Annotated in this window: 46 protein-coding genes and 1 pseudogene (2 of these 47 only partly in view); 27 read left to right on the top strand and 20 right to left on the bottom strand. The window is 44.4% G+C overall.

Annotation, left to right across the window (positions count from 1 at the left end; all coding sequences use genetic code 11):
• The 3 genes from K7A41_RS02990 to K7A41_RS02980 form a co-directional block, all read left to right on the top strand.
• Positions 1-71 carry the 3' end of an alpha/beta fold hydrolase gene (locus K7A41_RS02990; RefSeq protein ID WP_265712558.1) on the top strand. The gene continues 946 nt to the left of window position 1, outside the view, so only the last 71 of its 1017 coding nucleotides appear in the window; the start codon falls outside the window, past its left edge; it ends in the stop codon at positions 69-71.
• A 74-nt stretch (positions 72-145) separates the two neighbouring features.
• Complete coding sequence (locus tag K7A41_RS02985; RefSeq protein WP_265712557.1) at positions 146-559, top strand: hypothetical protein; 414 nt, start codon at positions 146-148, stop codon at positions 557-559.
• A 188-nt stretch (positions 560-747) separates the two neighbouring features.
• On the top strand, positions 748-1185 hold the full coding sequence (locus tag K7A41_RS02980; protein ID WP_265712556.1) for a nuclear transport factor 2 family protein: 438 nt from the start codon (positions 748-750) through the stop codon (positions 1183-1185).
• Positions 1186-1247: 62 nt separating this feature from the next.
• Here the strand turns inward: K7A41_RS02980 and K7A41_RS02975 are convergent, their stop codons facing one another.
• Positions 1248-2174, bottom strand: coding sequence for a hypothetical protein (locus tag K7A41_RS02975; protein WP_265712555.1), 927 nt, complete (start codon positions 2172-2174; stop codon positions 1248-1250).
• A 674-nt stretch (positions 2175-2848) separates the two neighbouring features.
• Between K7A41_RS02975 and K7A41_RS02970 the strand changes: the two genes are divergently transcribed.
• Both K7A41_RS02970 and K7A41_RS02965 read left to right on the top strand, forming a co-directional pair.
• Positions 2849-4531: a tetratricopeptide repeat-containing sensor histidine kinase gene (locus K7A41_RS02970; protein ID WP_265712554.1), complete on the top strand. Its 1683-nt coding sequence runs from the start codon at positions 2849-2851 to the stop codon at positions 4529-4531.
• 12 nt (positions 4532-4543) lie between these two features.
• Entirely contained in the window at positions 4544-5209 is a 666-nt protein-coding gene (locus K7A41_RS02965; RefSeq protein ID WP_265712553.1) for a response regulator, read from the top strand.
• A gap of 197 nt (positions 5210-5406) precedes the next feature.
• Here K7A41_RS02965 and K7A41_RS02960 read toward each other — a convergent pair whose 3' ends face one another.
• Entirely contained in the window at positions 5407-5565 is a 159-nt protein-coding gene (locus K7A41_RS02960) for a hypothetical protein (protein ID WP_265712552.1), read from the bottom strand.
• A 121-nt stretch (positions 5566-5686) separates the two neighbouring features.
• On the opposite strand from K7A41_RS02960, the gene K7A41_RS02955 reads away from it, so the two are divergent.
• The 6 genes and pseudogenes from K7A41_RS02955 to K7A41_RS02930 all read left to right on the top strand — a co-directional run.
• The gene (locus K7A41_RS02955) at positions 5687-7801 is read left to right on the top strand and encodes a phospholipase D-like domain-containing protein (protein WP_265712551.1); all 2115 of its coding nucleotides are present in this window, start codon (positions 5687-5689) and stop codon (positions 7799-7801) included.
• Positions 7802-7812: 11 nt separating this feature from the next.
• Positions 7813-8766: a hypothetical protein gene (locus K7A41_RS02950; protein WP_265712550.1), complete on the top strand. Its 954-nt coding sequence runs from the start codon at positions 7813-7815 to the stop codon at positions 8764-8766.
• A gap of 5 nt (positions 8767-8771) precedes the next feature.
• A complete protein-coding gene (locus K7A41_RS02945) occupies positions 8772-9296 on the top strand; it encodes a thermonuclease family protein (protein WP_265712549.1) in 525 nt (174 codons plus the stop codon).
• Positions 9297-9499: 203 nt separating this feature from the next.
• Positions 9500-9937, top strand: a complete 438-nt coding sequence (locus K7A41_RS02940; RefSeq protein ID WP_265712548.1) for a hypothetical protein — start codon at positions 9500-9502, stop codon at positions 9935-9937.
• 31 nt (positions 9938-9968) lie between these two features.
• Entirely contained in the window at positions 9969-10256 is a 288-nt protein-coding gene (locus K7A41_RS02935; protein WP_265712547.1) for a DUF3892 domain-containing protein, read from the top strand.
• 364 nt (positions 10257-10620) lie between these two features.
• Positions 10621-10740 (top strand): annotated as a pseudogene (locus tag K7A41_RS02930) (ATP-binding protein); the annotation flags it as partial.
• 88 nt (positions 10741-10828) lie between these two features.
• Here the strand turns inward: K7A41_RS02930 and K7A41_RS02925 are convergent.
• From K7A41_RS02925 to K7A41_RS02890, 8 genes are all read right to left on the bottom strand, one after another.
• Complete coding sequence (locus K7A41_RS02925) at positions 10829-12619, bottom strand: ATP-dependent nuclease (RefSeq protein ID WP_265712546.1); 1791 nt, start codon at positions 12617-12619, stop codon at positions 10829-10831.
• Positions 12620-12798: 179 nt separating this feature from the next.
• The gene (locus K7A41_RS02920) at positions 12799-16974 is read right to left on the bottom strand and encodes an NACHT domain-containing protein (RefSeq protein ID WP_265712545.1); all 4176 of its coding nucleotides are present in this window, start codon (positions 16972-16974) and stop codon (positions 12799-12801) included.
• Between the two features lie 195 nt (positions 16975-17169).
• Positions 17170-17991, bottom strand: a complete 822-nt coding sequence (locus K7A41_RS02915) for a hypothetical protein (protein ID WP_265712544.1) — start codon at positions 17989-17991, stop codon at positions 17170-17172.
• Positions 17991-18737 (bottom strand): SLATT domain-containing protein, encoded by a 747-nt coding sequence (locus K7A41_RS02910; protein WP_265712543.1) that lies wholly within the window; start codon positions 18735-18737, stop codon positions 17991-17993. Before K7A41_RS02910 ends, K7A41_RS02915 begins: the two co-directional genes overlap by 1 nt.
• A 283-nt stretch (positions 18738-19020) precedes the next feature.
• Entirely contained in the window at positions 19021-19578 is a 558-nt protein-coding gene (locus tag K7A41_RS02905; protein WP_265712542.1) for a hypothetical protein, read from the bottom strand.
• 8 nt (positions 19579-19586) lie between these two features.
• Entirely contained in the window at positions 19587-21416 is a 1830-nt protein-coding gene (locus tag K7A41_RS02900) for a UvrD-helicase domain-containing protein (RefSeq protein WP_265712541.1), read from the bottom strand.
• A 9-nt stretch (positions 21417-21425) separates the two neighbouring features.
• Positions 21426-23510: an ATP-dependent nuclease gene (locus tag K7A41_RS02895; protein WP_265712540.1), complete on the bottom strand. Its 2085-nt coding sequence runs from the start codon at positions 23508-23510 to the stop codon at positions 21426-21428.
• 127 nt (positions 23511-23637) lie between these two features.
• Positions 23638-24153: a hypothetical protein gene (locus K7A41_RS02890; RefSeq protein ID WP_265712539.1), complete on the bottom strand. Its 516-nt coding sequence runs from the start codon at positions 24151-24153 to the stop codon at positions 23638-23640.
• A 924-nt stretch (positions 24154-25077) separates the two neighbouring features.
• Here K7A41_RS02890 and K7A41_RS02885 point away from each other — a divergent pair.
• Positions 25078-25461, top strand: coding sequence for a hypothetical protein (locus tag K7A41_RS02885; RefSeq protein ID WP_265712538.1), 384 nt, complete (start codon positions 25078-25080; stop codon positions 25459-25461).
• A gap of 153 nt (positions 25462-25614) precedes the next feature.
• On the opposite strand, the gene K7A41_RS02880 is transcribed toward K7A41_RS02885, so the two are convergent.
• Entirely contained in the window at positions 25615-25848 is a 234-nt protein-coding gene (locus K7A41_RS02880) for a hypothetical protein (RefSeq protein WP_265712537.1), read from the bottom strand.
• Between the two features lie 374 nt (positions 25849-26222).
• On the opposite strand from K7A41_RS02880, the gene K7A41_RS02875 reads away from it, so the two are divergent.
• The 3 genes from K7A41_RS02875 to K7A41_RS02865 are packed head-to-tail and all read left to right on the top strand — an operon-like array spanning position 26223 to position 32111.
• Complete coding sequence (locus tag K7A41_RS02875; RefSeq protein ID WP_265712536.1) at positions 26223-27527, top strand: TlpA family protein disulfide reductase; 1305 nt, start codon at positions 26223-26225, stop codon at positions 27525-27527.
• Positions 27527-30739, top strand: a complete 3213-nt coding sequence (locus K7A41_RS02870) for a SusC/RagA family TonB-linked outer membrane protein (protein WP_265712535.1) — start codon at positions 27527-27529, stop codon at positions 30737-30739. Before K7A41_RS02875 ends, K7A41_RS02870 begins: the two co-directional genes overlap by 1 nt.
• Before the next feature lie 13 nt (positions 30740-30752).
• Positions 30753-32111: a RagB/SusD family nutrient uptake outer membrane protein gene (locus K7A41_RS02865; RefSeq protein ID WP_265712533.1), complete on the top strand. Its 1359-nt coding sequence runs from the start codon at positions 30753-30755 to the stop codon at positions 32109-32111.
• A 57-nt stretch (positions 32112-32168) separates the two neighbouring features.
• Here K7A41_RS02865 and K7A41_RS02860 read toward each other — a convergent pair whose 3' ends face one another.
• The 4 genes from K7A41_RS02860 to K7A41_RS02845 form a co-directional block, all read right to left on the bottom strand.
• Positions 32169-32519, bottom strand: coding sequence for a hypothetical protein (locus K7A41_RS02860; RefSeq protein ID WP_265712532.1), 351 nt, complete (start codon positions 32517-32519; stop codon positions 32169-32171).
• Positions 32476-33282, bottom strand: a complete 807-nt coding sequence (locus K7A41_RS02855) for a MauE/DoxX family redox-associated membrane protein (protein ID WP_265712531.1) — start codon at positions 33280-33282, stop codon at positions 32476-32478. Before K7A41_RS02855 ends, K7A41_RS02860 begins: the two co-directional genes overlap by 44 nt.
• Positions 33283-33650: 368 nt before the next feature.
• The gene (locus K7A41_RS02850; protein ID WP_265712530.1) at positions 33651-34739 is read right to left on the bottom strand and encodes a hypothetical protein; all 1089 of its coding nucleotides are present in this window, start codon (positions 34737-34739) and stop codon (positions 33651-33653) included.
• Positions 34736-35431 carry a hypothetical protein gene (locus K7A41_RS02845; protein ID WP_265712529.1) on the bottom strand — a complete coding sequence of 232 codons (696 nt, stop codon included), beginning with the start codon at positions 35429-35431 and terminating at the stop codon, positions 34736-34738. The genes K7A41_RS02850 and K7A41_RS02845 overlap by 4 nt, the downstream gene beginning before the upstream one ends.
• 363 nt (positions 35432-35794) lie before the next feature.
• On the opposite strand from K7A41_RS02845, the gene K7A41_RS02840 reads away from it, so the two are divergent.
• Entirely contained in the window at positions 35795-36844 is a 1050-nt protein-coding gene (locus tag K7A41_RS02840) for a hypothetical protein (RefSeq protein WP_265712528.1), read from the top strand.
• Between the two features lie 11 nt (positions 36845-36855).
• Positions 36856-37152, top strand: a complete 297-nt coding sequence (locus tag K7A41_RS02835; RefSeq protein ID WP_265712527.1) for a hypothetical protein — start codon at positions 36856-36858, stop codon at positions 37150-37152.
• Between the two features lie 50 nt (positions 37153-37202).
• On the opposite strand, the gene K7A41_RS02830 is transcribed toward K7A41_RS02835, so the two are convergent.
• Positions 37203-39050 carry a PAS domain S-box protein gene (locus K7A41_RS02830; RefSeq protein ID WP_265712526.1) on the bottom strand — a complete coding sequence of 616 codons (1848 nt, stop codon included), beginning with the start codon at positions 39048-39050 and terminating at the stop codon, positions 37203-37205.
• 176 nt (positions 39051-39226) lie between these two features.
• Here K7A41_RS02830 and K7A41_RS02825 point away from each other — a divergent pair, with 176 nt between their 5' ends.
• A complete protein-coding gene (locus tag K7A41_RS02825; protein WP_265712525.1) occupies positions 39227-39670 on the top strand; it encodes a GNAT family N-acetyltransferase in 444 nt (147 codons plus the stop codon).
• A gap of 23 nt (positions 39671-39693) precedes the next feature.
• Here the strand turns inward: K7A41_RS02825 and K7A41_RS02820 are convergent, their stop codons facing one another.
• From K7A41_RS02820 to K7A41_RS02810, 3 genes are all read right to left on the bottom strand, one after another.
• A complete protein-coding gene (locus tag K7A41_RS02820; RefSeq protein ID WP_265712524.1) occupies positions 39694-39999 on the bottom strand; it encodes a hypothetical protein in 306 nt (101 codons plus the stop codon).
• Between the two features lie 90 nt (positions 40000-40089).
• On the bottom strand, positions 40090-40539 hold the full coding sequence (locus K7A41_RS02815; protein ID WP_265712523.1) for an Hsp20/alpha crystallin family protein: 450 nt from the start codon (positions 40537-40539) through the stop codon (positions 40090-40092).
• Positions 40540-40805: 266 nt separating this feature from the next.
• Positions 40806-41195, bottom strand: a complete 390-nt coding sequence (locus tag K7A41_RS02810) for a VOC family protein (RefSeq protein WP_265712522.1) — start codon at positions 41193-41195, stop codon at positions 40806-40808.
• 74 nt (positions 41196-41269) lie between these two features.
• Between K7A41_RS02810 and K7A41_RS02805 the strand changes: the two genes are divergently transcribed.
• Together K7A41_RS02805 and K7A41_RS02800 are read left to right on the top strand one after the other, a co-directional pair.
• Positions 41270-42442, top strand: coding sequence for an MFS transporter (locus K7A41_RS02805; RefSeq protein ID WP_265712521.1), 1173 nt, complete (start codon positions 41270-41272; stop codon positions 42440-42442).
• Positions 42443-42446: 4 nt separating this feature from the next.
• The gene (locus K7A41_RS02800; protein ID WP_265712520.1) at positions 42447-43196 is read left to right on the top strand and encodes a DeoR/GlpR family DNA-binding transcription regulator; all 750 of its coding nucleotides are present in this window, start codon (positions 42447-42449) and stop codon (positions 43194-43196) included.
• A gap of 334 nt (positions 43197-43530) precedes the next feature.
• Here the strand turns inward: K7A41_RS02800 and K7A41_RS02795 are convergent, their stop codons facing one another.
• Entirely contained in the window at positions 43531-43731 is a 201-nt protein-coding gene (locus K7A41_RS02795; protein ID WP_265712519.1) for a hypothetical protein, read from the bottom strand.
• Here K7A41_RS02795 and K7A41_RS02790 point away from each other — a divergent pair.
• The 7 genes from K7A41_RS02790 to K7A41_RS02760 form a co-directional block, all read left to right on the top strand.
• On the top strand, positions 43720-44907 hold the full coding sequence (locus K7A41_RS02790; protein ID WP_265712518.1) for a DUF6377 domain-containing protein: 1188 nt from the start codon (positions 43720-43722) through the stop codon (positions 44905-44907). The genes K7A41_RS02795 and K7A41_RS02790 overlap by 12 nt on opposite strands.
• 226 nt (positions 44908-45133) lie before the next feature.
• On the top strand, positions 45134-46543 hold the full coding sequence (locus K7A41_RS02785; RefSeq protein WP_265712517.1) for an SGNH/GDSL hydrolase family protein: 1410 nt from the start codon (positions 45134-45136) through the stop codon (positions 46541-46543).
• A 3-nt stretch (positions 46544-46546) separates the two neighbouring features.
• Positions 46547-49093, top strand: a complete 2547-nt coding sequence (locus tag K7A41_RS02780) for a glycoside hydrolase family 38 C-terminal domain-containing protein (protein ID WP_265712516.1) — start codon at positions 46547-46549, stop codon at positions 49091-49093.
• Positions 49094-49115: 22 nt separating this feature from the next.
• Positions 49116-51452, top strand: coding sequence for a GH92 family glycosyl hydrolase (locus tag K7A41_RS02775; RefSeq protein ID WP_265712515.1), 2337 nt, complete (start codon positions 49116-49118; stop codon positions 51450-51452).
• Between the two features lie 2 nt (positions 51453-51454).
• Positions 51455-54163 (top strand): glycoside hydrolase family 2 protein, encoded by a 2709-nt coding sequence (locus K7A41_RS02770; protein WP_265712514.1) that lies wholly within the window; start codon positions 51455-51457, stop codon positions 54161-54163.
• A 9-nt stretch (positions 54164-54172) separates the two neighbouring features.
• The gene (locus tag K7A41_RS02765) at positions 54173-56449 is read left to right on the top strand and encodes a GH92 family glycosyl hydrolase (RefSeq protein ID WP_265712513.1); all 2277 of its coding nucleotides are present in this window, start codon (positions 54173-54175) and stop codon (positions 56447-56449) included.
• An 85-nt stretch (positions 56450-56534) separates the two neighbouring features.
• A protein-coding gene (locus K7A41_RS02760) for a RagB/SusD family nutrient uptake outer membrane protein (protein WP_265712512.1) crosses the window boundary here: on the top strand, positions 56535-57671 show its 5' portion. Its footprint extends 591 nt past the window's final position; 1137 of the gene's 1728 nt are visible here — the first part of the coding sequence; it begins with the start codon at positions 56535-56537; its stop codon lies off the right edge, out of view.

Below are 57671 nucleotides of genomic sequence, written 5' to 3'. Positions count from 1 at the left end.
TTATTGTCGGTGCAATAAAAGAACTGATTCTTCAATTCCGCGATCCATCTCTCGTAAAAGATGACCGATAGATCGGAAAGTTAATGACCTGTTTCGATTTGATATCAATACGATTTTGATTTTTTTAACTTTTAAATGTATAATCATGAAAACAAAATGTATCCTATTTTCTGGCTTGATTGCAACAATGATCTTTGGCTCGGTATCCTGCGGCAAAGACGATGGACCTGATGAAGGCTCAGACAAGGGCTATCCAAAAAATGTAACTATTGAATACAAGTTTACTGTAGCTTCGGGTACGCCGAACAAAGTGGAACTATCTTACACGAATGAAAGTGGCGGAAGGGAAAATGTGAAAGATGTCATACTACCATATTCGAAAAAAATAAGTCGTACTGTAAATCCGTATGATGATGCATATGCTCATTTTTCGGCATTTGGACCAGGGGGAATAAAGGCGGAGGTTTACATAGACAACAAATTGATAGGCTCTAAAACTGCGTCCTCAAATTCTGCGACGGCAAGTTTTAATGATGCAGTTAGTTACATATGGCGGTAGTTTGCAGACGTATCCCTGAAAAGTGCTCAGCTTTTCAGGGATACGTCTCGAATTTCACCTCCCCATTCCCTCCATTCACCGAGTTTTCCCGTCCGTTAGTCTAAAGCCCATAGGCTGTGGACGTATGGTGTCGTAGTTTTGAGTCAACAAATAAGAACAACAGAACTAACACAAAAAATAAAGACATTATGAAAACTCTAGTAAAAACATTCGTAGCAGCAGCCTTAATCGCAGTATCCACATTCACTATGGCCGCTGAAGGACCAGGTTCAAAATCCGCAAAAGCAAACGTTAACCTTTCTACCGCAGACTTCGCCCTTGACCACTATGTTGCGGTCACTACCGAGGGAGAATCGGCAGGCGTGGAGCAGCTGTTTGCTGAAGATTTCAGCCAGAAGGCTAATGCCGGTACCAATGGACGTAGTGCGGTTGTCAAATTCTTTAAAAAGCAAAAAGGAGAGAAGCTGAACTGCAAAGTGGCCACCGATATCATCGAAGAGTCGGCTGATTATATGGTCGCTAAAGTAACGTTGAAATTTGAAAATTTCACCAAGACCGACCTGGTGACTTTGGTGCGCGAAGGCGATAGCTGGAAAGTGTCCAAGTCAATTCATTCCTATAAATAACGGAGCGTTTAGTCAGATATATATGGTGTAGAGCCACATCGCGAGATGTGGCTTTTTTGTGTTTATCGACTTTTCTCTTTTGATCTATGTATTATGCCGAATTGAATATCTTGATTGCTGTCCGGTTTTATATTGACATAAGTATCCCAGATATGTTTTGTCACGGCTTTCAATGATTTATGCTGCATGACAGGGTGGCGTCCAGGGCCTGTAAAAAATTCAACTTCATTGTCGATTTTAGAATACCAGATATTTCCAATGTCTTTTATTCCCAGCGTATCAGGCTTCGTAATTTTACGGAAATGTTCTAGTTTATCCCGATTTAATCCAATAACGGGATAAGGTTGAGTTTTATCTTGACAATCAACCTGGACATAGTTTTCGCCATTCCAGCACATGCATTCTTCCGGGAACGCTAAAATATACCATGTTATCAATAAAATGATAGTAAGTACACCAATCCCGCCAAACAGTAGTTCTCGTTTTTTCTTTTTTGGCAAAGAAGCGTTTTGTGGATTATTAATAGAAATATTCAGAGCAGATGCTGGAGAAGTAGTTTCCTCCCGCACTTCTGCAGTGTCATTTTCCTCTAGGATCACCACTTCTTCACCTTCGCTTTTAGCCCGACGGTTTTCACGCCATTGTTCGAATGGCCTTGGCTGATAATCAATAAATATAGCTAACAGTGCAATAATATTGTCCGTTGGTTTGTTAGTTTTTTCGCGAATAAAATCCTGTATGGGTCGGAATTTATCTGCAGTAGCCTTTTTTATGGCTGTTTTAATGCTTTCCACGTTGCCTTCACAATTAAATATCTTAGCTAAAACAGGCATATCATTCTTAAGCTCCCCGTTTTCTAAACGTAATAAGCACTCCTTCATCAGATCAGCTCTTGTGGCTCGCTGAAGATGTATAAGTGTTTCCTGGCCTTTCTTCTCATGAAAAGCTCTCAGTACTTCTTCATTATATAGGTCAATTTCAAACATCATTACAAAATTAAAACAGTCCGCATTCCGGAAAATACGGGAAACCGTACCGATGCACAGGGTTAAAAGAGAACGGAAATTCATCGGAGATCAAGGGTGGATGACGGCACATTACGGTAGTCCTGGGTTAAGCTGGGAAATGACGGAAATCCATGATAAAAAGGCTTTTAACGGCTATAACTTTGTTCTCGAAGTCAGATGATCATATCGATTAAAACATAAGACTAAGATACTAATCTGATTTCACAATGAGAAGATCTCGCGGTAGTCTTTAGCCGGTTTGGGAAGCAGCTTCTGCCTCCCGCGATTGACACTCCTACTTCCCAAAAAATTCAGAAGGCCTTCTGAAATCAATGCAGTAACCCCATGCGCGGTGCATGGGCCTGCCAAGGTTTTATTCTAATTTTTTGAATTATGTGGAGTTTAATATTATATTTTTTGTTTGGAATCGGTCAACCATCAAACTCACAGCCAAGTGCTGGTACACCGACAATGCAAACTACAGATGCAGACGGTGAAGACCCTGATAATGGAGGCGAGAACGGTACTGTGAGACCGCCAAAAAACTAAAAGTTTAATAAATATTATAAGGGCAGCCAATGGCTGCCTTTTTTGTTTAAAATGTAATTGTTGCTTCGTCCTGCGATTTTTTATATTTTAGGATAAAATAACCTGATGTGAAGTATTTACTGATCTTATTAACATTTTCGCTTTTTGGCTGTCAGAATGATAACAAAAAGGAACAAGGGAAAAATGTCAATCATTATTTTGAGGCGGCTTATGAATATTTGTCTTTGGGAAAGTCAGACTCATCCTATTTTTTATTTGAGAAAGCCAAAGCCCAGTTTTTAGACGATGGTGACAGTCTAGGTGTTGCTAAATGTTTGGTAAACATGGCTATTACCCAAAGGGAACAAGGTGACCTTTATGGTGCGCAGGAGACCTCCTTGGAAGCTTTAAATTATTTGGATACCACGCAAAAGTCGCATCGTATTTATGTAAGCTCTAACTATAACAACCTAGCATCAGCTACCCACAGCTTACAAGACTATGCTAAAGCTATAGAGCTATATCATCTTGCAATAGCATTTTCAGATGACTCTTTAAATTCGAATATATATCGTAACAATTTGGCTCTAAGTTATATGCATCTTCAAGATTACGATTCTGCTGTGGCAATACTAGAAAATGTCTTGAAAGGTGTGAGGGGCAATCCAAAACAATACGCTAGGGTACTCTCTAATATAGCTTTTTTAAAATGGAAGCGAGATTTGAATTATAATCCAGTTCCCGATCTTTCACAAGCTTATGAGATCCGAAAAAAGGAAAAAGATAAATGGGGGCAGAACGCCAGTTTAGCGCATCTAGCGGATTATTATGAAAAGACAAAACCTGATTCTGCATTATATTACGCTCGCCAGCAATACTCTATAGCGAAAAAGATTAAAAGTGCCAATGATATGATGAAAGGGCTGGCACGCCTGATTAAAGTAGGTCCCAGAGATTCAATAGTTTCTTACTTCAATCAATATCGGCATATCAGTGACAGCACCGAACAAGCACGTGCCGCAGCCAAAAATCAGTTTGCCCTCATCCGTTACGAAGTTGAAAAAAACAAAGCCGACAATCTGCGTTTAGAAAAAGAAAATGCCGAAAAGCAAAACCGTCTCGTCAGGCAGCGTGCTATCACCGGCGCAAGTATCTTTCTGCTTCTACTGGCTACCGGCGGCGGTACCCTCTGGTACAAACGGCGCAAGCAACGCCTCGAGCTGGAAGCGCAGAACCGGATCAAAGAAACTCAGCTCAACCTTTCCAAAAAAGTGCATGATGTTGTTGCTAATGATATTTATCGTGTTATGACTGAAGTTGAATATAAAGACGATCTTGACCGCGAAGGGCTGCTTGATAAGTTGGAAGTAATATACAATCAGTCTAGAGATATTTCACATAATGTGGAGCAGCAACCTACAATGGTGATCCCCTATAATGAGCAAGTTTCGACTTTACTCAGGTCATTTGCTACAGATCATCTCCATGTGTCAATCGCAGGTAATGATGCCAAAAAATGGGAAGATATCAACAACCGGATCAAGAACGAGGTCAAGTATGTACTTCAGGAGTTGATGGTGAACATGAAGAAACATAGTCATGCCAAACAGGTCGTTGTGCGATTTGAAAAATCAGACCAACAACTCAAAATATTTTATAAAGATAACGGGGTAGGAATCCCCAAAGAAATATCTAAGGGAAAGGGGCTTACAAATACGGTTTCCCGTATAGAAATCCTTGGCGGTGAAATTAACTTTGTAAGTGAACCGGGAAAAGGGCTGAGCATTACCGCCAATATCCCATTAATATAAGATGATTATTGTATGTTTAAAAAAATACTCATTGCCGAAGACCACGATACAGAAAATTTTGCAGTGCAAGTCACACTGCGTGATTTGGGAGTTGTTGATCCCGACTATGTTTATTATTGCGACCATGCTCTCGCTTGGATCAAAAATGCGATACGTGCCGGAGAACCGTATGACCTATTGATTACCGATATTAATTTTAAGGATGACGGTTTTACTCAAGAGATAAAAGACGGCCTTTCCCTTATCAAAGCCATAAAGTCGGTGCAGCCAGATATCAAGGTCGTCGTGATGACGGTACAGGAAATGACACCGGCAATTCACGAGATGTTTAAGGCTAATCAAATTGATGGCTATGTTTTGAAAGCGCGTAGAGGAAGAGAACATCTAAAAGAAGCTCTTCAGATGGTTTATCAAGGTAGGATATATCAATCTGCCGACAATAAGAAAACTATTCACAACCAAAATTCATTTGAATTTTCCCAACTTGATCTGCAGATTGTCAATCTATTGTATCAGGGTATTCCACAATATCGGATGCCCGAGATACTCAAGCAATTGGGCGCGAAAGCTTCCAGTCTCAGTACTATCGAGAAACGATTGAATCTCATGAAGGAATCTCTGGGTTTTACTAACAATGGACAATTAATTGCTCATTGTAGAGATGCTGAATTAATATAATCCTGACCTTACGGTTTCCCGTAAGAAGCTGTTAGTGAATCATGTTACCTTTGAACAGATAGATAAATAGCAGGGAGTTTAATCTGTCCAATATGACTAGTTGCATCTAAGAGATTAGCGCCGTATGTTAACCAATTACATGAACAGACAAAGGCTATCACCTGATAGCCTTTCTTATTTTTTCTATCTGACCTCTTCTACATTTCACTCGACATATTGTTGTTCTCCTCAGGTTTATTCGAAAATGTATTGATCGAATTCAGACTGTAATAGGCGATTCCGTTGTCCGGAAATTCTTGGAGGATCTGCTCATAAAGAGTCTCTGCTTTTTCGCCTGCATAGTTTGCGAATAGCAAAATGCAATAAGGTTAAGCTTACGGGAAACCGTAAAATCTCCTTTACGGGAATTGATACTTTTGAAATGATGAAACGATAAACACCATATAAGTCATATAACCGTATTTAACTGAAAACAAAATGAATACAGATCAATTGATCCAAGATACACTTTCCGATAGCAGAGTTATCTATGAACGTGTGAGGCAGGAGTTATCACAAGCCCGAAATGAGGTGCTGATCGCAATGGCCTGGTTTACCGATGGCGAACTGTTTGCTACGGTTCAGGGCTGCCTTGACCGACACGTGAAAGTCTCGATCATCATCTCTGACCAGCCCGACAATGAAAAGCTTGATTTCGCTTTGCTGGAAAGGCAGGGAGCCGAAGTTACCAAAGTAAAAAATGTGGGCTGGGGAATGATGAATCAGAAGTTTTGCGTCATTGACAGCGCCGTTGCCATCACTGGGTCTTATAACTGGAGCAATAACTCCAAAAGCAACAACCATGTCAGCGTTATCATCACCAATTACCCTAAGACCATTGCTGAGCTCACAGAAACCTTTCACGGCATCCGTAACAGAGCCATACGGATTAACAATGGCGAATCGCTGGAAGACATCATCGAATCTGAAAAAAACGATATATCTATGCAAATTAAGACAGAACCTTCCAGCTCCCGCTATTCGTCGGGGGCAGAGCTCAATTTTCAACAGCAATCTTTGAAAGAGTTCAAAGACGTGCTGGATAATATCATTGCCTCAGAGGTCGGCGCATTTGACAGGGATCTCGTCAAGTTGAGCGGCTATAATCGGGCAAAGGAAAATAATGGCGATCATCAGATTTTACATCAGGCGATGGACAGTCTGTACTCCAATTTTATTAACGAAATCGAAGTCATAGCTGAGAAGAAAGAGCGGCTTAAAGTACGTATCGACGAACAGCAGAAGGTGAGTTCGACAAACATGGAATTCCGGACCGAACAGGAAATCGATAAAATAAAAAATAATGCGCTCGTCGAAAAGCAGAATTTAGATTCCGACATCAATTCATTAACCGCTAAAATTGAAGAAAAGCGGCTCCAGATTGCTTCAAATAACAACACAAGAATTCCTTTTATTGAAAGTAAAATTATCGCGCTGAAGCAAAAGATCAAAGAACTGGAGGTTGAGTTTGTCAGGCCTTCTGTTAACAAACCCATTATGTTTATTCTGTCGGCGACGACTTTGTTACTGGCCCTGTATATATTCGTCTTTTACTCTTCCGTGGCCTATATCTTTATTTTTTCCAAGGAGGAGATCAATGAGATGATGCTGCTCGGCGCTGCTAATACCGAGTCACCCGAAGTCTTTAATCCGCATGCTATTTCCAAAATAGGACAAAAAGGAGCGGGCGGTATTCTGTTTCTATTTTTGTTTGTCGCCATCCCCTTGGCATTGGGCATGTACAAGGTATTCAGAGACCTTTTTGAGCCCGAACAGAAAAACGATTCAGAGCAACCGACTATCTGGCAAAAAGTCAAAGCCGCCTTTGTAAATAATCTGGGAATCATTTTGATCCTGGTGGTCGATATTTTTATCGCCTACAAAGTATCCAAAAATATAAATGATATTGAACTCCTGACCAACAAGACTGATCAGCATCTGACACTCTCCACCGTCCTCTTTGACAGTAACTTCTGGCTGGTATTTATCCTGGGTGCTCTAGGTGTTTTCCTCTTCGGTTTCTTTTTCGAAAAGTTATTGAACCAGATCAATGAACGTAATCTGTCCTTTCAACAGCAGAAAACCAAGCATATTGTACAGAGCCATCAGGCAGAGATCAACGAATATCAGGAGCAGATCAACAAAATCCGGTTGGAAAACGATGCCTTGCAGGCCGAGCTTTTCACCCTGCAGGTCACAAAAGAAGATAAGATCGCTCAGGTACAGCAGCTACCCATTCTGCAGAATGAACGTGTGGGCGGGTTGCAGCATCAGCTGCTCACATTTAAGGAACGGATCAACAACATCGCACAGATCTACAAGAGCCAGATTGATAACGATAAGTTGCCTATTTCCAAAGCTGAGATGGAAAACCGCGTCAATATCTATATGGAAGGCTGGAGTAAGTATCTTTATGAGGTATACGCCATCCTCAAAGCCGAAACTAAAACACGGGAAGCCGTTAGCGAATGCGAAACTTGGCTTTCCAATTTAGGGATGCGATCCGATATCAAACACGAACTGCTAGAAGACGTCACCGCTTTTAACAACTAATACCCTTTCCAATGAAAATCCAGTATATTTTTTCTTTGCTTACAATAGCTGTTTTTGTTGGCTGTGCCAGTGATGATTCTGTCAAACAGCAGGTTATGCTCAAGGACTATAACATCATTATTGCACCCGATCTATCCAATAGGATCAACACACAATTATATCCCAAACCAATCCATGACACGGTCCTGATCCGGGAACTTATCGGCCATAGTAGTAACCTTTTATCGCTTAGCAATCGGAGCTCCGGACAGCTGGACATTTATAAAATTGATTTTATCAATCGTGGTATATTGAATACGGCTTCATTCGATCCCAAGAAGATGACCATCGATTTTGGTCGGTTTGCAAATCATCAGCTTGATAGGGCTGGTTATATCCGAAAACAACTGAAGACAGACATGCGGATATTCTCCAATGAGGTCAATCGTGTATACGATTATTCGTTGAAAAATCCTTCAGGCGCCGATGTGTGGAATTATTTTAACGAGACAATCAAGAGCTCGCTCGTCGATGTCACTCCACAACGTATAGAAGGCAGCGGTAAAATCATCGTTGATAAGAAAAATACCAATGTGGTATTGCTCCTGACGGATGGTTACATCGAAAGCACCAACAAGGGGAGGGGATATCGTCTCGGTTCGGAGCTGGTCGCCAAGATCCGCAAAGATTTTAATGCAAGTGGTCAGCGCGACCTGACCGCTTTTATACACGCCGATTCTTCTTATGCGATCAAGAAAACCGACTATAACCTGAAGGATGTCAATATTTTTATTGCTGAACTTGTGGACCGTTCCTTAGATCCAACGGGCCAAGCAAATGAACAGCCTACGGATTTTCAGATTATCAAAGTAGTCTGGGAAAAATGGCTCAAAGATAGCGGCTGTACCAATGTTAAGGTAATTCAGGCTGTGAATACCAAAGATCAGTTTTATCAGGAGTTTGAACAATTCCTCAAAACCCTGTAGACCAAATGAAAAAGTGGATAAATATAGGGATGCTTCTTTTTTTGATGAGCTGCGGTCGTCCCGGAGATATTATTCGGGCCGGTTTTGTATCAAGCAACAAAAGTATGGGAAGCAATGGCTTAGTATATAAAGTCATTGATGGAGATACTTTTTGGATCAAAAATCATCAAGGTATTAATATTAAAATTAGATTGATTGGCATTGACGCTCCTGAAGATCGGAATGCGTTCCATAAAAAGAAGCATCCCTTTGGCAAGACTTCCAAACGTTATCTGGATAGCTTAATACTTCATAAGCAGATCCGGTTGGAATATGACGTGGATTCACTGGATCGCTATGGGCGTACTTTGGCTTACGCTTATCTCGACGATATTTTTATCAATGCAGCAATGATCAAGAATGGGTTTGCTCTTTTAATGACTGTGCCACCTAATGTCCGCTATCAATCACAGCTTGTTGTATCTCAAAAACACGCAAAGGAAAACCGCCTAGGTCTTTGGGCTCTAGGTTATAATCCTGAATTTGACTAGGCATTAATAATTGTCGGCACTGTCTTTTAAGCGTTTTCACTGAGTGGTTGTTATCTGAGATTTTAACGCAGGTCATATGCTTAATTTAGAGAAGTCGTAAAATAGAAAAGTATGAATTAATCGTCCTATTATGGGTTTCCGTAAATAACGGAGTTTTGTCAGATTTATCTTTGTATAGATTAATACTAGTATATTAAAATTTTATGAAAAATGTAATAATCTTATTTATTTCTTTCTTATTTATCGGATGTAAAAAGGAAGATACTGAGACCGATACCTATGGTTACGAAGCAGAATGTGAACAGTGCGATATCAATTACACTGATGACCTTGGAGCTACCATCTATATAAATGGTCATCAAGGAACATGGAGAAAAGAATTCCCACGGTCAATTTTTTCAGAGATGAAAGTGACTGTGACTGCTAGACAGTCAACTTCTGGCAATGTGTCTGCTCATATTGTTAAGAATGGTAAGCGTTTGGTTTCACAATTCGGTAGTTTTAGTGCTACTGCTAGACATACAGTGAAGAGTTCAGGCGCTTCAAAACCAATTTCAGGTATTTGTGGTGCTCCGACTCAAAAGGGTGGACCATGTCAGCGGAAAGTATCAGGCGGTGGAAGGTGCTGGCAGCACAGATAGTCGAACTTTATTAACTTTTAAATTTATAATTATGGCAACATCACATGAAATTAAATGTATTAACAAAACCAATCGTCAAAATGCACATGAAAGGATTGAAAAAATTGGTGGAAAAAATCCTGATGGTCAATCTTGGAAAATAACACAACAAGAAGCTATCGAAGGAATTGAAAACGGTCGTTGGAGCTTCTATGTCAATCGGGGAGGAAGAGTTATTGACGTTATAGTAGCAGTAAGCGCCGCGGGTAATAAGTATATTAAAACTCGGAACGATGGTGAACAACCTAACAATCTTCTCAGTTTACCAGAATGTTTGTAAATCTGTTTTAAGATAGATTAGGTTACTGATTGACTCTCAGCCAAATTGTTGACGTATAGCAGTTTGGCTTTTTATATTATTTCCATTCAACTTTTCATTGCACATGATTGATTAATGTGTTGAATCGTTTATTAAGTCCATTCAACATTCGATACCGTTAGCTGTTAGTCCGAGTTTTAATAATGATTAGACCTTATTCGAACCTGCTTCGGAAACTTCGCGCTGCTGGCTAATGTTTACGTGGGTATTGACCAGTCTTTAGGTAGGTAATTCCTGCTTGAAGTCTGGCCAATGCCTGGATGTAGTTTGGCTTTTATCTGCTGATCATCCGCAAATGGTACGAATTTTTTTGATACAATTTGATTCAATCGCGGACGCTGTATTGGACCGGATTGTACATACTTCTCACCGAATTGAACTTAAGGGTGAAAGTCTAAGAAAAAAAGGTGAAATTGTCAGGCTATTGGTAAAAATCCCCAGATAACCAAATCTGAGGGGTCAGTATTGCCGGAAAGGGGTCAACATCACCGGAATATGCATTATGAGACGGCTTTAAAAGATTTGATTGATAATTATTTATCAATCAAATCTTTTAAAGCCGAAATTAAGGCGTCAAAATTAGAGAGCGTCTCTCTACCGATCTTTAGCTTCTCATTTTTTAATAAAAGCTCTTGGATAGATCTATTTAATACATTTTTTGTTATTTTAGAATTTGGATAAAGATGGGTAACAATTATTTTTTTGTCATCTTCTAAAATTAAGTCTTCCATGTCAAATTTATCCCATTTGGGATTAATATCAGATAAGGTGAAAATTGACGATTTTAGGAAGTCGCCGTAGAGTTTGAGGTATCTTTCTTTTTGTTGCTTTCCTTCACGGTCATCATCTAGCAAAATAACAAATTTTGCTCCCCAACCAAGATATAGGCTAATAAGAGTTTCCATATTTGAAGCACTTGTGCTTGGCACTATTTTGGGAAGATGTTTTATGTTTAGCATCTTCCCAAAATAGTGTACAGTATAAAAATCATTCTTGCCTTCTGTAAATATAACTTTAGGTACTAATTCTAGCTGTGAAGGTTTAAAATCAAGCACTTCTAAAATGGGTTGAAAATAATTGCTTTGATTAGGATGTTTTACTGCAAACTCTCTGTACTTGCTAACTTTTATTTTAGTATTTTTTGAATTAAAGTCCTCTTCATTTTCGTAATCTATCGCTTCATTTTTAATTACAAATGTGCTTTCTAGCCATTGAGGGTTAATCAAATATTGACTGTGAGTGGTATATATTACTCCTGGAAGTTTCTCAAAGCTTTTTAGCAATTCAGACTGCGCTGAGGGATGTAGATTTGATGCTGGCTCGTCAAATAGGAATAATGCATTTTTATTTTTTTTTCTAAATGTTCTAAATTGGGTGAGCAGAATATACACGAAAAACCATCTGAATCCTAAGGATCTTTCAGATATTCTATATGTGTCTACATCATCTTTAATATTAAATTCTACATATGGTCCGCCATCATCTTCTCCAGTGATTAAAACAATTTCTTTATCAGTTTGATCTTTATTGAAAATTTGATTCCATTTTTTAAAGATTACTTGCGTGAGTAATTTCTGAAGCTTTCCAATTAAACTGTTGAGATTTCTCTTATCATTGTTATCTGATGATGTAATTCGGGCTATTAAATGGTCGTTTATATTTAAGTCGTTCTCCAAGGCATCTAATGTATCTTGAATTATTTGTTGATAAAATATATGTTTTTTATCCTCAATCGTATCATTTAGATATATTTTTTCGGGAAAATCGAATAAGAAATTCGGAAAGTAAAGAATGCTTGGGATTTTTAATCTGATGAAATTAAACACTTTGAGAACATCTTCATTTTTTAATTGTTGTTCTTTTTTACTCTTCCCTTTTCGTCCATAAATAGTATAAACCCAAAGAGATTTATCTTTTTCCTCTATATGCTTAGATTTTTCAAAATGATATTCTTGGATATATCTTATCGTATCATCTATTTTTGTGATTGTGATATCGTGTTTTCTAAATTCCTGTGTTATCTCAATTTTGTCTTCTAGATTTAGAATGACACCTGCTTCAATACCAATGTAATCATTGAAATTATCTCTCTTATTTATTGGAATTAGAGAATGAATATCTTCAACTTCATAATTTTTTAATTCTAATACATCCAACTTTTCATTTTTATGTTTGAAATAGTTGATAGCTTCCAAGATTGTAGTTTTACCACTTTCGTTTAAACCTACAAGTGTGAAAATATCACTATTTGGTGCTTTTGACAATTCGAGAGTTTCGTTTTCAATTCCCTTGAAATTTCGGAATTTAAAATATGTAAATTTCATAAAGTTTAGAAGGTTTAATAAAACTTTTGGTTATGGACTTTTACGTTAGTTCAAGCAAAATCTAATATAAATAGATTTCGCTTGAAAAGCAATAAAATTGTATAGATATGGATATGCTTTACAGCTATATTTTTCAAATGTTATGTCGGAAAACTACTCTCATGAGAGTAATATGGTCGCTAGCTTCTATCGCTAATGGTAGCTAATATTTGCTTAGCATCCACTATCGAATAGTTATTAACTACTGTATTGAAATAATGATTGTTAAACGTTAAAATTAGATTTTGAATATTGCGTTTAATGTTATCGTCTTGGAACTCTGACTTTAGTTGTTTTAATCCTTGTGTTAAATAGCTGAATGCATCTGAATTATTTTCAAGCAGCCCTTTAATATTAAAAATTATTGCCTCATAAATAGAATTGGAATTATTGTAATCTTCATAATTCCCGTTATAGTATAGCTCTTTTAACCCTTTTAACATGGATTGAATAGTTTTTTCCAAAGAGAGTTCTTTAAGATATATCGAAATGCTGTTGTTTCTACTAGTTGACAGAATATCTTCACCGACTTTTATAGATTCAGAAATCCAGATTTTGATTGCTTTATCATTTTTAGTTCTAAATAGATAATTGATCAATTTTGCTCGACGGTGTATTTGATAATTACTGATATTACCGACTAAAATATCGACAAATTGATTCGCCCAGTTATGCCCCTCTTGCAAAGCTAAATCAAATAGGTACCATTCTAATGATGTATCATCGCCATTTTCTAAAATTCGTGATTTGGTGCTTTCTTCATCTAATATATCCTCAAGGTCCCCTCCAAGTTCTAAATAGAGCTTACTCAAATGCATTTTTGACTGGGAGTCTATATCCTTTCTACTTAGTAATTCATTATAAGCGATGTCGATGATCCCCTCCATATTTAATTTCTTCCCTGCATAAAGATGATTTAATAGGATATTTGAAGGAAATTTCCTATTCTGTAAATTGAAGATTATTTTTTCTTTTAATTTCTCCATATCTCCAGTGTTTTCAATAATGAATTGTGTAATTGAATTCGAAGACACATGGGGATAGAGGTCATAAATTAAGATCTTTCTGTACATTTCATCAGACATCTCAAAACGTAGTATTTTATAGAGTTCGAATACTTTTATTTTTTTATAATTAAACTGAAAATTTCCATTTTCGTCCGCCCAGAAAAAGTCTTCAAAATCTTCAGTACCAATTTGCTGTTCACACCATTGACGGGCAAATAAAAGTAGATTATTATTAATAGGACTTGAACGATTCCTTTCTTTTAACATGTTTATAATGGATTTTATCTTGAAATTATCCCATGTTTTGTCGTTAGAATATATTTCAATAAATTCCTCCAATGTGAGACTCTTCCCTCGACTATAAAGACCTATTTCTGTTAAAGCCAATGACCTCATATATTGATCTATTTCGCCACTCTTCATAAGATCCAAGTAATCTTTAATTTCATTGGAGCCATAACATTTAAAAATATTAGATGCTTGATCGAAGAAAAGATTCCGGTCAAGCAATATCGACTGTTTTTCTTGATCTTTCACAATTTTGATATCATCGTTAGTTAGTGGCTTCTCAAAGTCGGGGATTTCGTAATGTTCGCCGTAAGGCCAATATCTTTTAATTTCATTGAATAGTTGTTCATCTTGATAGAAACACATTTTCAAGATGTTGTCGAGTGCGATTATGTCTTGCTCTGATCCTTTAGATAAGTTTTGTAGATCTTGAAGATTTTTTATTGACAAAAAAGGAACAGAAAAATGCAATGTTTTTTTCCATTTTAAAGCTTTCTTAAAAATGAAATCATTTAGGTCAAGCTGTTTGAAGAACCCTACAAAAAATGTAAAGAAAGAATTTTCGAATTCAACCAGCTCTAATTTTGTCATCAATTTATATACTAATATTATTATTTCCTTGTTCTCTTTCGCGAATGCATCAATATTTGAAAATAATGTGTTTATTTCATATGATTCAAATACAATCTTATTTGAATCTTCAAAACGATCTACTCTGTTTGGATTATTTACGAGATATCTTAGAAATTGAGATAGATCCCCAACAGTTAGAGGGGTGCAAAGAGTATCTTTTATATAGTAAGAAACTATAGAATCATATATATCTATATCTTCAGTCTCAAAAATATCTATGCTGTCCAAAATAAATTGAGTGTATCCCGAAATTCTTTCGGTCTTAATAATTGTTAGGAATGCTTCCCGGATATCAATATTTTTTGTGTCGAGGTTTGAATTTAGATAATCTTCAAAGTTTGCTTTAGATAAAATTTTACACGCATGTAAGGTTCCCAAAATCTGCCCTTTTATTGAATTACAAGTTTGGTCATCATATAACACTTTAGATAAACTTGTTCTAATAAGGGCCTTATTGGGGGGAGTGTGTTGATCATTAATTAAAAGAACTAATGCATTTCTTGTTAATCCAATATTATTTCCATTTGTAACCTCATTTAGAAGAAATTCAATTTTTTGTCTATCAATAATGCAGAAGTTTGCAATATCTTGTAAACAGAATTTGTTTGAAGAATATAGAGACAAGTCTTCTGCTTTGTATTTGTTCCAAATCTTTAAAAATATGCGATCTCTGATTTCCTTTCTTAATTTATCACTTTCAAATTTTAACAATACTTCAGGATCATGTTCAAGTAATTCTTGTAGAATTTCATTAAATAGTTTATCAGAGGTGGTCTCATTGGAAATTAAAAAAGATAAACTGTTCAATATCCTTTGATTAACTTGTTTTAACCCATTTCCATTCACAAAAATAATATCTTTTATTGCGTTGATATTAGTGGTGCCAGAAAGGATTTCTGCTGTCAAATACTCTTGGATATTTTTATGTTGAAAAGACCACTTGTCTTCGACAAAAGTTGATGTGTGTTTTTCAATGATACTCAGATTATCTAACAATTCTATATCGTCATCATCAATCTCAAATTGTTTTAATTCGGCTGTGGAGACAGCGGTCTTTCCTATTATGGATGATAGAAAGGCAATCTTTTTGGCTACTGAGAATATATGGTTAATCTTTTTTTTATTATTGTATCTTTTGATATCTCTATGGAGATTTTTTAGTGTAATTTTTTTGAGTAGTTCATTTCTATTATTCGGAAAGTTATCACTTTTATAGAGATCTATCAGATTAACTAGGTAAAAAGGGGTAAAACAGTATTCAAAAAAGTTGTGTTTTTTTAATTCATCCAAAAATATATCTGACTTTTCAGCTAACTGTAGTTTAGTGAAATTCTTTACATCGATTTCAGTCAAATTATTAAGAAAACAAAGTTGGGCATCGGAAATAGGAAGATTATTTTTATCGATAAAATTGCTTCTCACCGATAATAAGAAGTGAACTGGTCTTCGTTGAATAAAAGAGTTGAACTTCTTTATAATGATCGGGAATAATTCTGGCGAAACTTCATCTAATCCATCTAATATTAGAAATAAGCGCTCATTGGGAATATTATTGTTTAGAGCGTCTGATCCAAATAAAAAAACATCTAATTCTTGTCCATCATAATTTCTTAGATCAGCATATATTGGGAAAATATCTTTGTATTCCGAAATAAGGTAATTAACGGTGTGGCGTACCTCTATACTTTTACCTATTCCCGCAGAAGCAGTCAATATTAATTTTATAGCTGATGAATGAGATTTATATTTTTCTCTAATAATCTCTTGTAGTGAAAGAGAAGTGCTTGTTTGTTGGTCATCTAAAATTTGAATATTTCGAGGAATATAAAATGCTATATTGAAATTGTAACTTCTTCTTTCGGGTAAATTCAACCTTTCAATGTACTTAGCATAGGCAGGACCGTAAAATTCTACTGTGACTTCATGTCGAAAATATCGATAAACAAGTCCAATATATTGATCCGATGAATTGCTTCTGAGATGTGCATTTATTCCATCAAAATCCCATACTCTAAATTCTATTTTATTCTTTTTAAGTTTGTCTCGAACATCATTGAGTGCATTTTCGTGATTTTCTTTTGCGCTAAAATCAAACGATGTACATAAAATAAATTCCTTCGTTTTATCCCTGAATTTGCCGTCTAGGAATAAATTTACGATATCTTGAATTTCGGAAGGACTAATGTATAGTTTCTTTTTGCATTGAGCTACAATTATCTTTTCAGATTCTTCCGTTGAAGCATAAATGTCTATACCATCCTGCTTACTTCCTGTTTTGAGGTATTCTCTGGAATCCACTATACCAGTATCAAGTTTCAGGAGATCTGTGCAAAACTTTTGAAATGTTGTCCAGTCAAGAGTATTTATAGGTAAAGAATGTAATGGCATAATCCCGCAATAAAACCCTAAAATAACGAATATTTATTTGTTGACTCTAGCAAATACATTATAATTTAAAATATAAGTCATTCAGGAGAATCATCTCTCTTTTTAGAAAATATAATATTTTTCAAAGCCACCTTTTGCATTTTATAAGTCCATTAAATCCTGTGCAGTAATTTCAAAAATAGGTAATGAAAGCTGCTAACTTGTTTTCTTCGGATAAAGAACATTTGGCCGGATGATTTTATATTTATTTTCAATATTCTTGATCCAGTCCAATTTTTCGAGGACTATTTGCAAAGTAAAAAACTTTGTTTGTAATTTATCTTTCATATTTTCTTTTATAAAAATCTCCTTTTCATCCTCAGGTAATGAGGCGAAAATTGGATCGGCCTTGCTATTTTGATCAGCATAATAGGACATGAAGAAATCCATAATATTCTTGTACAAATTTTTATCATGAGCAACAACTTTTATTGTATATAGCTTACGATACATTCGTTTAACTACTTCGCTATAATTCCTAAAGACAATGTTTAATAAAAAGCTTTTGTCTTCCCAAGACAACGTGGGTTTTTCAACTATCCAGATATATAACTCAAGTTCACTACAATAATCATCTAAAAAACGTCTTGACCCATGTAAATTGTAAAATAAGCTCTCTACGGTGTCATCCAACTTTGTTAAAATACTTGAATACACATCATGTTTATCTGAATGCTTTTGTCCTGTAAACTCTAGTTGTCGATAGATATTATCCAATGCCCTGTCAAGTTCAATGTTCTTATTATTATCCTTAATCTGTGTTAAGGAGCTTTGATAGGTAGCATACACAAATATTACAGTGATGATACTAAAGGCGAGAGAGAGCAAAGCTATTACTGCATTTATGCTATTATAACCTTTGTCATCATCAATTCCGCTGCCTTTCCAATAGCTGTAAATACTAAAACCAATTACACTCGATGAAGCTAATATTAACAGTACAAGACCAGTATATAAGTAAAAAGTGTTTTTTTTCATTATTTGATCACTTCATAAATTTTTAGAATATTAAGACCCACGAAAAGTATAAGCGGTGCCCATATTAGTAGGTGATATTTAAATTTCACCAAGAAGTAGTATTTAGCCTGTCCAAAAAAGCGTTCAAAGAAGTTTAAACCATGATAATGATACTTATTCAATATAAATTTCTCGCGATCGTAAGATTTGTGGTTGTCGTACTTCCGAAGTACTAAATCATATTCGTTGCTTATCTCTCGAATTCGCTTTCTCTTTTCTTCATCAGTTTCTTGGCTTTTAGATAGACGTAGCTTATTATAGAGCTCGCCGATTTCTAGAGCGCAGCTGTGAAATTTTTCAGCTTTGACACCGTGGTCTTCGGCACTTTCTAGTTGACTATATAGTAAGATAAGAATAGAAAAAGCTGTGGAAGCGAATGCAACATCATTCGCTGTTATATTCAACTTCCAGAAACTAAGATTATATATATGTACAATATTTATGACGATCAAATATGCTGATAAAAATCCCACTGATTGCGCTGATAGTTTTTTCTGGATTAGATTTCTAGTACTAGCTTCAAATCTAGCCCCTTTTGTTGACCAAAGTTTATAATTGAGTTCTTGCTCAAAGTTGTCCTTCAACAGATATGGTGGTATCTTCTTCTTATTGCGTTTTATACTTCGAAGACGTCCTTTTGCTCTATATCTCTGGTAGAACCCATAAAACAGATAGTTGTTTTTTATGTCATCTAGTAAATTGTTCATAACTGTATTTCAAAATTATTTAAAAAGTTAGGTCTTCATCAGCTTGTTTGTATAATATTACACGTGGAGCAGATAGTGTAAAGATTATTTGTTTGCTACAATTTCAATAAGTAAATCATATGTCTTGTCTCGAGCTCCTGATTTCTCTTCCTCGTATTTGTATACCGAAGTCCCCTGATATTTTTTTTAATTCAAAAGCTATTAATTCAATTTTAAATATTTTTTAATCGGTAGGCTAAAGATACCTAGATATTGTTTGTCGGATTTTTTATTGACCTTAAGTTTATATTGTTGTCCACCCTAACCTTTTCTCTATTGCATTTCTTATTGTTGTTTGGATCTGACGTGGCGCTTTTCGTATATACTCCTGTGCTATCATCCTTTTATCTTCAGGTAACGATTCCAGGTACTTGATTACATTTTCTTCATTGTGCGATAGGTTGATTTTATATTTAAATTTTATGGAAAGATTAGTCCATATTACCGCGTCGATGTCGGTTTGGTCTATCCATTGTTTAATTTGTTTTTGCCAAGTGAAATTAGTAGGGGAGAAAGTATCATTCGATTTCTCGTAATATCCAATTGTATTTACGTTACTGCCTTCCCTGACAGCTAGGTTTAAAATAGCGTCTTTTAGGATTGAATGTGTCGAAATCGAGAATAAAGTTTGAACTTCTTTTGCCTTTGGGTCTATAACAAGAGTTAATCTGCCATCTTCAGATATTCTGGAAAACTCAAGGGGTAGGTAAGGGCCTCCACTGTTCCAATCCAGTTCTTTGTCAAAATCTAAATTTTTCGGTTGCCAAATTAGTGACCCCCAGCCCAATATTGCTATTTTCATGATATAGTTTATTCTTTGATAAAGTCTTCGACGTCAATTACATTTCCTTCCCCAAACCAGTTTGTTACTCTTTTAAGAGCAATGTTATCTATCTTAGATAACATTAATACTACTAATTGATCTTCAGCTCTAGAGCATTCAACATAAAACAGATTTCTCGTTCTAAGGGTTCTTTTTTCGCTGTCATCAGTATTGTTAAAAAAATTATTAAAATTATACTCGCTTTTCCACTCTGTATCATCTATAACAGTTAGAACGTTTCTGTACTGATCTCCCTTTGTACCGTGTTTTGTTGAAAATATAGTTTCGTTTTGGGTATGTTTCCAAAAATTTAGTATTTCGCGGTATGGTAATTCTAAAAAGGAATTATACAGAGTTTTATCTTTTTCAATTCGCTCTAGGTTTCCTTGATCTAGTTTAGTTATATCTTGATTTATTCTTTCTAAGAATATGTAATAATTTTTGGAAAATAATATTTCCTTTTCTATAGCCGATTCTAGTACATCGCTAATCTTGCTATTTTCTCTGTTGATAGCTAAATCATCTAGAAAAGTGGAAATTTCTTTCTTCTTGTAATGCTTAAAATCATTTAAAAAAGTACCATTTTTTCTAATAAATCTGATGGCTTCATTGTGGTTTTTAGATGTCCAATAATCCATTAGGTGCTCTAATCCAATTTTTCTCTCCTCTGATGATTTTTTATCAATATAGCCACAAAATAGTTTAATCAAAATATGATTTCTGTCTAATAGATTATCCTTTACTGTCAGACTGTTTCTGTTTGAAAAGATGGTATACAATCCGGAAAAACCAGCTCTTTCAGCAATTCTACTATTTGCTAACACCAGTATCTTATCTTTACTTTTAGGGTTGAAATTCCATCCATTTTTCTCTAATTTTTTTAGAAGCTTATCATAGAAACTATTTTTTATTGGTTTTAATGAGTCTTCAAAATCTTTTACTTTTTCCTTTTTTTCTTTTTCGGGATGATTCTTCCAATAGACAAATTTGACCGATCCGCAATTTTCTCTTTTAGGTATCTGTTGAATATTGGATCGAAAGTTATTTAAAAATTTTACTACTGCTTTTGACGATCTATAATTTTCTTCTTTTTTTATTAATCGGAGAATAGGGTTGTCTCCATAGTAATATGCTTCAAGATCACCTATGCCGCTATCATAAATTTTTTGATGGGAGTCGCCATAAAAACCTAGAACAATTTTTCCTTTATTGTGGTTCACTAGATTTTTAAGTAATAAACTTATCGTTTCGATCGAAGTATCTTGATACTCATCAATTAGTATAAAAGGATATTTCTGTGCTGTAATAGAGGAAATTAAAGAATAATTGTCAAAAATCATTTTTGACAATTCAATAACGTCATCGTGGTGTATTTCTCCACGTTCAAAGTCACGGAAGGAAGAATCATTATAAAATATCGCACTTATAGAATCGATACGTTCATTTAGATTACTTATATATTTAGAGGCTTTACCTTTCAAGATGTCTTCTCTTAATCTAATTTCATTAAGCTGGCATAGTTGTATTTTTAATTGTTTTTGAAATTGTTTTATGCATTGCCATAGAAACTCGTGAATTGTAAAGACATTCACAAGTTCATTATACTCAATTCTTTTTATAATCTCATTCTTTGCTACATTTGTATATGTGATACAGATGATTTTCTGCCTCCCATTTCTCAACTTTTCGGCCTGATTTTCTATCAAATGTCTCAGAGTTTGAATAAGTGCATATGTCTTACCGGATCCAGCTCCCGCTTCAACTACATAGCTCTGTTTGCTTTCTATACAAGAGATTATTTCTTCAATTGCTTGCATAATATCTTATTAATTGGATTTTATATGCTCATTGTCTGCCAACCACTCCAATGCTTCTTTAATGTATTTTGGAACATTCCAATATAATCCTGAGTTACTTTCATCAAATGTCATTAAATCAAATGTGAAATTTGTTTTTTGAACAGAAGATGGCTCTACTTCTGATTGGTTACGATTTGTGTCTAAATATATTAGTTCATCTAAATTTCTTAACTTTTTATACCCAAAGCAACTGTGAACATCCTTTTCTTGCTCTTTATTATTTTCGTCCACATATTTATATTTAGCCTTAAAGAAGCTCTGATTACAATTGATAATTGCATTTTCTAAGCTCCTTGCTACGAATTGTTCTCCTTGTTCTGCTATTTGAAATGCAACTCTAATTGTTTTGGATTCATCCAATTTATCCTCGAATTTTAAAGCTAATAAATCGTGTATTTTCTCTTTATTAGGTAGCCAATTGGATAAAGTGTAATTACTGGTTTTCGCATTAGGTTTTAAAACATGACAGCTTTGTTCATCGTTTTCGTCTATAGAATCGATATCTGTGACAATTAAAACTTTAGTATTTAAGAACTTAAAAAATTCTTTAAATTTATGAGAATATGCTCCACCGACTTCAATAATAGAAACATATTCATTTTCAAGACGTTTTGCAGCTTTTTTTATAAATAGAGGCATTAGTAATTTTTCCGTAATACCTTCAACCATGATTACTTTATCAGCAAAGAATAAATCGCATTTATGGAGGTTAAGATATTGTTTTAAAAATCGAAAGGTATCTTTGTTTGTTTCTTTATGTTTAAAGTCGTTAAAATCTTTAACTTCGACAATCGTTTTACCCTCACTGTTATATCTATTAAAATAGCGAATTCTTTCAAAGCTCCTACTGACATTTAATCCAGCTTCTGCAATCATATGAGACGAGTGTGTACTCATAATTATTTGAACTAGAATTTGATCATGAATACGAGCGTTATTGATAGTTTCGCGAATTTGTTCAACGAAAACTTGTTGCATCTGAGGGTGAAGATGAGCTTCCGGCTCCTCAATCATAATTGTTAGGATTTCGGTAGCATTATTAGCTTTTTTCTTTTTGAAATCCTCAATAAATGAAACAACTTTCAATACCAAATAAATCAAATTACTGTAACCTAAGCCATTATAATTCTCGGGAAGTTCAATCCCACCACTTATATAGAAATATTTAATGTTATTTTTAATAATATTTTCTGGGTCAAATTTAGAACGTAATATTATATCAGGAATATTAATCTGTTTATCTACTCCAAATGATTTTAATTTATCAAGAATAGTTTCTAAAACCACTTCATATTTTTGATCTAATTCACTAGATGCTTCTGCAAGGGTGCTTTTCAGGTTCTCAACATCGGTGTTGGCATCTGAATTAATGTTTTTATAATACTCTGCAAAACCTGTGGCCAACGTTCTATTAGTATCTGATTTGGTATCATCGAGCCTTCTTGATGCTTGAATCGTCTGAAAGGTTATTATTGATTTAATCTTGCTATATACACTTTCCTCTATTAGATTATCACCTCCGAAAACTCGAATTGTATAATGGTTTGAAATGTTTTCATTTAACCATTCTATCAAACCAACATCTTTTATAGGACGGTTATCAAATGATTTAAATAGGTTAAATGTGTCATTAGGTTCATATTTAAATAATAAAGTAGCATCAGTTTTACTATCATCTAGATCCGAAATAAAGTCACTGATATTAATAAGTGAGTCATTTAATTTATCATATTCAATATTTATGCTTAAAGTAATCCTAGGTATGGAATTAATTATACTCTTTTCGATATCATCAATTCTATCCTGAATGGTTTCCGTAAGTAACTCTTCCATATAAATTCGATAGCATTCCTTAAATTTCGGATAGCTGTTTAAAGAAAAGTCATGGAAAGAAATTCTGTTCTTGGTGTCAAAAAATAGATTTACGATTTCAAATAAAGATGTCTTACCAGAATTGTTTTTTCCAACAACTAATGTAATATCATCTTCAATATTAATTGTTACATCTTCCAATAGCCTAAAATTGGTTATCGTTAATTTTGTTATTTTCATACTATTCAATAGGTTCAATTTCACTTGGGGTGAAAAGATGAATATAATTGGCGTACAACCTTCGAAATATTTTATAATCGTTCTTTATTTGTTAGTAATAACTCAAATGTATCGAGATTTACAGTTATTATACTCCTCTCTTCTTAATCGGATACTTGGTTACAAATTTTTTCATTAGTTCTCCTGTTTCTCTTCCAGTAGCTTTTTCAATGAGGATGAGTTCATAAGGCTCTGGTGAACCACCGTTGTAATATATGTCAGTTAGTCTCTTCTTATCGATTCCTGTTCTGTTCAAAATAAAATCAAAACCGTTCTGGCCTTCAACCTCAACCTCATCTCTCATGAAAATCCCAAAGTTGCTTCTTTCTTCAACTTTTTCTCCGGTTTTTAGCTCTAAATTTCTATGAGTATATACGGCTTGGATAACATTTTCGATAATATCTCCCGAGTGTACAGCAATTTTATAGAAAGAATGAATCGAAACGCCTTTCTTTTTTTTATTTATTATTTTGCTTATTTCACCTTTTGCTACGTCAACCATATCTGCAAAACCGCCAATTGGCAACCCAGATTTAATTTTTCTACCTTTAACGTATTCCGCAAAATTTTCAATCTCTATTGTAAGCAGTGCCTTCTCATCCATATTATTAAAGATTTCATGGTTTCTGTTATTTTTATTTTGAATTATTGGAAACAATTTTGTATATTTGTTTAGCGATTAGACAATACGGCTATGAGCCATATTGAACGATGTTTTCTCGACCCACAAACGACTAAAATTCCATCGGGGGAACCGTTAAGATCGCCTCATGCTTAAAAAGTTTTACTACTTTTGTCAATAAAGCATGTGGGTGGTCTTGCGTATACTTTAGATGGCTGAGTCAAAATGTCTCTCGAGACATAGACGAATGGGCTAGTCACCCGTGGGTCTAAAGTGCAAGCCACCCCTTGTTTGTATAGGTGGTTTATACTTTCTGGAAACGTTGTTCTTAAATAATCAAAGAATTATGAGAACGACACCAATTAAAATTCTAACACACCAGTATCAGATCAAGGATCGGTTTACTCGGTATTCCGCTAAACAGCATTTCAAAAATTTAATCCGCGCGCCGGATTAGGTTTATCAAATACACAGCACGTGAAAGGAGAGGAGTCAATAAAAAATGGCTCGGACATATGCTATCCAAAAAGAATAGGGTCTTCCCTCCAAACGTGTCTGCCACCGACCCTACGCATCAATACATTAAAATAGAAATTGAAGGCAATGAAGATGGCTTGTACTAAATAATTGTTTCGCAGCTTAAATTTAGTCAAACTTTTCGTTGGAGACAAATTTCTGTGTAAAATATTGTTGTAACACAACAAAGGGTCGGTACTTTCTATTATTATGGATGACCGTGACGAACCATATAAAATAACCTGTAATAAAGAGTAAAACGGCATTCTGAGGTTCAGTTAATTAATTTTTTAACAGTGTGATTTATTGGGCTTTTTGATCCAATAGGGGATTTTTTTGATTCTTTTTTCAAAGGGCCTAAACCATCACACGCCCTCAAAAGCCACAAAAATGAGAGAGCTTTTTCAAAAATTGGTCGCCATTGATATGGCGATGTATGAGATCCATCATCTGGAGTACGACCCAGTAGTATGTATTAAGGAGTTCTGGGGCCGCTATGATATGGATAGCTGCCGCAACCATATGGTCGAACTCCTAGCGATTTACCTGGACAGGGAAAGGGAGGTAAATCCTGCGATCAGTACAGCTGATGTACATCATTTCACTATTGCCCTGTTTCGAATGCTGATGGCCTATTTTATCGTCCATTACCAGCGGATCGATCTGTCGGGAATTGAAATCTCCTTTCAACGGAGTAACAGGTTTATTGCTTGTGAACTTGAAAGTAGTAAGGAAATCTATGATTTTTTTTATCAGCTATCTCAAAACCACTAACAAACTAAATTATGAATACGCTAAAATTTCTAGCCTTTTTAAGGGGCTATATAACCTGTATATTTCAAGCACTCGTTAAGCACACATATAGCACAGATATAGTACTATTTACGCAACTGTTGCGTAAGCAGATTTACAAAGGAAAAACGTACTTCAAAAGTACTTGTTTGGTGCGACGAAATTGCTGGAATAAGAGGGGCTCTTCTGCCTTTCTTCTGACCAACTTCGCCCTAAGTTCTGCCCTTGTTCGGGCGGGCCATCGGTCCTGCATGCATTTTTCATCGGGATTTCTTCGGGTGGACTCGATGAAATCCCGATGCCGTCCCGATGAAAACCCGATGAACGGCCGAAGTTGGTCAGGAGTTGGTCGGTACTTAAGTATACCATTAAGCTACCGGGAGTGTACGGAAAAGGTACTAAAAAGGTACCGAAGAGCTACCAAAAAGCTACTGGAGATATACCAAAGAGGTACTAAACAGGTACATGCTTTCGGTAGCTTTCTGGTGAAGCTTGGGTATAGGCTGCGTACAGGATCCGAATCTTCTTTACCAGTAGTGTGTCGCCGATCGGTAAGCAGAGCTGATGCGTACCGTTTGAAATTTAGTGGTTTACAGACGCTCTGTCGAGTCTTGATGGTTAATGACGAGTCTTTGGCCGTTCAAAAGAAATTGAATACTCACAACGTTTTAAAATGCGTCGGGCAATTTGGTGGCTATAGAAAGGCTTTTCGCATGTCATTGGCATGTGTGTTTTTAGTTTCTATGTTTAGTTTATCGGCTCAGACGCACCGCAAGGACAGCGGGGCGGATGGGCTATCTGATCTAGTTGCGCTAAAACCGGGGGACAAGATTCCCGATGCGGTATGGAATCGGCCGCTTGAGCTGAACTATTTCAATGGCAAAAAGAAAACAATTAAGTTCGCTGAGCTGAAAGGGAAGCTGATTTTGTTGGATTTTTGGTCGACAGGTTGCCCGAGCTGCATCGAGGGGATCCCGGACATGGAGTTGGTCCAACAGCGCTTTAAGGATAAGGTACAAGTTGTCATGGTCAACAGCAAGCGCAATAAGGATACGCCTGAAAGGATAAATAAGCGTTTTAAAAAATATAAAGAGGATTTTAATTACACCCCCGTTTTGCCGACTACACTTGACGATACGTTATTTACATCTCTTTTTCCCCACAACACATTACCTACAATAGCCATAATTGATCCAAAAGGACAATTTGTCCTTAATTCATTTGCGGGCTCCATAACGGAGGATATTATCGGGGATTTTTTAAAAACGGGAATTTCAAACAGATTTATTGAGAAATCGGAAATCAAAAATCCCGAACGAATAAACACATCGCCTTTAGTGGATACAACGGGGCTTCTATTTTGCTCGGTGATGTCCGGTTATCGGGAGAATTATCTTGGCGTTTATCCAGCTGTGGTTTATAGCAAAGGCAATTCACTGTTTCAGGTGGGCAATTACTTTCTCAATACCTGCTATCAGCTGGCTTTTCCGGATGTCTTCGAAGGGTCACAATCGAGCCTTTTCGTCTTTGACGATCGGATCAATAAGGAATTTATCAATCTCATATACGATTTTAAAACAACAAAAGGACAATTTTGGTATCAGTTGTATATGCGTGATAGCATAACACAAGAGTTAGCATTCGATTATTTCAGAAAGGCATTGATTGAACGGTTTCATGTTGCTGCTGAGCGGAAAAAAGGTACTGTTGCCGCTTATAGGCTTTCGCTAGATGCATCACGTCCGCTATGGAAAACCAAAGGCGGAATGTATATCAATAGCGTGGATAAGGGAAATGAATTTTTGATCATGCAGAATGTACCCCTAAATGGCGTAATTAGTTTCATTAGGTCTATTCTGGATAAGCCGGTAATTTTTGAGAGTAAAAGTGCCGAACGGATTGATCTGCGTCTGGCGGGAAACTTTCTTGAACTTTCTGTCGAAGAGAAAATAGCTGCGCTCGAACAGTATGGCATAAAGCTGACGCCAACACAATACAACGGTGAATATCCCTATTTCTATGCAGTATCTACACAAAATACGAAGTAATGAAAGTGTGGTTGACAGCGCTTTTAACAAGCGTATTGTTTTTTATGAGCAAGGCTCAGGAAAAAATATGGATACAGGGTACAATTGTTTCAGCAAATAGTGGAAAGGAGCTGGTGGGTGCGTCCATACGAAACAAAACGTTGCATAATCAGGCAGCAAGTTCGTTAAAAGGAAAATTCGCTATTCAGGTAGGAAGTGTAAAAGATTCTTTATTGGTCAGTTGTATTGGTTATCTAGATAGGACAGTAGCAGCCGGTTTTTTTGAGAAGAATAGGGTGTTAGCCCTTTCTGTCAAAGAGACTTATCTTGAAGAGGCTATTGTCAGTACAGGTTATCAGACATTGAAAGCCAATGAGGTGACAGGTGCTATTGATGTGGTAGATAATACGATGCTCAATCAGCAGGTGGGAATTAATATTTTGGATAGGCTCAATAACATGACAACAGCAATTCGTTTCGACAATCAGCCGATTCAAAATGCCGACCTACAGAAACTGAATATTTCCGTAAGGGGACTGAGCACGATAAATGGAAATTTGGATCCGCTCATTGTGCTCGACGGTTTTATCTATGAAGGCGATATCAGTAATATTGATCCTAATAACATTGAGAGTGTATCTATCTTGAAAGATGCTGCGGCGAGCGCAATATGGGGAGCGCGTGCGGGGAACGGTGTTATCGTCATGACTTCGAAAAAGGGCGCTTTTTCCAAAGAGCAGAAGACAAAAATAACACTCTCAAATACAATAATACTGAAGGAAAATAGCGATCTGAATAAAATTTATCAGCCTCAAAATGCTGATTTTATAGCGCTAGAAAAATATCTCTTTGAACAGGGGTATTACGATTCGGAATTGTTATACCAACCGTATCTTGCACAGTCGCCGGTGATCGACCTACTGGATAGACGTAAGCGAAACCTTATTTCGCCTGCGGATTCGGCCAGTGCTATAGCTCGCCTTATGGAGCAAAATGGACGACAAAACTATATGGACGCTTTTTATAATGTGCCAATTGTGAATCAGCACGCCTTGAATATATCGGGCGGGGGGACACGCAATTCCTATGGGTTTGGCGTTGGATATACTGGGAATAAATCCGAACTGGGGGCTTTTGATAGAAAGATTAATATTCAATTGTCTAATAGTTTCAGACCTACGGACAATATACAGTTAGACCTCCAGGTGTTATATACCAATCAGGACAGCAGAAATGGCAGACCCGAATTCACATCGTTGGGCTACAGTAGTACGCAGGTTCCATATCTTCAATTTCTAAATGAAGATGGAACTGAAATCCCATTTGAAAGGGAGTATAGGAGTAGTTACTTGAAAGACAATTATACGGATGGTTATCTACCTTGGGATTACTATCCATTGTCGGAATACAGATATGCGACAGACCGGCGGCAGAATAATGAGTGGTTTTCGACCCTGAATCTTAAATATAAGGTATTGCCATATCTTCACTTGAGTGTTGGCGGGCAGATTCAGCAGCAACGTATAGAAAATAACGAGCTGAATACTTTGGAAAGTTATGAAGCGCGAAAATGGATCAATCAGTTTACCATAATAGGTACGGGTATTACACCTACAAAATATAATATTCCACTGGGTGGTATTAAACGCTATTCAGCTGCTGAGGGTAGGTCTTATACCATGCGTGGTCAAATTGATTTTAACAAATCTATTGGTCGGCATATGCTGGTGGGTATTCTTGGTGGAGAGGTGCGGGAAAACATGTCTAACACAAATTCTTATACGGCCTACGGATATAATGAGTTGCCGATGTCAAGTACTTCGGTAGATTTTGTAAGCCGTTTTCCAACCTTGCCAGATGATGGCAAAAGTCGGATACCGGGAGCGCCCCAATTTTTTAAAAATGTAAATCGATTCGTTTCGCTTTATACCAATATAAGCAATCGTTTTATGGACCGTTACGGTTTGTCCATGAGTTTACGTAGAGACGGGGCTAATATCTTTGGTGCATCGACCAATGATAAATGGTCGCCACTCTGGTCTGTGGGTGGGTCTTGGGAGCTGCATAAAGAGTCTTTCTTTAAGCTTGCGCTGTTTGACTATCTGAAATTGAGGACAACCTATGGAACAAGCGGCAATGTAGATTTACGACGATCACCTGATCCAATTGCGTATATCGGTTCGGCAACCTATACTAATTATCCAATGTACCAGATCAGTACTTTGAATGATCCCTTACTGAAATGGGAAAGAGTGGCAACAACTAACCTGGGACTGGACTTTTCATTAAGTAGGGGAAGATGGTCAGGTCGTATTGATTACTATGTGAAAAAAGGTAAAGATTTATATGGACAGAGCGAATACGATTATACAGCATGGGGCTTACAAGGAACAGTCGTTAAAAATGTAGCAGCAATGCAAGGACAAGGAATTGACATTGACTTAAATTCAAAAAATATAAGTGGAAAGATCAATTGGGATACCCGAATGATATTAAGCCTGAATAGAAATAAAACAACGCAATATTACAATCTGCAAAACAGTGTCACATCCTTTCTCTCGAGTGGAAATACCATCACACCGATCGTCGGTAAACCGCTGAACGCTTTGGCGGCCTATAAATGGATGGGGTTAAACGAATTTGGTGAAGGACAGGGCCTACTGTATGGACAGCTAAGTACAGACTATACAGCGATACGCAATCAGGCCAATGCATCGCCGGAAGGAAACGAAAGTATCGTCTATTTTGGATCCTCTAAACCTCAGGTCTTCGGGAATATAATCAATACGCTCGCTTGGAAGTCTTTAATGTTTTCTTTCAATATAAGTTATAAGGGTGATTATTACGTCAGGCGTCCCGTTACATCCTATTTTTCGCTGTTTGCCAACGGCACGGCTTACCCGGATTTTGATCAGCGGTGGCAGCAGCCGGGGGATGAACAGCGCACGCATGTTCCTGGTATGAAATATCCTATAAAATCAATGGCAGATGCATTCTATCAATATGCGGATATCAATGTTTATAAAGGAGACCATCTGAGGCTGGAATATGTTTCCCTGACCTGGCAGGGTAAGTATGCTGTCAGAAATCGCACATTTAATATGGGGCTTTCGGCAAATGTGGCTAATCTAGGAGTAATATGGCGCGCAAACAAGATTGGTCTTGATCCGGAGTTCCCATACCGAATTAGTCCACCGAAAACATTTTCAGTCGGATTAAAAATTGATTATTAAGCTTAGGACAATAATGATGAAAAGATTTGTTAAAATGATGTGGATAGGCGTATTCGTTTTCACCTTGTCCGCTTGTAAAAAATATCTGGATGTACAGTCAAACTATGGTTTGGCTGTACCCAATAGCTTGGACGACTTACAAAAGCTATTGGATGATAGCCAGATCATGAATCTGAGGTTCCCTTCTTTTGGCGAAGCTTCGGCAGATGACTATTACCTGAATCAATCTATATATGATGCATTAATTGACTATGGTCAACAGACCTATATTTGGCAAAATTATCATATGAATTATGGAAATGACTGGTCCTCCTCTTACAACACTGTTTACAATAGTAACCTCGTGTTGGACCGTATAAGGAAAATCAATCGAAATGATATCAATGCTAACCAATATGACGCCATTTATGCTTCTGCTAAATTTTATCGAGCTAGCCAATATCTGGCGTTATTATGGACCTATTCAAAAGCATACACGCAAGGTTCAAAAGCAGATATGGGCATTGTGTTGCGGAACAGTTCGGATTTTCATGAGCCATCGTATCGGTCTTCAATAGGGGAGTGTTATGAAAAAGTAATTGGAGACCTGAAAGAATGTAGTGGTATGCTGCCTGAGAAAACTAGTCATGTAATGCGTCCCAATAAGTATGCTGCTTATGCTACATTGGCTCGTGCTTACCTTTCGATGCAGGTATATGATTCGGCCCATTATTATGTTGATCTAGCCCTAAAATACAATGCTGATCTGCTTGATTTTAATAACTTATCTGAAGTAAAGATGACGGCGTCCTACCCATTTACGATTTTTAATAAAGAAACTTTATTTTATGCTGAACTATTGACAAGTATCAATTTGACAAGTTCGCGAGCATTGACGGATACGCTCCTTTATCGTTCTTATGAAAGCAATGATCTTCGGAAATTAGCTTACTTTAAAGTAGCTGCTGACGGAACGGCTACTTTCAGAGGAAGTTATGCGGACGCTTCAAAACTATTTTCAGGAATAGCAACAGACGAGCTCTATCTTATACGTGCCGAATGCAGCGTGAGAATGGGGGATGTAGATACAGGAATAGCGGACTTAAACTATCTGCTCAAGTACAGGTATAAAGTGGGTACATTTATTCCTCATGTCATAAAAGATCAAACAGAAGCACTAGCTTTAATCTTAAAAGAACGAAGAAAGGAATTACTTTTTAGGGGGCTGAGATGGATGGACCTTAAACGGCTGAATGCAGAGGGAAGAGAAGTCTTAATAGCAAGAGAACTAAATGGGCAATTGATTGTTTTACAGCCAAATTCTAACGCTTATGCACTTCCTCTTCCTGAAGATATCGTTAGATTGGCGGGAATACAGCAAAATCCGAAATAAAAAAATGTAGATAAAAAGAGTGAAGGGATAGTCTGGTCAGACTATCCCTTCTTTCATTTATCCCCTATTGATCGGAGTAAATGGTGTTGTGCTGCTACCACCAGTCCTAGATGGGATATGGTTTCCACCAGACGTTGCCGTAGCACCTAACTGAATCTTTGCCGGATTCAGCTGATCTGAAGAATTCAGATCGGATTCATCTACAACCTGTGAGCAAGCCATAACGTTTGCACTATTACAGTCCTCATCATTGGGAGTAGTTGTCCAGCGTGATTCATCAGCGACTTGAGACGCATCTTTTGGATCACCATGGAAGTAAATAGTCACAGGATCTAACTTCTTTCCTGCATAAGCCTCAGCACCTTTAAATGCCGAGAAACCGATAATCATGGCTCCTCCTAATATCATGTAGCCATAATTGTTTAGAAATTTGGTAAGCATTGCGCTTTCTCCTTTCTGTATGGCAAGCCATTAATTGATTAGTGAAATTGCTGGCTTGCATACCTCTAGTGAATATTTGCCGGTACCGTCCGCAGTACCGGTCGTATCTGAATGTCAGGCTGCCTACTATAGGCCTACTGACGTTGTAGTGTTCGGGCACTTGGTAGAGGCTGTCCGGTAGATGCCATAGATCAGTCCTCGCCATAGGTGTACTCCTGTAGGTCAAAATGCCGATCGACACAATGCCGATAAGCGCAAGTGCAATGTCGGTCCCCGCCGCTAATGTGCTGCTGCCTTTCAGCATAGGTGATAGCCGCATCTTCCATCCAAGTATGGATAGGCCCAGCAGGCCGACATTGACCAGCAGGTGGCTGCCCCAGCTGATGCGGCTCAGAAAACTGGTGCACATGCAGGGCTTCTGGGCATAGACATCCAGCACGCCCAGACCGATGTACAGGGTAAAGATGGCAATCAGCAGCGTGGAGGCCTGCCATCCCCGGACCTGCAGTGTGCGTGACGGTACCGCCAGCAGTAGTCCAATACCGATCTCGACTACCGGAAGCAGCCAAAAGAGCAGGGGGGCAAGCGGGCTGATCACGGGCTGCTGCTCCAGGGCAATCCGGAAAGCGTCCAGCTGCCAGATCTTGTCCATGCCCACATAGACCCAAAATAGGAGCATCCCCGCACGGAGCAGCCGATGTAAGTGGTTTGTAGTCTTATTGTATTCCATAGCCTGTATATTGTTGTCGCTATAATCGCTTTGTCAGTTTCAGTAACAGGGCGCTGTACCTGATCCATCTCCCGGTACAGCGGCCTGTTTAAGCGTCAGCTTCTACTTCTCGTACGCTTCAGGACAAAGATAGATCGCATATCAGGGCTACGGAGGGGTAGTATATGCTCTCGCGTGTGCCGATCAATGGGCTTTTTGGTGAATGGAGAAGGGGGGAGGGGGGAGGCTGGAGGAAATGACGTCAGTTCCGGCAGCTCGGTAAAACACGGCACAGCAAGGCGGAGAGCTGTGTTTTTGGCCTGTGAGCGCAGGCACTATGGCAGGGGTAGTGGAGGAATACCCCTGCTTTTTGAATTTTTCTGATGATTTTAACGGCTCAGCTCCGGAAATTTTTCATGTAGTTCACTGAGCATCGTCTTCAGCACCTTGCGCAGCCGGACAGCGGCAGCATATTCGGCGGCTCTGTCCATTTTGGTCAGGCTATGTGTCGACAGCAGAGTACCCTCCCTGGTCTTGATCAGTCTCGAAAATTCCTGCGCCACCTCTTTTTTTTCTGAAGACCGCGTGATATCGGCCTTGACACAGAGATGTAACCACAGTTTCAGTTCCTTCCCGTTGAAGTTGCTATGGATATACTGTTCTGCCCCTGCCGCCCCGGCGAGCTGCAGCTGCCTGTTGCCGGACTGTACATATTCGCACATCAGTTTGAGCAGGCTCCTGCGGTTGTTGTCATAGGCAAAGTCCGGGATGCAGGAAAAGTGTTTGGGATAGCGCAGCAATCTCTCCGTAAACGAGGCGTCTTCATCATACATCTCTTTCCAGCGGTTAAAGAATCCCATATGGTTAAAGTTGAGGTTGACCATCAGTACCAGAAAGCGGAAGTGCCAGTTTTTGCCCTGACGGCTATCGTCGGACAGCTGCCGCAATGCATCAATCAGGTGGGGCAGATAGTGCTGGTGATGGTACTGTATATAAGGGATCTTCCCGTCTTCAAACAGGCTATCGATGGCCGAGAGGATCTCGTCGAGGTAGACCTGCGGGATTTTCTTTCGGGCCAGTTTTTCAAAAATGCTGTGAATATGGCTGTTGACATAGTCTTTGACCTTGTCGCGGTAATGGCTGGGGAGCGTCGTACGGGGATCGATATCTTTTTTGAAGAGAAACTCAATGCGCTCGAGCAGTTCCTCGAGTGCATTTATGGCGGTACGGTCCTCAATACAGTTGTGCCTTAGGAAGCTATCGAGCTTTTGATGCAGGCGCAGCAGTTGTGCATGATAGAGCTGCACCGACTGACCGGCTGCCTCCACACTATGGGCCTGCCGGTGCGCCTGCAGGGCCTGAACAAAATTGTCCTGGCAGGCAACGGATATGCTGGATAGCCGCTCGGGGATCTCCTTGGCCTCCAGGCGGCCCAGCGTTTCTATCATGAGGGTCAGGGGATGTAGGCTTACGATCATTCGTACCTCCTTTTGATATCTTTATGGTACCAGGGCCAGCCATATACGCCGGGGTGCATGGTCAGCCTGAGGGTATCCCCCTCCTTGGTACGTTCATGTAATTGGGGATGGACGTCGATGGGGACGGTTTGCTGTTTGCCTTCAAACGTAAGTGAAAGCCATAGTTCATGGATATCGCAGCAGGCGGGGCACTTCTGCACGACGACAGCTGGGAGACGTACGGCTTTTGCATTCGGAATATGCTGGCAGTTGTTCATGATCAGCAGCATGCGTACGTACCAGGTGCATGCTGCAATCATAATCGGTAGCTGTATGCCGTACAGGCGGGCGATACTTGTTTTTTTCCTGAAGATCAGATGGACAAGCAGGCAGGAGCCGAGTGCCAGAGGCAGGCCTCTCTGTACGGCCGGCCAGAAGGGCTGTGAACTGATAAGCAGCTGGTAGGGCAGCCGGTCAAAGACCGAAATACTGCTCACCTGCAGGCAGATAAATAATAAGAGGAAGAGCTGCATGATCACCTGATGGCTACGGATTTCAAAAAAAGGGATCAGCAGTACCAGTACCCCGATGCTATACACGCGTAAATGAAATGCCGAAGCCAGAAACAGGCCATAAACAGTGGTCAGCACGGCGATGGCAATCAAAATATAATTGCGGCTGAACCGGCGAACTGGCGTATGTGATGTATTCATGTGTATACAGTTTATAATCAGTAGCTTGCTCTGTTTCAAATTTACGGAATAAGCCAGCCAATCTTTTCGGATATCAGCATTATTTCAACAAACGGTTATTTTCTGCATTTAAGGTCAGCTTTCTGCAAGGAAGGTATAAATTTTGGCAACGAGGGTATTAATTTTCTGCTTTTTGGGTAATTATTCCCGCGCCAAAAATCGGGCATGAGGGTGTAATTTCGTTATAAATGAATTGTTTATGAAAATATTGGCTAAATTTATAAGACAAAAATTCCCGATGACGGGATTTATACAGGACCTTACTTAGCCAATTTTATCTATGGGTCGGTTAGTGTATTTGTCCGCATATTTAAACAGTAAATTATGAAAGGTAATCAACTGGTCAGGTATTCTAAAGATACGGAGCTGCAGGTGCATTATCCAGACTTTATCTGGTTGTGGATCGCTTCGTTTTGCTTTGGTTTCGTGTGTTGGTACCTGGGCTATATCGGCGCCCTGATGACCTGGTTTGAAAATATGCCTTTGGTGGTCAGTTATCTGTTTTATGTGCTGGTATCGGCGGCAGCTTTCTTTTCGATCAGTGCAGTCATCAAAGTACTGGATAGAAAAATGAACTGGCTGACGGTTCCCGAAAAAAGGTTCAGCATGCAGTTTTTCTGCTGCTTCATACTCCCGGCAGTATTTTTATTTGCCGTGACTCAGCCGATTGCGTTGCCAAAAAACGAATGGCTATGGCTTCCGTTATCGGTCATCTTCGGAGCCGTACTGATGCTGAATCTGGTGTATACCTTATATTTTTACTGCATTGTGTTCGTGGTGGAAAGGCGACACAGGTTCTGGCTGCAGCAACAGGTGTGTGAACTGGAGGAAAAAATAATGGACCTCAGGAGTCAGCTTCCCCCGTACGCACAAGGTGAGCACACGGCTACCGAAATGCCCCCATCTGGGGAACTGTCAGCTGAAAGTGATCCTGCGGAAGAAATTGATGTCGCCTCTGTACGTGCATTAGATCCACAACAGGAGGCATTTTTGCTCAATAACAGGCTTTTAACAAAGAAGATTATGTATGACGAGCTGGGCATGTTCGAATATGAAAATACCAGCAACACGCCCTTGGTCAAACTGTACCTCAGAAAGGATATGACCGAGGATTTTGCCTGTGAACAGCGTAGCCTCAACGAAGTTGTGCGTGATACCGGAGGGTACGTCCAGAAGATAGACCGGCACCATGCCATACCGCTTCATATGATACAGACCTGCCAGCAGTTAAAGGGAGGGAAGCTCCGTATTGCGCTGAATGTTCCCTTTGATGGACAGCTTGAGTTTCAGGTGTCGTCCAGGATTTCGAGACGTATCAAAGAGTGGGTCATGCTGCAGGTGCCCATTGAAAAAGATAATTATATGAATCAATAAAAATATTGGCTATGGAAAATCTGATAAGCAAAACCTGGAAATGCCGTGCCACAGGTAAAGTAGCCTTTCCATCCTTAATGGAGGCAAAGTGGCGTATGTTTCAATTTAAGGTCAGGAGCCGTATCAAAAATAAACTCAACGGCAAACGGATTAAGCACCGCATGGGTAGATACGCCTGCAAACGCGCCTATTATTGTCCGTATTGTGGTGGATATCACATCACAAAATGGAAAAAGGCAGATTACGAACGTTATAGAAATCTGGTCATGGGCTGGAATATTTCTTCCTCCCCATCGGTTTCTTTCTGATAGTATTGCTATAGATGAGTACTTGCACTCCGGGCGCAGCGGGAACAAGCCTAGGCCTGTGGCAGCTTGAACGAAAAGACAGAGCCCTGGCCGGGTTCGCTTTCCACCTCGATCTTGGTACCGTGGTACTTGAGGATCTCGGCCACGATGTAGAGGCCGATACCGAAGCCCGATATGCTGGTCACTGTCTCGTTTTCTACCCGGTAAAAACGCTCAAATAATTTCTGCTGGTCGGCCGGGCTGATGCCCACGCCCTCATCCTGTACATAGATGCGCAGTGTACCATCGACCTGCTCGCAGCCGATGGTTACCCGGCCTCCCTTGGGCGAGTATTTGATGGCATTGCTGACCAGATTGTTGAGTACCTGCCCGATTTTATCGCGGTCCGCAAAGATCGTCGAGGCCGGCTCACATAGCACATGGATCTCATGATTTCTGGCCATCAGTTCGGCCTCCTCCTTCACCTCCTGCATCATCTGGCCTACCTGAAAATGTTCCTTGCGCAGCTGTATTTTGCTCTCTTCAATGCGGGCCAGACTGAGGAAGTCACGGATCATCGCAATCATCCGGTTGGCATGGTTCTCGATTTTTGATGCCATCTTCATGCCCATGGTATCATGGCTCTGGCTGCTCATCTTTTGCATCACCTGTGCCGAAAGCAGGATCGAGGTCAGGGGTGTTTTCAGCTCATGACTCACCATCGAGACAAAATCGTTCTTCTTGCGCTCCTCCTGCTTCTTCGCCGTGATATCCCGCGCGATCTTCGAGACGCCGGTGACTTTGCCGCCTGCCGAGATCGGAGAAATCGTCAGCGAAACATCGATCAGTTTGCCGCTTTTGGTGATGCGCTTGGTTTCAAAATGTTTGATGGACTCACCGGCCCGCATGCGCTGCAAAATATATTCTTCCTCCTCGTGCCGCTCTTCGGGGATGATTTTCAGGATCGGCTGCCCGATCATCTCCGCGGCCGAAAAGCCGAAGATCTGTTCCGCAGCGTGATTCCAGCTCGTGACGATGCCGTCCAATGTTTTGCCGACAATGGCGTCGTTGGAACAGTTGACGATGGCGACCAGCTGGGCATTATTGACTTCGGCCGTCTTGCGCTCGGTGACATCCAGCACCGATCCGATGATCCGGTTGATCTTGGTGTTACCCTCCAGGAGGGCTATGCCGCGGACCTCGATCCACAGGATTTTATGCTCGGGCTTAACGACTCTGCAGGTAAAATTAAAATGTTTATCGCCTGTGGTGTTTTGCAGCTGATGCATGACCTCTTCGATGACGGTCAGGTCCTTGGGATGGATCTGTTTCAATACGCCAAAGATGCTGCTCTCATCGTAGCTGAGTCCCAGTATCTGCTTGGCTTCGGTTGAAAAATAGACTTTTGAGGTGTCAAAATCCCAGTCCCACGTGCCCAGGTCGGTGGCTGCTATGGCCAGCCGCAGACGCTCCTCGCTTTTTTTGAGCAGCTGCAGGATCTTGTTTTTCCGTTCTTCCTGTTCGATCCACCGCGCTTCGTTCTCCACGGCCTTGGTGACGTCCTTGGTAATGCAGCGTGAATGGATAAACCTGCCATCGACAAACAGCGCATTGGAGCTGATCTCCACGTGTTTGAATGTCCCGTCCTTACAGCGAAGGCGGGCAGGAAAGTCCTGTATGGTCTCGTCATTTAAGAGCCGTACATAGATTTCCTCCATGGCCTTGGGATCGGCATGGAAATCCCGCATAGAATGGCCGATATACTCTTTCCGGGTATACCCCAGTAAGTCGAGCTCAGCCTGATTGGCCCATATAATAATGCCATTGCCGTTAACACGACGGAACGGTACGCACGCATTTTCAAAAAAATCGGATAGTTCGTCGTTTTTTAACCTTAGTTCATCTATTTCATCATTCATCTTTGCCAAAATCTTAGGTGTAAAAAGGCTGTGATCGTCGGTCTCTAGTTACTAACGTAAAGATACTGATAATTGTTTTAAAAAATTGGATAATTGTTTACCTAAATACATAGAAAATTAGGCGAAAACGCTTAGTCTTTGAAAGAAAGCGACGTTTGGGGCAGAAATCACACTTTTTGTGTTTAGATTTGCCCGGTATGATCAGGACAGTAGAAGCCGCCGAATACCCGGTGCTGATAAAAATATGGGAGAGTGCCGTGCTGCATACGCACGACTTTCTCCGCCAAGAGGATTTTCACTATTATAGGGAGCAGCTGCCGCTCTATTTTGGGCAGGTCACTCTGCTGGGCTACGAAAGCGGTGGCAGCCTGGCCGCCTTTATGGGCATAGCGGGCCCGAGTCTAGAGATGCTATTTGTGCACAACGACTACAGGGGGCAGGGCATCGGAAAGCAGCTGCTTGTGCACGCCATGGAGCAGCTGCAGGTCACCAGGGTGGATGTCAACGAGCAGAACAGGCAGGCCGTCGACTTTTATGAACATATGGGATTCCACGTTGTCAAACGGTCGCCGCTGGACGGACAGGGCAAAGCCTATCCGCTGCTGCACATGAGTTTATGAACGCGGGCGGAGCTACCTTGACGCTACGAAGCGGAGTTTTCCATATTGAGCACGCGGAATGCTTTTTTGATGATGGCCTTGGTATTTTCGGCCAGTTCGTCGAGGGTACAGTAGACCGACCGGACCTGCCTGCGGTCTGCGCCGGCTCCATTCAGGATCAGGTTGATGCGCAGCAGCCGCTTGCCCGAGGATGCGGGCTCCCCCAGCAGCTCGTCAAACAGTTCGTGCACAATACTGCTGCAGCTGCCCAGGTCAAAGCGGGCAATCTCGACCTGTCCGCCCCGGCAGGGCATCAGCACTTCGATATGGTAGTCTGATTTTTTCATCATATATAACCTTTCAATAGCCTGTTGAACACAATTAAAAAAGTTGGTCTCCGCGCAGGGAGACCAACTTGAGATGACAGTCTAAAGTATAGTTTATGAAATAGGAATGGTACGTGGTTCTTTCCGTTTGGCCTCTTCCTTTTTGGGGATGGTGAGCTTGAGCATACCATTTTCATAGCGGGCTTCGATATTTTCCTGATCGACCACGTCCTTCTGCAGCTCAAAGCTCCGCTGAAACGACTGGTAGCTGAATTCGCGCCTAGTATAGTTGTCCTGTTGCTCCTCATGCTTCTCCTCTTTGGCCGAGGAAATGGTCAGCAGGTTGCCGTCCAGGGTAACTTTAAAATCGTCCCTGGCCATACCGGGTGCGGCGACTTCGACCTCAAAGGCATCTCCATTTTCTTTGATATTGACCGCCGGAACGGTGGTACTTGTAGATGAGTAATTGCTGTTGCCCCAGTTTAACAGTTCACGGTTAAAATCTTCAAACATGGGCATAAACATCGGTAAATTGTTCCAGTTTCTTTTTGCGAGTTTCATCATAACCTCCTTTTTTGAAGTGAAAACAATTAATTTAATGTTCTTTACACATACAGTCCTGCGACTGTATAAAAAGTACCGCAAAAAAAATACCGATTGCCAAAAGCTGAAATTTTTTCCTGAAAACTGTCAATTTTTCGCTGAAATGCTGACAGGATGCAGAATGAGGGGCGTCCGCTAAAGCGAAGGCGATTCTGTGTGCCCGCCAGAGGACAATCCTATCGGGAAGATCAGTCGCTGAACGCGATCGGGCACTCCCGTGTGATGCATCATGCCACAATTTCGATGGGATTGCCTTCGGGGTCCAATACCACACTTTCGTAATAGCCGTCGCCGGTGGTCCGCGGTTCTCCGGCGATGCTATAGTGGTCGGCACGCAGGCGCTCGGTAAGCGCATCCACGGCCGCGGGGCCCCCCACCTGAATGGCAATATGGGTGTAGCCCTTGCTGCTGCCCCTGCTGGGCGGCGCAGCGGCGATACCGCTTCGCTGCATGAGTTCCAGCCGCGCACCCCCATCTCTGAAGGTCAGGAAATAGGAACTGAATCCTTTACTCACATTGGTATACTTCGCACTGCTCGACGTACCAAAGTAGGTCGCGTAAAATTGGCGCATCGTCTCCAGATCATCGACCCAGATCGCCAGATGTTCTATTCTCATCGCTGTTCATTTTAGATATGTTTATTTGCAATATTATGCAATTTTGCATAATATTGCAAAATTAACTATAGATAATGAGAATGGATAGAACGATACAAAAAGCAAAGACAGCGACACAGTGTATATTTTTGGTCTGCGGACTGGCAATCGCAAGCTGGGCTCCGATGGTACCTTTTGCCAAGGACCGGTTGGGCATGAATGAAGCCGAACTGGGTATCCTGCTGCTTTTTCTGGGCGGCGGGGCTCTGCTGATGATGCCCGTCTCGGGCTATCTGATCGGCAGGGTGGGAAGCCGCAAGGTGATACTGGTGTCGGCTTTGCTGTCGGCACTCATACTGCCTTTTCTGCTGCTGGTGTCGGATCCGTATCTGATGGCCCTGGTGCTGCTGCTATTCGGCGGGAGTATCGGTACGGTGGATGTGGCCATGAACGCGCACGGCGTACAGGTGCAGAATGCCTTTGGCCGGCCGGTGATGTCGTCCCTGCACGGTCTGTACAGTGTAGGTGGTCTCTTTGGGTCGATCGGGCTAGGTTTTTTAATGAAGATGGGCCTCGATCCCATCTACGCCGCCATGTTCATTTCGGCCCTGCTGATCGTCTTACTGGCTGTTCAGTATCCGCAGCTGCTGAGCCATGCTGCCGAAAAGGGCGTGATCCGACAATATTCGCATGTGGATGAGGCTGCTGCCGCACAGGGCCGTTTTCAATGGCTACGGGGCAGTGTGCTGGTGCTGGGACTGCTCTGTTTCATCACCTTCCTGTCTGAGGGGGCCATGCTGGACTGGAGTGCTGTGCTGCTGCGGGACAGCAAAGGGCTGCCGCCTGAATTTACGGGTATAGGCTATGCGGCGTTTTCGGTGGCCATGGCAGTCATGCGGCTACAGGGGGATGCGCTGATCAGCAGGCTCAGCAGCATGGTGGTCGTCATCGGCGGAAGCCTGCTGGCTGCCCTGGGAATCTTTGTTTTGCTGTTTAGCCCCTGGATCGCCTTGTCGATGGCCGGATTTGTCCTGTTGGGCATGGGCGCGGCCAACATTGTGCCGGTATTTTTCAGTGAGGGCGGCCGCATCGACGGACTGTCGCCCACGGTGTCCATTCCCGCCATTTCCACGATCGGCTACGCAGGGCAGCTCGTGGGGCCGGCGCTGCTGGGCTTTATCGCACACCATTTTTCTTTGACTATTGCCTTCGAAACAATAGCTTTGCTCTTTGTAATGGTGGCCCTTATCTATAGATTCAAAAAGTAGCATCATGTTAAAGGAAGAACGCTTTGAGATCATCCTCCGTGAACTGAACAGCAGGGCGAAGGTCAAATTTGAGGAGCTGGCCCTGCTGCTGGGGGTATCGGAGGATACCATACGCCGCGACATCGACGTCCTGTACCGCAATGGCCTGCTTTCCAAGACACGGGGCGGTGCCATGCTGCGCGAAAAAGATCCGCTGACCTTCCATGACCGGCAGTCTTTTCTCACCCGCGAAAAGGATATTATCGCGCTGAAGGCGCAGCAGCTGCTCAAAGATGGCATGACCGTCTTTGTAGATGGCGGCACCACGGTCTGGGCGATGATCAGCAGCATGCCGCTCGAAAGGCGGATCCGCATCATTACCAACAACTTGTCGGTTGTCCCCATCGTCGAAAAGTTCAAACAGGTGGAACTGGTACTGCTCGGCGGAAATTATGAGCCGGATCTGGCCATCACCTCGGGCATGACGACCTGCGCGGAAGCGGCCAAATACATCGCAGACCTCTTTATTATGGGTACCTGCGCCGTGGATCCGCAGCTGGGGGTATCGGCGGTATCGGCTGCCGATGGTGAGACGAAAAAAGTGATGCTGCAATGTGCCAAAAGGACCGTCGCACTGGCCGCTCAGAATAAGCTTTATCAGACCGAGCACTTCAGGGTCTGCGATCTGGATGCGCTATCCGCTCTGATCACCGATCTGGATGCCAATGATCCGGCACTGGATCCCTTTCGGAAATCGGGCCTGCAGATGATGTGATGTAGATCCGGAGTCCCACTATGTTTGTCCGCACGGCGCATCGATAAAGCAATAAATTTTTGTTTATCTTTGGCTTGGATTGATCAATTACATACCTGTGAAAGCGAAACATATTATTCTTGTCTGTATCCTTGCGATAGCGAACTGTACACCTTCTTTTGCGGCAAACGTCGACTCGCTGCTGCGCGTGCTGGACGGGGCCATCAAAGACAGGCCTGCTTACCTCAGCCGCAAGATCGGGCAGATCGATGCGGTCAGGCACAAACTCAGCCGGCACTCTTCCTTGAAAGAACGGTACGACATCCAGAATCAGCTCATTTTTGAATTTCAGACGTTAAACTGCGATTCTGCCCTGGCCTACATTGAGCGCAATATTGATATTGCGGAGCAGCTGGGCGACAAGATGCTGCTGAGCGAGAGCCGCGCCAAGCTGGCCTTTGTACGGGCCATTTCCGGCCTGTTCACGCAGGCTGCAGATGTGCTGCAGCAGATCGACTACGACCGGCTGCCCAATCACCTCAAGGTGCTGTATCACTGGAGCAATATCCGCTACTACGAAAACCTGATCAAGTATACCGACAATACACGCTATACGACCGACTACGAGGGGGCCATTGCACAGTCCCGCAGCAGCCTGATGGGCCTGCTGGACAGCAATTCGGAAATGTACCTGAAAGAAAAATCCTTTGCGCTGAAGGCGGCCGGCAGATTCCGGGAATCAAAGGATATCCAGCTGCGGCTCTTTGCCGGCGAAAAGCCGGATACGCATGGCTATGGCATGGCCGCGATGGGACTGGCCCTGATCTATAAAGAGCTGGGGCAGATGCAGGAGGCCGAACAGTACCTAATCCTGGCGGCCATCACCGATGTGCGCCTGGCCATCAAAGAGAACGAATCGCTGCTCACCCTCGCGGTCTACCTCAACCAGAAAGGGGATGTCAACCGTGCTTTTACCTATATCCAGGCAGCGCTGGATGATGCAAACTATTATAACTCACGGTTCAGAAACACCGTCATCGCCCGCACTCAGCCCATCATCGAGGCGACCTACCTGGCAAAGATTGAGCAGCAGCGCAAAAATCTGCGCATGTATGCCATCGTGATCAGCGCCTTTGCGGTGATCCTGATCCTGACGCTCTATTTCCTCTTCAAGCAGATCCGCAGCGTGTCCCGCGCCCGCAAAAAGCTCAATGTGACCAATGGGCAGCTTACGCTGGTCAACCGTAAGCTGGATGAAGCCAACCTCGTGCGTGAGCGCTACATCGGATATTATATCAATCAGTGTGCGGTATATCTCGATAAGCTGGACGAGTTCCGGAAGAATGTACACCGCAAGCTCAAAAGCCGGCAGCTGGATGACCTGATGCAGCTCACCTCCTCCGGCGAATCGCTGGAGAAATATGCACAGGATCTATACACGGATTTCGACCGTACCTTTCTCGAAGTGTATCCCCATTTTGTCGACGAGTTCAACAGCCTGCTCAGGCCCGAGGAACGCTACCAGCTCAAGAAGGACCGGCTCAATACCGAACTCCGTATTTTCGCGCTGATCCGCCTGGGGATTTCGGACGTTCACCAGATCGCCGTATTTCTGCGCTATTCCATGCAGACCATATACAATTACAAGAGCAAAGTCAAGAGCAAAGCCCTCGGCGACAGCGAGCATTTTGAGGATAAGGTCCGAAAACTGGGTGCCGTACCGACAAACTGATTCCAAAACATTTACCAAATCCTGATTTTGGGATTAATGTAAGTTATTGATTTTTAGTATATTGATTGCTTTTTAGGTTTAAAATCATTTACCAGGAGCCCTACCTGCTGATTCAGGTGGGGCTCCTGCGTTATACATTTGTTCCAAGGGAAATGACGCCCGTGCAAAGACCAATTTTCATAAATCTATCACTGCGATAAACTGCCGGCGTCACAATATTAATCTTATGGGAACATATTCTAAAAAACTCTTTTTGGCGGGACTGAGCATTCTCCTCTCTGTGGGAACGGTCCTTCGTGGCCTCGGGCAACAGATCGTGCCTTTTAAAGATGGCGACCGTGTCGTCTTCCTGGGCAACAGCATTACTGATGGGGGCCATTATCACTCATATATATGGCTGTATTATCTCACCCGCTTTCCGGGACTGAAGCTTCAATTTTTCAATGCGGGCATCGGCGGCGACCGGGTGGTGGAGATGCTGCGACGCCTGGATGGTGATGTGTTCAGCAAAAAGCCCACGGTGCTGATCACCACCTTCGGCATGAATGACTCGGGCTATTTCGAGTACAATGGCGCCGAACCGCAGGTGTTTGCGGATACCAAGGTCAGGGAATCCCATGAGGCCTTTAAGGACATGGAAAAGCGCTATAAACAGCTGGTGGGTACACGGCTGGTGCTGCTGGGCAGTACGCCTTATGATGAGACTGTGCAGATCAAGGACAATACGCCGTTTAAAAATAAAAATAAGGCCATGCAGCGCATCGTCGATTTTCAGCGTGAATCGGCCCGGGCCAACGGCTGGGAATTCTTTGATTTTAATGAACCTATTACCGCCATCAATGTGCAGGGCCAGCAAAAGGATCCCGGTTTTACGATTTCGGGAAGCGACAGAGTGCATCCGGACAACAACGGGCATATGGTCATGGCCTACCTATTTTTAAAAGCTCAGGGCTTTGCGGGCCGTGAGGTCGCCACGGTGACTGTCGATGCGGCCCGGCAGCGGGTCGAGCAGGCCAGCAACTGTAGGGTGGACGGGCTGCGCCGCTCGGCAGCTGCACTGGAGTTTGACTACCTCGCGGCGGCACTGCCTTACCCGCTGGATACCACAGCACGGGGCTGGGGCGCCAGATACAGTCAGCACGATGCCGTCGGGATCGTGCCCTTCATGGAGGAGATGAACCGCGAAACCCTGCAGGTCAAAGGCCTCCGGGGCGACCAGGTTCTCTGGATAGATGACGAACAGATCGGCACCTGGTCCGCAGCGGACCTGGCAAAAGGGATCAACCTGGCCGCACAGACGCGGACTCCCCAGTACCAGCAGGCCCTCAAGGTCATGTACCTCAACGAGGAACGCTGGGAGATCGAACGCCGTTTTCGGGATCTGGCCTGGGTGCAGTACAACTTTTTCCAGCCCCGGGGACTCCTGAATGCCGACAACCGCAAGGCGATCGAAGTCATGGACCAGCACGTGGCCAACGATGGCTGGCTACGCGCCAAAAGGGACCTGTATGCCAAAGCGATGCATCCCGAAGTGCGGGCGGCCTGGCAGAGCCAGATCGAGGACCTGCAGCGCCGTATGAACGAAGTAAACCAGCCTGTAAAACATCGCATCCGCCTGGTGCCGGCAAAGAAATAAATAATGGGAGCACGACAGCGTTTTTGGACCGGGCTCTGCCTGCTGCTGGCCCCTATAGCGGGACTATGGGCGCAGCAACCTTATTTTGTGGACGGCTATCACGGTGGCATCTATGGGCATTACCCGCTCTGGGTCACCACCTTTATGCTTGACCACCTGGACAAGCAGCCGGCATGGCGTGTCGGGCTGGAGATCGAGCCCGAAACCTGGGATACCGTTAGGCTCAAGGATCCGGCGGGCTACGCACGCCTCAGGCAGTGGAGCACGGATCCGCGGCTGGACTTTACCAACCCGACCTATGCACAGCCTTACCTCTACAACATTTCGGGCGAAAGTATCATCCGGCAGTTTGCCTATGGCATGGCCCGCTACCGTCGGCATTTTCCGGATATCCGCTTTACGACCTATGCCGTGGAAGAACCCTGCTTTACCAGCAGCCTGCCGCAGCTGCTGCGGCAGTTTGGCTTTGACTATGCCGTGCTCAAATGCCCCAACACCTGCTGGGGCGGCTACACACGGGCACATGGGGGCGCCTTCCTGAATTGGGTAGGCCCCGACGGGACGGGCATATTGACCGTGCCCCGCTATGCCAATGAGGCACTGGAGCAAAATTCCACCTGGCAGACCACGGCCTGGGCCAATACATCCTCCTACTGGAAGAGCTGCTTTGATGCGGGGATCAGCAATCCCGTCGGCATGTGTTATCAGGATGCGGGCTGGGACAAGGGTCCCTGGCTGGGCGGCGGCAATGAGCTGCCAAATGGGGTGCGTTACAGCACCTGGACCGAATATTTTAAGGCCGTGGCTCCCGGACAGCCTGCTCCGGACTGGCGCCTGAGCCAGGAGGACCTGCTGGTGAACCTGATGTGGGGCAGCCAGGTGCTGCAGCAGATCGCACAGCAGGTGCGCACCGCAGAAAATAAAATGATCCAGGCCGAAAAGATTGCCGCCATGGCCTATATCGAGCGGGGCTTTGTCCCCGACAGCAGCCGTATGGACGAGGCCTGGCGGACCTTGATGCTGGCTCAGCACCACGACTCCTGGATCGTGCCCTACAACCGTCTGCACAAGGGCCAGACCTGGGCACAGGCGATCCGCCAGTGGACAGACAGCAGCATTGCTGCCGCCGATGACATTATTGCTGCCGCGGATGCAGCGTACGCCGTCGTGGCGCCGGACCGCCAGGCTCCGGGCTTTGTGAGGGTGTACAATACGCTTGCGGCGCCCCGCACAGACTTGGTGCAGGTGGCCCTGCCCGCGGCTATGGGGCAGCTTCGGGTGCTGGATAGCCGCGGGCAGCTGATCCCCAGCCGGCAGCAGCGGACGGCCCTGGGACAGCAGCTGGAATTTAAGGCGGCGGTGCAGGGCTTTGGCTATGCAACCTACCGCCTGGCTACCGGCCCCGGCCGCCAGGCTCCGCATAAGGGGGTGCAGTTTGATGCAGAGGGCAACTGCATCCTCGAAAATGATATGTACCGGATCGTGCTCGACCGAAAACAGGGCGGCACCATCCGTAGCCTGAAGGCCAAATTTGCCGGGCAGCAGGAGTTTGCCGCCCAGCAGGGGACATACCGCATGGGCGAGATCGCCGGACACTTTTACGAGGAGGGCAGATTTCATTCCTCCAAAGACCATCCGGCAGTATTCCGGATCCTCCGGGATGATGCGCTGAGCACGCTTGTCGAAATAAAAGGCCAGATCAACGGTCATCCTTTTGTGCAGCAGCTCGCGCTGGCGGCTGGCCAGCAGCGTATCGATATGGACCTGCGTATCGACTGGAAAGGCAATGTGGGCATCGGCGAATACCGGCAGCAGGAGCGCTGGACGGACAACAGACGGGCTTTTACCGACGACCGCTACAAGCTGAAAGTCATGTTTCCGGTGGATTTTGCCGGGGGCAAAGTGTTTAAAGATGCACCTTTTGACGTGACCGAAAGCCGGCTCGAGGATACGCATTTCGGGCAGTGGGACCAGATCAAAAACAACGTGGTGCTGCACTGGCTGGATCTCTACGATGCCGGTGGGCAGCGGGGACTGGCGGTGCTGACCGACCATACGGGCTCGTATGCGCAGGGCAGTGACTTTCCGCTGAGCCTGACCGCCCAGTACTCGGGCAAGGGCCTCTGGGGCATGGACTACAGCATCACAGGCCCCCTGCATATGCGCTATGCGCTGATTCCACACCGGGGAAACTGGCTCGAGGCCGATATCGCCGGACACAGCAATGCCTGGAACGAGCCGCTGGTAGCCAAGTATCACCGGCAGCTGGACGTCCACGACCGGCAGCTGGTCCGCCTGCCCGGGGGGGCGCTGGAGATTTCGGCGCTGCACCTCGATCAGGGGCAGCTCAAGCTGCGCCTGTACAACGGGCAGCCCAATGCAAGCAATGCCGGGCTGAGCCTGAATTTTCCGCTGCGTGCCCTGCGGGCGGTGCAGCTCAACGGCGCCGACCTCGGCGAGGTGGCGCCGACAAAGAAAAAACAGCAGGAAACGGCCTTCAATGTGAAAATACCGCCGTATGGCATCCAGACTTTCCTGATCAATCCTTAACCTGTAAAATGCACGAATAGATATGAATAAATTAACTGGACTGCTCACCTGTTGTATCGCCGCACTGGCACTGGGGATCGTTTCCTGTGCGAGCCGCGGCCATCTGCATGTGCCCAGTCCGACAGCTTATGTGAATCCTTTTATCGGCGCCAGCACCAGCACCGGAGCTGCGGGCGTCTACCACGGTCTGGGCAAAACCTTTCCGGGGGCAACGACACCTTACGGCATGGTGCAGGTGAGCCCCAATACGATCACCGGCGGCGACAACAGCCCCGGATACAGCTATGAGCACCGTACCATCGAAGGCTTTGCTTTCACGCAGATGAGCGGCGTGGGCTGGTATGGCGACCTGGGCAACTTCCTGGTCATGCCCACCACAGGGACATTGCATACCATCGCCGGAAAGGAGGATGGCAGCCTGCAGGGCTACCGTTCGCCCTATGATAAGCAGCGCGAAACGGCCAGAGCCGGTTATTATGCCGCCCACCTGGGGCGCTATGACATCAAGGTGGAGGCCACGGCAGCGCCGCATAGTGGCATGCTCCGCTTTACATTTCCCGAAAACAGGCAGTCGCGGATACAGATCGACCTGGCGCGCCGGGTGGGCGGCACTTCCGTGGAACAGTATGTACAGAAAGCCGACGATCATAGCATCCGCGGCTGGATGCGCTGCACGCCCGAGGGCGGCGGCTGGGGGGATGGCGACGGCAAAGCCGATTATACGGTATACTTCTACGCACGTTTTGACAAACCGCTCAAAAACTATGGCGTCTGGTCTGCCGATATCCCGAAAGACTGGAAGCGAAAGCGCGACGATGTCGTCTCACCGGCCTATCAGGCTCGCGTGGCGGCAGCAACAGTGACCCGGCACCTCGACAGCATGCAAGGGCGCCATCTGGGATTTTTCTCCGAGTTTGCCACCCACGCGGGTGAGCAGGTCAACCTCCAGGTGGGGATCTCCTTTGTGGATATGCAGGGCGCCGAAAATAATTTCAGGGCTGAGATGGAGGGCAAAGACTTTGACGGCATCCGCGCCGAAGCGGAGGCGCTCTGGGATACGCAGCTGTCAAAGGTCGATATCCGCGGCGGCACGCCGGACCAGAAGACCATCTTCTATACGGCGCTGTACCATACCATGATCGATCCGCGGACTTTTACGGATGTCGACGGCCGCTACATCGGTGGCGACCGCCGGATCCACCGGAGTGAGGGCTTCACCAAGCGCACGATCTTCAGCGGCTGGGATGTCTTCCGCTCGCAGTTCCCGCTGCAGACGCTGATCAATCCGGCGCTGGTAAACGACGAGCTGAATTCGCTGATCAGCCTGGCGGAGCAGTCGGGAAAGGAATATTTTGAACGCTGGGAGCTCTTAAACGCCTACTCGGGCTGTATGATCGGCAACCCCGCACTTTCGGTGCTGGCAGACGCCCATGCCAAGGGCATCCGTGGCTATGATGCCCACAAGGCGCTGCGCTATGCGGTCAATACCTCACGGCGTTTTGGCAATGATTCCCTGGGCTATACCGCGGGCCCCCTCAGCATATCCAACACGCTGGAGTATGCCTACACCGACTGGTGCATCGCCCAGCTGGCGGCGGAGCTCGGTGACCGGACCACGGAACAGGCTTACCGAACCAAAAGCAGGGCCTACCGCGCTATTTTTGATCCGCAGAAGGGCTGGTTCAGGCCGCGCAGGGCCGACGGCTCCTGGGAGGACTGGCCCGAGAATGCCCGCACCAAGGAATGGTACGGCACCATCGAAAGCAACCCCTACCAGCAGGGCTGGTTTGTGCCGCACGATATCCCCGGCATGATCGAGCTGATGGGCGGCAGGGACAAGACCCTGGCTGACCTGACGGAATTTTTTGAAAAGACGCCCGAAAATATGTTGTGGAACGAATATTATAATCACGCCAACGAACCGGTGCACCTGATTCCTTTTCTGTTCAATCACCTGCAGGCGCCGCACCTGACGCAGAAGTGGACACGCCTGATCTGCAACCGGGCCTACAGCAATTCGGTCGAGGGGATTGTCGGCAACGAAGACGTGGGCCAGATGTCGGCCTGGTACGTACTGGCCGCTGCGGGCATACATCCTTCCTGCCCGGGATCGACGCGCTACGAGATCACGAGCCCGCTGCTGGAGGAAGTGGTCTTTGCGCTGGATCCGGTATATTTTCCGGGAAAGGCCTTCCGCATCATCGCCCATGGCAACTCGGAGGCCAACTGCTATATCCAGCGGGCGAAGCTGAATGGTCAGCCGTACAACAAAAGTTATATTGATTTTAAAGACATGGTGGCGGGAGCCACCCTGGAACTGTATATGGGACCGCGTCCCAATAAAAATTGGGGAATCTAATAATGACACGATTAATTTATATCCTGCTGCTGCTCCTGCTGGCTGCCCCGAACAGGGCTCAGGTACCTGAGCTGTCGCTCAATAGCAGCAATACGGCCGTCCGCTGGGAGATCAAGCCCAAGGACGAAGTGCCGCAGTCGGGGCTGGAGATTTCGCAGCCCGGTTTTGTGCTGAAAGACCCCGTCAGGGGCATTGTCCCGGGGGTGGTCTTTACGGCTTATGTCAGTCAGGGTCTGGTGCCGGATCCCAACTATGCGGACAATATCTATCGGGTGGACGAAAAGTTGTTTAACCGGCCCTTCTGGTACCGGGGTACTTTTCGGCTGCCTGCGGGCTACAGCAAGGGACAGCGCATCTGGCTGCAATTTGACAATACCAACCGCTATGCGGACTTCTTCTTCAATGGGGTGAAGCTGTCGGGGACGGCAACATCAACCCGGGATGTGAGCGGACATATGCTGCGCAGCAAGTTTGATGTCACGGCATTGCTGCGCGAAGGGGCGGACAACACGGTCGCTGTGCTGATCAGCGATGCGGACCAGAAAAAGACACGCAGCGATAAGGAAGCCTTCGGGGTGACCGCGAGTCCGACCTATCTGGCGGCAGCGGGCTGGGACTGGATGCCTTATGTGCCGGGACGCCTGGCGGGTATTACGGGCAATGTGTCGCTGCGCTCCGCAGGTGCCGTCACGCTAGAAGACCCCTGGATGCGCTCGGACCTCGAGAGCAACGAATTTGCTTACCTGGAGTTTTCCACCGACATCAACAATGCCAGCGACAGCACACAGCAGGTCGAGCTGACCGGACTCATACAGCCCGGTGGCATCCCTTTCAGCAAAAAGCTGTCCATCGCAGCGCATAGCAGACAGAAGGTATACATTACCCGCAATGAGGTCAAGGAGTTGGTAATCCACCAGCCTAGGCTGTGGTGGCCCAACGGCTACGGGGAGCCGCATCTGTACAGCTGCGAGCTGACGCTGAAGACCGGCAGCCAACTGTCGGATCGGAAGCGGATCCAGTTTGGCATCCGCAAATATGAGTACCAGTATGTGCGCAACCGTGCGGGTTGGCCGGTGCTCAACTTCTTCATCAACGGCAAAAAGGTGTACCTCAAGGGGGGCAACTGGGGCATGAGCGAATACCTGCTGCGCTGCCGCGGGGAGGAATATGGCCTCAAGGTGAAACTGCACAAAGACATGAACTATAATATGATCCGCCTATGGACGGGATCGATTACCGACGATGCCTTCTACGACTATTGTGACCGCTACGGCATCATGGTATGGGACGATTTCTGGCTGTATGTGGCCTACAACGATGTCGCCAGCGATGCGGATTTCAAAGCCAACGCCCTTGATAAGATCAAAAGGCTGCGCAACCATCCGAGTATCGCCATCTGGTGCGGGGCCAATGAGACGCGCCCCAAGCCGGAGCTCGACAGCTACCTGCGCTCCATCGTGGCCCTCGAGGACCACAACGACCGCCTGTACAAGTCCAGCTCCAACCAGGATGGCCTGTCGGGCAGCGGATGGTGGGGCAATCAGCCGCCGAAGCACCACTTCGAAACCTCGGGCAGCAACCTGGCCTGGAACCAGCCGCCCTATCCTTACAGCGGCAGCTACGGCTATGGCCTGCGGACCGAAATCGGGACGGCAACCTTTCCCAACTATGAGAGCATCGTCAAGTTTATCCCCCGGGATCAGCTCTGGCCGCTACCCTCGGATGAGCAGCTGAAGTCCGAAGACGACAACGTATGGAACCGGCATTTCTTTGGTAAGGAAGCGTCCAATGCCAGTCCCATCCAGTATAAGGCGGCGGTTAATACACAATTTGGCCCCTCGGACGGACTGCCGGCTTTTGCCGAGAAAGCGCAGTACCTCAACCTGGAAGTCATGAAGGGCATGTACGAGGCCTGGAATGATAAACTCTGGGACGATGCTGCGGGGCTGCTGATCTGGATGAGCCAGTCGGCGTACCCTTCGTTTGTGTGGCAGACCTATGATTACTACTACGACGCGACCGGCGCCTACTGGGGGGCCAGACAGGCCTGCGAACCGCTGTATGTGCAGTGGAACGTGGCCAATAACAGTGTCAAGGTGATCAACACCAGCCTGCTGGACCTGGACTCGGCTTCAGTGACTGCCCGCGTCTTCAACCTGTCGGGACAGGAAGTCCCCGGCTATAGCCGCCGGGCCACGGCCTCGGTTGCCAGCAACGAGGCCCGGGAGGTATTCCGCCTCGGCCCCCTTAGCGGCGGCAGTGATCGCGCGCTGTCGGACCTGCATTTCATCAGGCTGCAGCTGTGCAGCAGCACAGGGGAGCTGCTGTCCGAAAATTTCTACTGGCACAATGGGCAGCGGGAACTGGACTACACGGCGCTCAACAGCCTGCCCCCGGCAAAGCTGCACTTCAGCTGGAGAGTAGACAGCAGCGATAGCAGCAGCTCAGGCCGGGTACTCACCGTCCGTAATGCCGGCAGCACCGTGGCCTTTGGCAACAGGCTGCGCATGCTGGACGGCCATACCGGAGAGCGTATCCTGCCGCTGATGATCTCGGACAACTACTTTACACTGATGCCGGGAGAGGAAAAAATAATCCGGATCAGCGACCTGGATCCCGCACACAATGACCTCCGCCTGCTGTGGAAGCAGTATGGGCAGGCCGAGAAGCAGGTACTGAAATGGAAAGGACGCAATCCGGATAAAAAATAGAAAAGCGATATGATGAAACTAAAATTATGGATGTTTGGGTTCCTCGTTTTACTTGCCTGCCGGTTGCAGGCGCAGGAAGCGGACCTGGTCAAGTATGTAAGTACGCTGCAGGGCACTGACTCCGAGTGGAGCCTTTCCTATGGCAATACCTACCCGACGGTGGGGCTGCCCTTTGCCGTGCATTTCTTTTCGGCACAGACCGGCAAAAACGGTGATGGCTGGAAGTACCAGTATAAGGCTGACAAGATCAGGGGCTTTCAGCAGGTGCATCAGTGCAGCCCCTGGATGGGGGACTATATGGTATTTTCGCTGATGCCCGGCAGCGGGAAGCTGCAGGTCGATGAGCAGCAGCGGGCGCTGGCCTTCAGCCATGAGCATGAAGTGGCCAAACCGCACTACTATGCGGTCAGCTTTGACAATGGCATTAAAGCCGAACTGAGCCCTGTGGAAAGGGGAGCTCATATGCGCTTTAGCTTCCCCAAAAAGGAAAAGGCATTTCTGGTGCTCGACGGTTTTCTCGGGGAAAGTGAAATCCGGATCATTCCCGAACAGCGCAAGATCATCGGTTACGTGCACAACGGCCGCTTTGTGCCGCCGCAGATGCGCAACTATTTCGTGCTGCAGTTCAGTCAGCCCTTTACGGCCTATGGCACCTGGGCGAATGAGGACGGAACGCTGCAGGCAGGACAGCCGTATGCTGCCGGCAAGGGCCGGGGCGGCTACCTGGAATTCCGCCCGGGCACAAAGGTGGAGGTGAAAATAGCGTCCTCCTACATCAGCCCGGAGCAGGCTGCCCTCAACCTGGAGCGTGAATTGGGCCAGCATAGGACCTTCGAGCAGACCAAAAACAAGGCTTTCGGCATCTGGAACAAGCTGCTCAACCGCATACGCGTCGATGGGGGCACCGAAGCGCAAAAGGCAACCTTCTACTCCTGCATGTTCAGGGCAAACCTGTTTTCCCGTAAGTTCTACGAGCTGGACCGGCAGGACAGGCCTTACTATTTCAGTCCTTATGACGGAAAGGTACACGCGGGCTACATGTATACCGACAATGGGTTCTGGGATACCTTTCGCGGGCAGTTTCCGCTCAGCAATATCCTGCACCCCGAGATGCAGGGCCGCTATATGCAGTCGCTGCTGGACGCGCAGCAGCAGGCGGGATTTTTTCCCACATGGTCCAATCCCGGGATGTCGGGCGTCATGATCGGCAACCATGCCATCTCCCTGCTCACCGATGCCTGGGTAAAGGGTATCCGCACGTTCAATCCCGACAGTGCACTGGCAGCCTATTACCATGAAGCGACCAACAAGGGCTTGTGGGGTGGCTCCAATGGACGCGAAGGCTGGAAAGACTATTTTACCAAAGGCTATATACCCTATGGCGAGATCCATGAAAGCACGGCCAAGACGCTCGAATATGCCTACGACGACTTCTGCGCCTACCAGCTGGCCAAGATGACAGGCAATAGCTTTTATGCGGATATTTTCGCGCGGCAGATGTACAATTACAGGCATGTGTTTGACCCGGCGGTAGGCTTTATGCGTGGCCGCCTCCCGGATGGCAGCTGGCGTGAGCCCTTTGATCCGGTGGAATGGGGCGGCCCTTTTACGGAGGCCAACGCCTGGCAGTACACCTGGTCGGTGCTGCACGATGTCAACGGCCTGATTAATCTGCTCGGGGGCACCGAGCGCTTCAATGCCAAGCTGGATACCTTCTTCACGATGGAGCAGCGCATCAACTATGGAACTTACAAGCAGGAGATCCATGAAATGCGCGAGATGCTGCTGGCTAAGATGGGGCAGTATGCGCATGGCAACCAGCCGACCCAGCACGTGCCGTACCTCTATAATTTCAGCGGGCAGCCCTGGAAGGCACAGAAATATAGCCGGATGGTCACCTCCGGGTTGTACAATGCGACCGAAAGGGGCTATCCCGGCGACGAAGATCAGGGACAGATGTCCTCCTGGTATGTGCTGAGTGCCATGGGCATCTACAGCGTCTGCCCGGGCACGGACCAGTATGTCTTTGGCAGTCCCCTCTTTGAAAAGGTGACCATCAGGCTCGACAACGGACGGCAGTTTGTGATCCGTGCCGACAACAACAGCGAGCAGCATGTCTACATCCAGTCGGCACAGCTCAACGGTGTGCCGTACGACAAAAACTTCATCACCTACGGCGATATCCTGCAAGGGGGCGAACTGCATTTTGTGATGGGGGCACAGCCAAATTATGAAAGGGGAACTGCTCCGGCTTCGCGGCCATTTTCACTGAGCAGCCTGCAATAGGTATCTGAAATACATCGGGCGGAGGGACCAGGTCCTGAAGCCCATAGGGATAAAAATATATTATTTTACTGTTTTATAACCAATTATGAACAAAAGCTATTTCGTGTATGCTGTGCTGGCGTTCGTTGCCTGCGCAGCCTGTAGCAAACAGGGATTTCTGGATCAGACACAGTCTTCTGACCTAAACGAAAGCGTGGTATTTTCCGACAGTACGTATACCATCAATTTCCTGTCGGGCATCTATGCGGATATTGGATTTGCGACGGCACCGCGACGTTTTGGCGGCGGGGGGCTCGATGCGAGTACGGATGAAGCCGAAGGCGCCGGACTGGGCAGCATCAACACCTTCATCCAGTTTGCCACCGGAACGGTCAATTCCAATATCATTACGAATGATGCCTGGAGGACACCCTACACCAATATTCGCAGGGCGAATATTATGCTCAAAAATCTGCCTCATGCCCGTTTTGGCAACCCGATCAAGGTGCGTGTGAAGGCCGAAACCCGCTTTCTGCGGGCCTACTATTATTTTATATTGCTGGAACATTACGGCGGAGTCCCGCTGATGGGCGACAGTGTCTACCGGGCCTCGGATGTGATACCTGCTACCCGCAATACCTTTGCGGAATGCGTGGACTACATCGTCTCCGAATGTGATGCCGCTGCGCAGGATCTCCCCTGGGAGCATGCCGGCGAGGACTACGGCCGCGTCAGTCGTGCGGCCTGCTACGGGCTCAAATCGCGGGTACTGCTGTATGCTGCCAGCCCACTGTTCAACGGTCAGCCACTGGCCTCGGATGGCCCGCTGCGGGAAGTGGTCGCCTACCCCGCACCGGACCAAGGCCGCTGGCAGAAAGCCGCGGAAGCAGCAGCCCAGGTCATCGAGTCGGGGCACTATAGCCTGCATGTCAACAACGATCCGGAGCCCGGATTTGGCTTTTACCAGGTCTTCCAGCTGCGCAAAAATGAGGAGTACATCCTGGCCAGGATGCAGGAGGCCAACCGGGAACTGGAGGGGATCTGGCATCCGCCGACCTTCGGTGTCAGCAACCCCGGAGCCTATCCCTACCTCGAGACGGTCAACGCCTTTGGCATGCGCAACGGCCTGCCGATCGATGACCCGAATTCGGGATATGACCCTAAAAATCCTTACCGCGACCGCGATCCGCGCCTGGCCAATACCGTGACGCGCGACCAGTCGCTGGTCTTCCACAGGGATGGG

It is taken from the genome of Sphingobacterium sp. InxBP1 (assembly GCF_026191775.1).
Taxonomy (GTDB): Bacteria; Bacteroidota; Bacteroidia; order Sphingobacteriales; family Sphingobacteriaceae; genus Sphingobacterium; species Sphingobacterium thalpophilum.
The sequence above is the reverse complement of the archived record's forward strand: the minus strand, read 5'-3'. Positions and strand labels throughout refer to the sequence as shown.

Bases quoted from the DNA above. Each gene is read 5' to 3' on its own strand.
- K7A41_RS02985 (WP_265712557.1), top strand. From the start codon at position 146: ATGAAAACAAAATGTATCCTATTTTCTGGCTTGATTGCAACAATGATC.
- K7A41_RS02980 (WP_265712556.1), top strand. From the start codon at position 748: ATGAAAACTCTAGTAAAAACATTCGTAGCAGCAGCCTTAATCGCAGTA.
- K7A41_RS02975 (WP_265712555.1), bottom strand. From the start codon at position 2,174: ATGATGTTTGAAATTGACCTATATAATGAAGAAGTACTGAGAGCTTTT.
- K7A41_RS02965 (WP_265712553.1), top strand. From the start codon at position 4,544: ATGTTTAAAAAAATACTCATTGCCGAAGACCACGATACAGAAAATTTT.
- K7A41_RS02955 (WP_265712551.1), top strand. From the start codon at position 5,687: ATGAATACAGATCAATTGATCCAAGATACACTTTCCGATAGCAGAGTT.
- K7A41_RS02950 (WP_265712550.1), top strand. From the start codon at position 7,813: ATGAAAATCCAGTATATTTTTTCTTTGCTTACAATAGCTGTTTTTGTT.
- K7A41_RS02945 (WP_265712549.1), top strand. From the start codon at position 8,772: ATGAAAAAGTGGATAAATATAGGGATGCTTCTTTTTTTGATGAGCTGC.
- K7A41_RS02940 (WP_265712548.1), top strand. From the start codon at position 9,500: ATGAAAAATGTAATAATCTTATTTATTTCTTTCTTATTTATCGGATGT.
- K7A41_RS02935 (WP_265712547.1), top strand. From the start codon at position 9,969: ATGGCAACATCACATGAAATTAAATGTATTAACAAAACCAATCGTCAA.
- K7A41_RS02925 (WP_265712546.1), bottom strand. From the start codon at position 12,619: ATGAAATTTACATATTTTAAATTCCGAAATTTCAAGGGAATTGAAAAC.
- K7A41_RS02920 (WP_265712545.1), bottom strand. From the start codon at position 16,974: ATGCCATTACATTCTTTACCTATAAATACTCTTGACTGGACAACATTT.
- K7A41_RS02915 (WP_265712544.1), bottom strand. From the start codon at position 17,991: ATGAAAAAAAACACTTTTTACTTATATACTGGTCTTGTACTGTTAATA.
- K7A41_RS02910 (WP_265712543.1), bottom strand. From the start codon at position 18,737: ATGAACAATTTACTAGATGACATAAAAAACAACTATCTGTTTTATGGG.
- K7A41_RS02905 (WP_265712542.1), bottom strand. From the start codon at position 19,578: ATGAAAATAGCAATATTGGGCTGGGGGTCACTAATTTGGCAACCGAAA.
- K7A41_RS02900 (WP_265712541.1), bottom strand. From the start codon at position 21,416: ATGCAAGCAATTGAAGAAATAATCTCTTGTATAGAAAGCAAACAGAGC.
- K7A41_RS02895 (WP_265712540.1), bottom strand. From the start codon at position 23,510: ATGAAAATAACAAAATTAACGATAACCAATTTTAGGCTATTGGAAGAT.
- K7A41_RS02890 (WP_265712539.1), bottom strand. From the start codon at position 24,153: ATGGATGAGAAGGCACTGCTTACAATAGAGATTGAAAATTTTGCGGAA.
- K7A41_RS02885 (WP_265712538.1), top strand. From the start codon at position 25,078: ATGAGAGAGCTTTTTCAAAAATTGGTCGCCATTGATATGGCGATGTAT.
- K7A41_RS02880 (WP_265712537.1), bottom strand. From the start codon at position 25,848: ATGGTATACTTAAGTACCGACCAACTCCTGACCAACTTCGGCCGTTCA.
- K7A41_RS02875 (WP_265712536.1), top strand. From the start codon at position 26,223: ATGTTTAGTTTATCGGCTCAGACGCACCGCAAGGACAGCGGGGCGGAT.
- K7A41_RS02870 (WP_265712535.1), top strand. From the start codon at position 27,527: ATGAAAGTGTGGTTGACAGCGCTTTTAACAAGCGTATTGTTTTTTATG.
- K7A41_RS02865 (WP_265712533.1), top strand. From the start codon at position 30,753: ATGATGAAAAGATTTGTTAAAATGATGTGGATAGGCGTATTCGTTTTC.
- K7A41_RS02860 (WP_265712532.1), bottom strand. From the start codon at position 32,519: ATGATATTAGGAGGAGCCATGATTATCGGTTTCTCGGCATTTAAAGGT.
- K7A41_RS02855 (WP_265712531.1), bottom strand. From the start codon at position 33,282: ATGGAATACAATAAGACTACAAACCACTTACATCGGCTGCTCCGTGCG.
- K7A41_RS02850 (WP_265712530.1), bottom strand. From the start codon at position 34,739: ATGATCGTAAGCCTACATCCCCTGACCCTCATGATAGAAACGCTGGGC.
- K7A41_RS02845 (WP_265712529.1), bottom strand. From the start codon at position 35,431: ATGAATACATCACATACGCCAGTTCGCCGGTTCAGCCGCAATTATATT.
- K7A41_RS02840 (WP_265712528.1), top strand. From the start codon at position 35,795: ATGAAAGGTAATCAACTGGTCAGGTATTCTAAAGATACGGAGCTGCAG.
- K7A41_RS02835 (WP_265712527.1), top strand. From the start codon at position 36,856: ATGGAAAATCTGATAAGCAAAACCTGGAAATGCCGTGCCACAGGTAAA.
- K7A41_RS02830 (WP_265712526.1), bottom strand. From the start codon at position 39,050: ATGAATGATGAAATAGATGAACTAAGGTTAAAAAACGACGAACTATCC.
- K7A41_RS02820 (WP_265712524.1), bottom strand. From the start codon at position 39,999: ATGATGAAAAAATCAGACTACCATATCGAAGTGCTGATGCCCTGCCGG.
- K7A41_RS02815 (WP_265712523.1), bottom strand. From the start codon at position 40,539: ATGATGAAACTCGCAAAAAGAAACTGGAACAATTTACCGATGTTTATG.
- K7A41_RS02810 (WP_265712522.1), bottom strand. From the start codon at position 41,195: ATGAGAATAGAACATCTGGCGATCTGGGTCGATGATCTGGAGACGATG.
- K7A41_RS02805 (WP_265712521.1), top strand. From the start codon at position 41,270: ATGAGAATGGATAGAACGATACAAAAAGCAAAGACAGCGACACAGTGT.
- K7A41_RS02800 (WP_265712520.1), top strand. From the start codon at position 42,447: ATGTTAAAGGAAGAACGCTTTGAGATCATCCTCCGTGAACTGAACAGC.
- K7A41_RS02785 (WP_265712517.1), top strand. From the start codon at position 45,134: ATGGGAACATATTCTAAAAAACTCTTTTTGGCGGGACTGAGCATTCTC.
- K7A41_RS02780 (WP_265712516.1), top strand. From the start codon at position 46,547: ATGGGAGCACGACAGCGTTTTTGGACCGGGCTCTGCCTGCTGCTGGCC.
- K7A41_RS02775 (WP_265712515.1), top strand. From the start codon at position 49,116: ATGAATAAATTAACTGGACTGCTCACCTGTTGTATCGCCGCACTGGCA.
- K7A41_RS02770 (WP_265712514.1), top strand. From the start codon at position 51,455: ATGACACGATTAATTTATATCCTGCTGCTGCTCCTGCTGGCTGCCCCG.
- K7A41_RS02765 (WP_265712513.1), top strand. From the start codon at position 54,173: ATGATGAAACTAAAATTATGGATGTTTGGGTTCCTCGTTTTACTTGCC.